61 protein-coding genes and 1 tRNA gene (2 of these 62 cut by a window edge) are annotated in these 54,306 nt (G+C 64.3%); 25 read left to right on the forward strand and 37 right to left on the reverse strand.

Annotation, left to right across the window (positions count from 1 at the left end):
• Both alaS and JJ918_RS10415 read left to right on the forward strand, forming a co-directional pair.
• Positions 1-147, forward strand: partial view of an alanine--tRNA ligase gene (gene alaS / locus JJ918_RS10410; RefSeq protein WP_291886751.1) — the 3' end only. 2,508 nt of this gene lie to the left of the window's left edge; the window shows 147 of its 2,655 coding nt (coding positions 2,509-2,655); its start codon lies off the left edge, out of view; it ends in the stop codon at positions 145-147.
• The gene (locus JJ918_RS10415; RefSeq protein WP_291886754.1) at positions 147-605 is read left to right on the forward strand and encodes a nuclear transport factor 2 family protein; all 459 of its coding nucleotides are present in this window, start codon (positions 147-149) and stop codon (positions 603-605) included. The genes alaS and JJ918_RS10415 overlap by 1 nt, the downstream gene beginning before the upstream one ends.
• On the opposite strand, the gene JJ918_RS10420 is transcribed toward JJ918_RS10415, so the two are convergent.
• Positions 602-1,585, reverse strand: a complete 984-nt coding sequence (locus JJ918_RS10420) for a glycerophosphodiester phosphodiesterase family protein (RefSeq protein WP_291886757.1) — start codon at positions 1,583-1,585, stop codon at positions 602-604. The genes JJ918_RS10415 and JJ918_RS10420 overlap by 4 nt on opposite strands.
• A gap of 167 nt (positions 1,586-1,752) precedes the next feature.
• On the opposite strand from JJ918_RS10420, the gene JJ918_RS10425 reads away from it, so the two are divergent.
• The gene (locus JJ918_RS10425) at positions 1,753-2,682 is read left to right on the forward strand and encodes a hypothetical protein (RefSeq protein ID WP_291886760.1); all 930 of its coding nucleotides are present in this window, start codon (positions 1,753-1,755) and stop codon (positions 2,680-2,682) included.
• Positions 2,679-3,554, forward strand: a complete 876-nt coding sequence (gene sigJ, locus JJ918_RS10430) for an RNA polymerase sigma factor SigJ (protein WP_291886762.1) — start codon at positions 2,679-2,681, stop codon at positions 3,552-3,554. The genes JJ918_RS10425 and sigJ overlap by 4 nt, the downstream gene beginning before the upstream one ends.
• Here the strand turns inward: sigJ and JJ918_RS10435 are convergent.
• The 3 genes from JJ918_RS10435 to JJ918_RS10445 all read right to left on the reverse strand — a co-directional run bounded on the left by JJ918_RS10435 (position 3,551) and on the right by JJ918_RS10445 (position 5,777).
• On the reverse strand, positions 3,551-3,961 hold the full coding sequence (locus tag JJ918_RS10435) for a hypothetical protein (protein ID WP_291886765.1): 411 nt from the start codon (positions 3,959-3,961) through the stop codon (positions 3,551-3,553). The two genes, sigJ and JJ918_RS10435, sit on opposite strands and share 4 nt — an antisense overlap.
• An 86-nt stretch (positions 3,962-4,047) precedes the next feature.
• Positions 4,048-4,437: a hypothetical protein gene (locus JJ918_RS10440; RefSeq protein WP_291886768.1), complete on the reverse strand. Its 390-nt coding sequence runs from the start codon at positions 4,435-4,437 to the stop codon at positions 4,048-4,050.
• A gap of 116 nt (positions 4,438-4,553) precedes the next feature.
• Complete coding sequence (locus JJ918_RS10445; protein ID WP_291886771.1) at positions 4,554-5,777, reverse strand: NADP-dependent isocitrate dehydrogenase; 1,224 nt, start codon at positions 5,775-5,777, stop codon at positions 4,554-4,556.
• 206 nt (positions 5,778-5,983) lie between these two features.
• On the opposite strand from JJ918_RS10445, the gene JJ918_RS10450 reads away from it, so the two are divergent.
• A complete protein-coding gene (locus tag JJ918_RS10450; protein WP_291886774.1) occupies positions 5,984-7,423 on the forward strand; it encodes a hypothetical protein in 1,440 nt (479 codons plus the stop codon).
• 98 nt (positions 7,424-7,521) lie between these two features.
• Here the strand turns inward: JJ918_RS10450 and JJ918_RS10455 are convergent, their stop codons facing one another.
• Together JJ918_RS10455 and JJ918_RS10460 are read right to left on the reverse strand one after the other, a co-directional pair.
• Positions 7,522-10,098, reverse strand: coding sequence for a hypothetical protein (locus tag JJ918_RS10455; protein WP_291886777.1), 2,577 nt, complete (start codon positions 10,096-10,098; stop codon positions 7,522-7,524).
• Positions 10,058-11,122 (reverse strand): glycosyltransferase family 2 protein, encoded by a 1,065-nt coding sequence (locus JJ918_RS10460; protein ID WP_291886780.1) that lies wholly within the window; start codon positions 11,120-11,122, stop codon positions 10,058-10,060. Before JJ918_RS10460 ends, JJ918_RS10455 begins: the two co-directional genes overlap by 41 nt.
• Before the next feature lie 111 nt (positions 11,123-11,233).
• On the opposite strand from JJ918_RS10460, the gene JJ918_RS10465 reads away from it, so the two are divergent.
• Entirely contained in the window at positions 11,234-11,578 is a 345-nt protein-coding gene (locus JJ918_RS10465; RefSeq protein ID WP_291886783.1) for an EamA family transporter, read from the forward strand.
• Between the two features lie 48 nt (positions 11,579-11,626).
• On the forward strand, positions 11,627-12,400 hold the full coding sequence (locus JJ918_RS10470) for an RNA methyltransferase (protein WP_291886785.1): 774 nt from the start codon (positions 11,627-11,629) through the stop codon (positions 12,398-12,400).
• On the opposite strand, the gene JJ918_RS10475 is transcribed toward JJ918_RS10470, so the two are convergent.
• Positions 12,397-13,143 carry a response regulator gene (locus JJ918_RS10475; protein ID WP_291886787.1) on the reverse strand — a complete coding sequence of 249 codons (747 nt, stop codon included), beginning with the start codon at positions 13,141-13,143 and terminating at the stop codon, positions 12,397-12,399. The genes JJ918_RS10470 and JJ918_RS10475 overlap by 4 nt on opposite strands.
• Before the next feature lie 199 nt (positions 13,144-13,342).
• On the reverse strand, positions 13,343-14,443 hold the full coding sequence (locus JJ918_RS10480) for a serine hydrolase (protein ID WP_291886789.1): 1,101 nt from the start codon (positions 14,441-14,443) through the stop codon (positions 13,343-13,345).
• A 255-nt stretch (positions 14,444-14,698) separates the two neighbouring features.
• On the opposite strand from JJ918_RS10480, the gene rpsD reads away from it, so the two are divergent.
• Positions 14,699-15,316, forward strand: coding sequence for a 30S ribosomal protein S4 (gene rpsD / locus JJ918_RS10485; protein ID WP_291886791.1), 618 nt, complete (start codon positions 14,699-14,701; stop codon positions 15,314-15,316).
• A gap of 78 nt (positions 15,317-15,394) precedes the next feature.
• Here the strand turns inward: rpsD and JJ918_RS10490 are convergent, their stop codons facing one another.
• Positions 15,395-16,606 (reverse strand): potassium/proton antiporter, encoded by a 1,212-nt coding sequence (locus tag JJ918_RS10490; protein WP_291886794.1) that lies wholly within the window; start codon positions 16,604-16,606, stop codon positions 15,395-15,397.
• A gap of 399 nt (positions 16,607-17,005) precedes the next feature.
• On the opposite strand from JJ918_RS10490, the gene JJ918_RS10495 reads away from it, so the two are divergent.
• Positions 17,006-17,386, forward strand: coding sequence for a hypothetical protein (locus tag JJ918_RS10495; RefSeq protein WP_291886797.1), 381 nt, complete (start codon positions 17,006-17,008; stop codon positions 17,384-17,386).
• A 28-nt stretch (positions 17,387-17,414) separates the two neighbouring features.
• On the opposite strand, the gene grxD is transcribed toward JJ918_RS10495, so the two are convergent.
• The 3 genes from grxD to JJ918_RS10510 are packed head-to-tail and all read right to left on the reverse strand — an operon-like array spanning position 17,415 to position 18,841.
• Positions 17,415-17,744 (reverse strand): Grx4 family monothiol glutaredoxin, encoded by a 330-nt coding sequence (gene grxD, locus JJ918_RS10500; protein ID WP_291886800.1) that lies wholly within the window; start codon positions 17,742-17,744, stop codon positions 17,415-17,417.
• 32 nt (positions 17,745-17,776) lie between these two features.
• A complete protein-coding gene (locus tag JJ918_RS10505; RefSeq protein ID WP_291886803.1) occupies positions 17,777-18,598 on the reverse strand; it encodes an aldo/keto reductase in 822 nt (273 codons plus the stop codon).
• A gap of 6 nt (positions 18,599-18,604) precedes the next feature.
• Positions 18,605-18,841, reverse strand: a complete 237-nt coding sequence (locus JJ918_RS10510) for a BolA family protein (protein WP_291886805.1) — start codon at positions 18,839-18,841, stop codon at positions 18,605-18,607.
• Between the two features lie 121 nt (positions 18,842-18,962).
• On the opposite strand from JJ918_RS10510, the gene JJ918_RS10515 reads away from it, so the two are divergent.
• Complete coding sequence (locus tag JJ918_RS10515; RefSeq protein ID WP_291886807.1) at positions 18,963-19,472, forward strand: YHS domain-containing (seleno)protein; 510 nt, start codon at positions 18,963-18,965, stop codon at positions 19,470-19,472.
• 86 nt (positions 19,473-19,558) lie between these two features.
• A complete protein-coding gene (locus tag JJ918_RS10520; protein ID WP_291886809.1) occupies positions 19,559-20,503 on the forward strand; it encodes a M20/M25/M40 family metallo-hydrolase in 945 nt (314 codons plus the stop codon).
• A 336-nt stretch (positions 20,504-20,839) separates the two neighbouring features.
• Here JJ918_RS10520 and purL read toward each other — a convergent pair whose 3' ends face one another.
• Genes purL through purS form a run of 3 tightly spaced genes read right to left on the reverse strand, consistent with a single transcriptional unit; the run spans position 20,840 to position 23,991 of the window.
• Entirely contained in the window at positions 20,840-23,068 is a 2,229-nt protein-coding gene (gene purL / locus JJ918_RS10525; RefSeq protein ID WP_291886812.1) for a phosphoribosylformylglycinamidine synthase subunit PurL, read from the reverse strand.
• A gap of 5 nt (positions 23,069-23,073) precedes the next feature.
• Complete coding sequence (gene purQ / locus JJ918_RS10530) at positions 23,074-23,736, reverse strand: phosphoribosylformylglycinamidine synthase subunit PurQ (protein WP_291886815.1); 663 nt, start codon at positions 23,734-23,736, stop codon at positions 23,074-23,076.
• A 15-nt stretch (positions 23,737-23,751) separates the two neighbouring features.
• Positions 23,752-23,991, reverse strand: coding sequence for a phosphoribosylformylglycinamidine synthase subunit PurS (gene purS, locus JJ918_RS10535; protein ID WP_291886817.1), 240 nt, complete (start codon positions 23,989-23,991; stop codon positions 23,752-23,754).
• A gap of 97 nt (positions 23,992-24,088) precedes the next feature.
• Here purS and JJ918_RS10540 point away from each other — a divergent pair, with 97 nt between their 5' ends.
• Positions 24,089-25,354: a hypothetical protein gene (locus tag JJ918_RS10540; protein ID WP_291886819.1), complete on the forward strand. Its 1,266-nt coding sequence runs from the start codon at positions 24,089-24,091 to the stop codon at positions 25,352-25,354.
• Between the two features lie 78 nt (positions 25,355-25,432).
• Here JJ918_RS10540 and purC read toward each other — a convergent pair whose 3' ends face one another.
• Positions 25,433-26,188, reverse strand: coding sequence for a phosphoribosylaminoimidazolesuccinocarboxamide synthase (gene purC, locus JJ918_RS10545; protein ID WP_291886821.1), 756 nt, complete (start codon positions 26,186-26,188; stop codon positions 25,433-25,435).
• Between the two features lie 253 nt (positions 26,189-26,441).
• Here purC and JJ918_RS10550 point away from each other — a divergent pair, with 253 nt between their 5' ends.
• Positions 26,442-26,765, forward strand: a complete 324-nt coding sequence (locus JJ918_RS10550; protein ID WP_291886825.1) for a DUF1476 domain-containing protein — start codon at positions 26,442-26,444, stop codon at positions 26,763-26,765.
• Positions 26,766-26,804: 39 nt separating this feature from the next.
• On the opposite strand, the gene JJ918_RS10555 is transcribed toward JJ918_RS10550, so the two are convergent.
• The 10 genes from JJ918_RS10555 to sfsA all read right to left on the reverse strand — a co-directional run bounded on the left by JJ918_RS10555 (position 26,805) and on the right by sfsA (position 36,666).
• Entirely contained in the window at positions 26,805-27,248 is a 444-nt protein-coding gene (locus JJ918_RS10555; protein ID WP_291886827.1) for a thioredoxin family protein, read from the reverse strand.
• A gap of 75 nt (positions 27,249-27,323) precedes the next feature.
• Positions 27,324-27,884, reverse strand: coding sequence for a pyridoxamine 5'-phosphate oxidase family protein (locus JJ918_RS10560; RefSeq protein ID WP_291886828.1), 561 nt, complete (start codon positions 27,882-27,884; stop codon positions 27,324-27,326).
• 472 nt (positions 27,885-28,356) lie between these two features.
• Positions 28,357-29,658: an adenylosuccinate lyase gene (purB, locus tag JJ918_RS10565; protein ID WP_291886831.1), complete on the reverse strand. Its 1,302-nt coding sequence runs from the start codon at positions 29,656-29,658 to the stop codon at positions 28,357-28,359.
• A 266-nt stretch (positions 29,659-29,924) separates the two neighbouring features.
• A complete protein-coding gene (locus tag JJ918_RS10570) occupies positions 29,925-30,404 on the reverse strand; it encodes an RDD family protein (protein WP_291886834.1) in 480 nt (159 codons plus the stop codon).
• Positions 30,405-30,622: 218 nt separating this feature from the next.
• Positions 30,623-31,846: a threonine synthase gene (locus tag JJ918_RS10575; RefSeq protein ID WP_291886836.1), complete on the reverse strand. Its 1,224-nt coding sequence runs from the start codon at positions 31,844-31,846 to the stop codon at positions 30,623-30,625.
• Positions 31,847-32,126: 280 nt separating this feature from the next.
• Positions 32,127-32,807, reverse strand: a complete 681-nt coding sequence (gene radC, locus JJ918_RS10580) for a DNA repair protein RadC (RefSeq protein WP_291886838.1) — start codon at positions 32,805-32,807, stop codon at positions 32,127-32,129.
• A 3-nt stretch (positions 32,808-32,810) separates the two neighbouring features.
• Positions 32,811-33,650, reverse strand: coding sequence for a type I methionyl aminopeptidase (gene map, locus JJ918_RS10585; protein WP_291886840.1), 840 nt, complete (start codon positions 33,648-33,650; stop codon positions 32,811-32,813).
• A 91-nt stretch (positions 33,651-33,741) separates the two neighbouring features.
• On the reverse strand, positions 33,742-35,421 hold the full coding sequence (locus JJ918_RS10590) for a M28 family metallopeptidase (protein WP_291886842.1): 1,680 nt from the start codon (positions 35,419-35,421) through the stop codon (positions 33,742-33,744).
• Positions 35,422-35,497: 76 nt separating this feature from the next.
• A complete protein-coding gene (locus JJ918_RS10595; RefSeq protein WP_291886844.1) occupies positions 35,498-35,962 on the reverse strand; it encodes a thioesterase family protein in 465 nt (154 codons plus the stop codon).
• Complete coding sequence (sfsA, locus tag JJ918_RS10600) at positions 35,959-36,666, reverse strand: DNA/RNA nuclease SfsA (RefSeq protein ID WP_291886847.1); 708 nt, start codon at positions 36,664-36,666, stop codon at positions 35,959-35,961. Before sfsA ends, JJ918_RS10595 begins: the two co-directional genes overlap by 4 nt.
• Before the next feature lie 65 nt (positions 36,667-36,731).
• Between sfsA and JJ918_RS10605 the strand changes: the two genes are divergently transcribed.
• The 5 genes from JJ918_RS10605 (at position 36,732) to JJ918_RS10625 (ending at position 40,411) form a co-directional block, all read left to right on the forward strand.
• Positions 36,732-37,514, forward strand: a complete 783-nt coding sequence (locus JJ918_RS10605) for a molybdopterin-binding protein (RefSeq protein ID WP_291886850.1) — start codon at positions 36,732-36,734, stop codon at positions 37,512-37,514.
• 84 nt (positions 37,515-37,598) lie between these two features.
• Positions 37,599-37,823 carry a DUF2188 domain-containing protein gene (locus JJ918_RS10610; RefSeq protein WP_291886853.1) on the forward strand — a complete coding sequence of 75 codons (225 nt, stop codon included), beginning with the start codon at positions 37,599-37,601 and terminating at the stop codon, positions 37,821-37,823.
• Between the two features lie 5 nt (positions 37,824-37,828).
• Entirely contained in the window at positions 37,829-38,467 is a 639-nt protein-coding gene (locus tag JJ918_RS10615) for a hypothetical protein (protein WP_291886856.1), read from the forward strand.
• 107 nt (positions 38,468-38,574) lie between these two features.
• A complete protein-coding gene (locus JJ918_RS10620; protein ID WP_291886859.1) occupies positions 38,575-40,245 on the forward strand; it encodes a VWA domain-containing protein in 1,671 nt (556 codons plus the stop codon).
• A 79-nt stretch (positions 40,246-40,324) separates the two neighbouring features.
• A tRNA-Leu gene (locus JJ918_RS10625) sits at positions 40,325-40,411 on the forward strand.
• Between the two features lie 308 nt (positions 40,412-40,719).
• Here the strand turns inward: JJ918_RS10625 and JJ918_RS10630 are convergent.
• On the reverse strand, positions 40,720-40,902 hold the full coding sequence (locus JJ918_RS10630; RefSeq protein WP_291886862.1) for a hypothetical protein: 183 nt from the start codon (positions 40,900-40,902) through the stop codon (positions 40,720-40,722).
• 219 nt (positions 40,903-41,121) lie between these two features.
• Here JJ918_RS10630 and JJ918_RS10635 point away from each other — a divergent pair, with 219 nt between their 5' ends.
• The 3 genes from JJ918_RS10635 (at position 41,122) to JJ918_RS10645 (ending at position 44,310) form a co-directional block, all read left to right on the forward strand.
• On the forward strand, positions 41,122-42,588 hold the full coding sequence (locus JJ918_RS10635) for a hypothetical protein (protein WP_291886865.1): 1,467 nt from the start codon (positions 41,122-41,124) through the stop codon (positions 42,586-42,588).
• Positions 42,589-42,668: 80 nt separating this feature from the next.
• On the forward strand, positions 42,669-43,814 hold the full coding sequence (locus JJ918_RS10640) for a site-2 protease family protein (RefSeq protein WP_291886868.1): 1,146 nt from the start codon (positions 42,669-42,671) through the stop codon (positions 43,812-43,814).
• 43 nt (positions 43,815-43,857) lie between these two features.
• The gene (locus JJ918_RS10645; RefSeq protein ID WP_291886870.1) at positions 43,858-44,310 is read left to right on the forward strand and encodes a GFA family protein; all 453 of its coding nucleotides are present in this window, start codon (positions 43,858-43,860) and stop codon (positions 44,308-44,310) included.
• Positions 44,311-44,555: 245 nt separating this feature from the next.
• Here JJ918_RS10645 and JJ918_RS10650 read toward each other — a convergent pair whose 3' ends face one another.
• The 4 genes from JJ918_RS10650 to JJ918_RS10665 all read right to left on the reverse strand — a co-directional run bounded on the left by JJ918_RS10650 (position 44,556) and on the right by JJ918_RS10665 (position 48,264).
• Positions 44,556-44,810, reverse strand: coding sequence for a hypothetical protein (locus JJ918_RS10650; protein WP_291886872.1), 255 nt, complete (start codon positions 44,808-44,810; stop codon positions 44,556-44,558).
• 46 nt (positions 44,811-44,856) lie between these two features.
• Positions 44,857-45,567, reverse strand: coding sequence for a hypothetical protein (locus JJ918_RS10655; protein ID WP_291886874.1), 711 nt, complete (start codon positions 45,565-45,567; stop codon positions 44,857-44,859).
• A 62-nt stretch (positions 45,568-45,629) separates the two neighbouring features.
• Positions 45,630-47,774, reverse strand: coding sequence for a TonB-dependent receptor (locus JJ918_RS10660; RefSeq protein ID WP_291886876.1), 2,145 nt, complete (start codon positions 47,772-47,774; stop codon positions 45,630-45,632).
• Between the two features lie 70 nt (positions 47,775-47,844).
• Positions 47,845-48,264 carry a DUF2946 family protein gene (locus tag JJ918_RS10665; protein WP_291886878.1) on the reverse strand — a complete coding sequence of 140 codons (420 nt, stop codon included), beginning with the start codon at positions 48,262-48,264 and terminating at the stop codon, positions 47,845-47,847.
• A gap of 138 nt (positions 48,265-48,402) precedes the next feature.
• Between JJ918_RS10665 and JJ918_RS10670 the strand changes: the two genes are divergently transcribed.
• The 4 genes from JJ918_RS10670 to JJ918_RS10685 all read left to right on the forward strand — a co-directional run bounded on the left by JJ918_RS10670 (position 48,403) and on the right by JJ918_RS10685 (position 50,772).
• The gene (locus JJ918_RS10670; RefSeq protein WP_291886880.1) at positions 48,403-49,026 is read left to right on the forward strand and encodes a DNA-3-methyladenine glycosylase 2 family protein; all 624 of its coding nucleotides are present in this window, start codon (positions 48,403-48,405) and stop codon (positions 49,024-49,026) included.
• Positions 49,027-49,108: 82 nt separating this feature from the next.
• Positions 49,109-49,360: a type II toxin-antitoxin system ParD family antitoxin gene (locus JJ918_RS10675; RefSeq protein WP_291886881.1), complete on the forward strand. Its 252-nt coding sequence runs from the start codon at positions 49,109-49,111 to the stop codon at positions 49,358-49,360.
• On the forward strand, positions 49,350-49,655 hold the full coding sequence (locus tag JJ918_RS10680; protein ID WP_291886882.1) for a type II toxin-antitoxin system RelE/ParE family toxin: 306 nt from the start codon (positions 49,350-49,352) through the stop codon (positions 49,653-49,655). The genes JJ918_RS10675 and JJ918_RS10680 overlap by 11 nt, the downstream gene beginning before the upstream one ends.
• Positions 49,656-49,809: 154 nt before the next feature.
• Positions 49,810-50,772, forward strand: a complete 963-nt coding sequence (locus tag JJ918_RS10685; protein ID WP_291886884.1) for a nitronate monooxygenase family protein — start codon at positions 49,810-49,812, stop codon at positions 50,770-50,772.
• A gap of 42 nt (positions 50,773-50,814) precedes the next feature.
• Here JJ918_RS10685 and JJ918_RS10690 read toward each other — a convergent pair whose 3' ends face one another.
• From JJ918_RS10690 to ald, 6 genes are all read right to left on the reverse strand, one after another.
• A complete protein-coding gene (locus tag JJ918_RS10690) occupies positions 50,815-51,042 on the reverse strand; it encodes a hypothetical protein (RefSeq protein WP_291886885.1) in 228 nt (75 codons plus the stop codon).
• Positions 51,043-51,072: 30 nt separating this feature from the next.
• Positions 51,073-51,477 carry an SRPBCC domain-containing protein gene (locus tag JJ918_RS10695; RefSeq protein ID WP_291886887.1) on the reverse strand — a complete coding sequence of 135 codons (405 nt, stop codon included), beginning with the start codon at positions 51,475-51,477 and terminating at the stop codon, positions 51,073-51,075.
• Complete coding sequence (locus JJ918_RS10700; protein WP_291886888.1) at positions 51,474-51,797, reverse strand: helix-turn-helix transcriptional regulator; 324 nt, start codon at positions 51,795-51,797, stop codon at positions 51,474-51,476. Before JJ918_RS10700 ends, JJ918_RS10695 begins: the two co-directional genes overlap by 4 nt.
• A 126-nt stretch (positions 51,798-51,923) precedes the next feature.
• The gene (locus JJ918_RS10705) at positions 51,924-52,589 is read right to left on the reverse strand and encodes an HAD hydrolase-like protein (protein ID WP_291886890.1); all 666 of its coding nucleotides are present in this window, start codon (positions 52,587-52,589) and stop codon (positions 51,924-51,926) included.
• Between the two features lie 172 nt (positions 52,590-52,761).
• Positions 52,762-53,553 (reverse strand): hypothetical protein, encoded by a 792-nt coding sequence (locus tag JJ918_RS10710; protein WP_291886893.1) that lies wholly within the window; start codon positions 53,551-53,553, stop codon positions 52,762-52,764.
• A gap of 122 nt (positions 53,554-53,675) precedes the next feature.
• A protein-coding gene (gene ald / locus JJ918_RS10715) for an alanine dehydrogenase (protein ID WP_291886895.1) crosses the window boundary here: on the reverse strand, positions 53,676-54,306 show its 3' portion. The gene runs 488 nt beyond the window's last position; only the last 631 of its 1,119 coding nucleotides appear in the window; its start codon lies off the right edge, out of view; the stop codon is at positions 53,676-53,678.

Below are 54,306 nucleotides of genomic sequence, written 5' to 3' on the forward strand. Positions count from 1 at the left end.
AGCGCGGTCGAGCTGGTGCGCGCCGGCGCCGGTGCTGTGGGCGGCAAGGGCGGGGGCGGCCGGGCCGACTTCGCCCAGGCCGGCGGTCCGGACGGGGCCAATGCCGCGGCCGGGCTGGATGCCATCCGCGCAGCGCTGGCCGGCTGATGTCCCGCAAGGCGAAGCCATCCGCGTCCCGTGATGTCCAGCTGACCGGCGACAAGACGCTGGCGCGGCAGGTCGCGGCGGCGCGGGAGGCCTTCAACACCGCGCTCGACGCCCGCGACATGCCGGCGATCGCCGACGTGTTGAGCGAGGAGGCCATGCTGGTGCCGGGCGATGAAGCCCAGCTGATTACGGGCCGCCAGGCTCAGCTGGACGCCTGGGAAGCGGTCTTCGCCAGCATGCCGGATATCGCCTATGTCCGCGCGCCGGTCCGCGTCGAGATCAGCGAGGACGGATTGCTGGCCGCCGAGACCGGCCGCTGGCGGGGCAGCTGGTCGATGGACGGGATGTCGGTGCGTTATTCCGGCCGCTACTTCGCCAAATGGCGCCATGACGGCACGGCCTGGCGCATCGAGGCGGAAACCTTCGTGACCATGAAACGCGCGGGCGGGGCGGACTAGCGAGCTTCCTGCCGATCGAGCGCGGACGGGTTCACACGCTCGATCCGGTTGGTCCAGATGCCGCCCGAATAGCCGTCCGGCAGGGCATCGAGAGCATCCAGCGTATCGATACCGGTGGAGTTCATCGTCGCCCGGTCCAGATCGCCCATCACCCAGACAAGCGTGTTGGCATCCGCCATGCGCTGTTCGAGCCGCCGGGGCCAGCCCCAGGCGAGGCGGGCATAGTTCTTCGGCAGCATCAGCACGGTGTTCCGGCAGGCCTGCGGGACGAAGCCGCTCCACCCCGTCAGCAGATAGCGCAGGGCACAATCCTTCAGTCCGCGCCGGGACAGCTGGCGAATGCCCGGCTGCAATTCTGCGAGGCGGGTCAGGGGTGCAGGCGCTCCCACGACGATCAGGCGTTCGGGGTCGATGCTCCGCGCATCCAGATAGGCCGCGAGGCGTTCAGCCTCCTGCGGGTCATTGCTCTTGATATTGATCACGAAACGGCGGCCCGGAAACGCATCGAGAACCTCGCCGAGCGACGGGATGAGGCCGATGCCGGTACCGCGGAGCGGGTAGGTCGCGCCGTCATCCGCCGTATAGCCCCAGCCCGCATCCAGCGCGCGGATTTCCGCCATGCTGTGCTCCCGGGTGACGCCGGTGCCGTCCGTGCGGCAATCCAGCGTCCAGTCGTGAAAGACGGCAAATTCGTTGTCGGTGGTGGGGTGGATATCGATCTCGACGATCTCTGCGCCGGCGTCGAATGCGGCGCCGATCGCGGGAAGGGTGTTTTCGATGAAGGTGTGCGTGACCGGGGCGATGCGCGTGGCCGTGCAGTCCTGCGGCCCGACGCCGGTCGGGTCGAATGTCTGATGCACCCCGCGATGGGAAATGAAGTAGGGCTGGTCCGGTTCCGGCGCCAGCCAGGATGCGTTGCCCAGATAAGCGGCGAGCATCGTCGCACCGATCACGGCAACGGCAAGGCGGCCATATCGCATGAAAATCCCCTCGATCGTCTGTCCCTGATGCGATGGTGGCGCGGAAATCGGGCCAATGCGCGGCTGAAAACGGACGCGGCCAGGGCTTGAAGCCGGAATTTTCGGGGCCGGGGTGTCACAAAGAAGGCCGCCTGTCCGTCTGGAACCCGAAAGCAAGGGAGTTCCAGATGATCCAGCGCAGTCTTCTCTATCTTGGTGCCGTCTTCTATTTGCTCAATGGCGTCAGAATGATCGCGGATCCGCAGGGCTTTTTCGGCGGCACGGCAGGTGTCAGTGCGACCGGCGGATACAATGTCCATTTCATCGTCGATATCGGTTTTGCCTTTCTGGTCTCCGCCGGGGCGATGGCGGCCGGCGTCTGGCTGCGCCGCCGCAGCCTGATCCTGGCCGGACTGGCCTGGCCGGTCCTGCATGCCGCTTTCCACACGGCAGGCCTCGCCATGCACGGCGCGGTGTCGGGCGCCGCCTGGGTGGTCGAGACCGGCGGGGTGATCCTGCCGGCGCTGGTTCTTGCGGTCCTCGCCATTCGGGTGCCACTTGCGGGGCTGGGTACAGGCGTGCCGCGCCTGGTGCATGCAGGGCTGCGGCGTTTCGAGGCGCAGTGGTCCTACAATGCCGCCTATCTGCACCGGCTTGTCGACACGGTGCCGGACAGTGTGCGCTTCCTGACGGCATTGCAGGACCTGTCCGGTCTTTCTTCCAGGCAAGCCCCGCGCGCGCTGCTTCACGGTGCCTCGCTGGCCGCATCGCTGCATGAGGATTGCGGGCCGTGCGCGCAGATCACGATCGACAAGATCTGCGCCGATGGCGCCGGGCCGGAAACGGTGCGGGCGCTCATCCGGCAGGACTTCGAGCGGGCCGATCCGGTGTCTGCGCTCGGTTTCAGCTATACGGCCGCGGTCCTGGCCGGTCAGCCGGAAGCGCTGGCGATGCGCGACGAGATCGCCGAGCGGTATGGCGAGGCAGCGCTGTCGGAACTCGCGCTGGCGGTCGTGGTCTCGCGGACCTATCCGACGATGAAGAAGATAACGGGCTTCGGCGCTGCCTGCCAGAAGCTTGACGTGGCCGGCCAAACCGAAACAGTGGCCGGCGCATGAGCGCCCTTGAAACCGATCTGTCGGCCTTCCAGGCCGAACGTCCGCGCCTGATCTCGATTGCCTACCGCATGCTGGGCGAGCGGGCGGCCGCCGAGGATGTGGTGCAGGACGTCTGGCTGCGCTGGGACCGTGCTGATACCGGCGATGTCGCCAATCCCCAGGCCTGGCTGACGGCGGCCACCACACGGCTGGCAATCGATGCGCTGCGCAAGGCGCGGGTGCGCCGGGAGGCCTATACGGGCCCCTGGCTGCCCGAGCCCTGGCTGCACGATCCTGCAGACGATCTGCTGGCGCGCATCGAGACAGCGCAGCAGGCCGAACTCGCCCTGCTGTGGGCGATGGAGGCCCTGACACCGCGCGAGCGTGCGGCCTTCATTCTCCACGAGGCCTTCGACACCGGCTACGAGGCCCTGGCCGGGGTTCTGGAGACCTCGGAGGCGGCCTGCCGCCAGCTGGTCTCGCGAGCCCGACGCAAGACGCGCGGAGGCCCGGCACGCCCGGGAAGCGCGCCGGAGGCCATCATGGAATTGCTGGCGGGCATCATGACGGCCTATGCCAGGGGCGATATCCGGCAGATTGCGGCGCTTCTGTCCGAGGACGTCATTGCGATCAGCGATGGCGGCGGCAAGGCCCGCGCAGCCCTGCGTCCGCTCATGGGGGCGGCAGAAACCGCGCAGGTCATGCATGCCCTGGCGACGCGAAAACCGCCGGACCGGGTGCCGGATCTGGTCTGGATGAACGGCCGTCCGGCGATCGGTATTCTCGACGGGGGCGCGAGCGATTTCCTGATGACCGTTACGCCGGCGGCGGACAATCCGTCCCGCATCGGCTGGATCTATGTCATGCGAAACCCGCTGAAACTGCCGCTCTAGTTGGCCGCATTGCTCATGGTGCGGGCGGCGGCAAGCCAGGCGCGGGCCTGCGTTTCGTGCTGGAAGACACGTTCCTCGGTGGTCAGCCTGTTGCGGCTGGCCAGCTCCCAATAGGTCAGCGTGGCCTTGGAAAACGGGTCGTTGCAGACAATGGCGGCGCGGCGCTTGTGCGATGGTCTGGCATCGTCATTCTCGCGCATGGTCTCCATCATGCGGGTCACGGAATCGGCCCGGATATCGCTCAGCGAAACATGATCGAGAATGGTCAGGAAGTCATAATCGTCCGACCAGCCGGGCTGGATCCGGGCCATGGCGAATACGGACAGGAGTTCATCGGGCGCAAGCTTCCCCGATATGCGGTAGACGCACAGACCGTTCTCGGCTTCGAAATCGATGCTGAAATTCACCCTGCGTCCCCGTGCCCGACAGCGGTCTGTCCTTTATGACAACTTTTCGAGTATCGGTGCTGGGCGCTCAAAATCAAGGTCGCGCGTTACTCGTCGACGGTTTCGAGCACTTCGTCGAATTCTGCCGCGGGAATAACAGGCCGCGACATGGTGAAACGGCCCGACCATCCGCGTGTGCGCCAGATGCCGGCAACCGTATTGCCATCGGCGCTCAGTTCGCCCGTATAGGCCACGGAATGGATAGCGCCTCCCGTGCCGTCATACGTCTTGGTAAGCGAGACGATGCCGTCCCTGCAGGCGCCCTGGACATGGGCAAACAGACGCGCTGCGCCGGGCATTGCGAACGTGTTGGGCTCGTCGGTCCGGCCGGTCAGCAGGCCGCCGCGATCATCGATACTGGCGATGAACGTCACAGGGGCTTCGCCGAGCGGATAGCCGTACTCGCCGAACCAGACCCCGGTCAGGTCGTTTGTCATCCTGGTCCCTTGCACGGCCCAGTGGTGTCGTTTGAGACCGCACCCGTCAAGGGGAGGGCACAAAAAAGGGCGAAGCCGCCGGCTCCGCCCTTCTTGAGGTTCGTCTGATCGAAGGATCAGCCCCAGTTGGCCATGGCCTTCTGGAAGTTCTCGTCGACCTTGTCGAGGAAGCCCTCGGTCGACAGCCAGCCCTGCTGTTCGCCGACCAGGAGTGCGAGGTCCTTTGTCATGAAGCCGGCCTCGACGGTCTCGATGATCGTGTTCTCGAGCGTCTTGGCGAATTTCTGCAGGTCTTCATTGCCATCCATGCGGCCGCGATGGGTCAGGCCCTGCGTCCAGGCAAAGATCGAGGCGATGGAGTTGGTCGAGGTCTGCTCGCCGCGCTGGTGCTGGCGGTAGTGGCGGGTGACGGTGCCGTGTGCGGCTTCCGCTTCCACCGTCTTGCCGTCGGGCGACATGAGGACGGACGTCATCAGGCCGAGCGAGCCGAAACCCTGGGCGACGGTGTCGGACTGCACGTCGCCATCATAGTTCTTGCAGGCCCACACAAAGCCGCCGGACCACTTCATCGCCGCAGCGACCATGTCGTCGATCAGGCGGTGCTCGTAAGAGATGCCCTTGGACTGGAAGGCGTCCTTGAACTCGGCGTCGAAGATTTCCTGGAACAGGTCCTTGAAGCGGCCGTCATAGGCCTTGAGGATCGTGTTCTTGGTCGACAGGTAGACCGGCCAGCCGCGCTGCAGGCCGTAATTGAACGAGGCACGCGCGAAGTCGCGGATCGACTCGTCCAGATTGTACATGCCCATCGCGACGCCGGCGCCCGGGAAGTTGAACACCTCGTATTCGACCGGCTCGCCGCCGTCTTCCGGCGTGAAGGTCATGGTCAGGCGGCCCTTGCCGGGAACCAGGAAGTCGGTCGCCTTGTACTGGTCGCCGAAAGCGTGACGGCCGATGACCATCGGCTGCTGCCAGCCCGGCACCAGGCGCGGGATGTTGGAAATCACGATCGGCTCGCGGAAGACAACGCCGCCGAGAATGTTGCGGATCGTGCCGTTCGGCGAGCGCCACATCTTCTTCAGGCCGAATTCCTCGACGCGGGCTTCGTCCGGCGTGATCGTGGCGCATTTCACGCCGACGCCGTATTCCTTGATCGCGTTGGCGGCGTCGATCGTGATCTGGTCGTCCGTCTCGTCACGCTTGGTGACCGAGAGGTCGTAGTATTTCAGATCAATGTCGAGATAGGGCAGGATCAGCTTGTCCTTGATCATCTGCCAGATGATGCGGGTCATCTCGTCGCCGTCGAGCTCGACGACCGGGGTATCGACTTTGATCTTCGCCATGGGTGTTCTGCTTTCTTTTCGGACGTACGGGAGGTGCGCCCGCGAGCGCACGAGAGAATTTGCGCGCTCTCTAGCATCGGTCATTGAGTCAAGGAAGGCCCGGCCTGAAAAAGCGCGCGCCTGTCCGCGGCCGTAACTTTCGCTCCTGCCACGAACATTGTTAACTGCCATTGGCGCCGGGGGGCGTGTCGGCACGGGGACGTATAATGACAGTCATTCGGATCGGGTTTGCACTGGCGCTCGCCATGATCGCTTCAGCCTGTGACGGTGCGGGCGGTGCGACGGTGGACAGCGCGGCCCTGATCGAGGGCACGGGTGTGACCGCAACGGTTTCGGAGCGGGCCGATGGCCGGTTCGACGTCGACTATGTCTTTGCGGCGCCGCAGACCGCCATGATCTTCAGCCGGTCCACGGGCGATTATCGCGTGGGCGCCTGGGAGGTCGCAGGAGAGGGCGTGCGTCTCGAGCGTCTCAACGGTTTCGACACGCTGGTATTCGATGCGCCCCTATCGCAGGTCTCGCTGGTTGCCGAGCCGCGCTTCGTCAATCCGGAGGGCGATTACAGCCCCTTCGTCGACTTTTCCGATGGCGGTCTCGCCCTGTTCACCGGCCAGTTCGACCTGATGCCCGTGGCAGACGCCGGTGCCGCTGCGGCGCTGGACGGCCGTCTCGACCGCTGGCGCGGCGACCAGCCCGTGCTCGGTGTGCGGGTCCGCTCCGGCCGGCGGATGGTGTTCGAAGGGGCCGTTCGCGAGGGCGCGATCGAAGACGTGTCGCTCGGCGGGGGAAGCTTCGTTTATCTCGGCGATGGCGAGATCGTTGAGGGCCGCAGCTATATCGGCGTCATCGACCGGGGGCTGCCGGACTGGGTGCTGGCATCCATCGATCGGGACATGGAGGCGATCTTCGCGCTCTATGAAACGCGCTGGCAGCGTCCGCTCGACGAACGGGCCGTGCTCTATTTCGCCTTTGGCGGCTACGACAATCCGGGTTTTTCCAACAAGGGCGGCGTCTCCGGATCGGTGATCATGCTGGACACGTCCGGTGAGGCGATGCGAACGGAATCGCCGCGTCTGCGCAATTATCTCAACTGGTTTTTCGCCCACGAGGTGGCACACCAGTTCCAGAATGCCAGCGGCGCCCGCAATGGCGACACGGCGGACAGCTGGATCCATGAAGGCGGCGCCAACACGATGGCGAATGCGCTGGTTGCGGGCATGACCGACAATCCGCAGGCCTATCTCGATGCCGCCTATGCCCGGGCCTGGACTGACTGTCTTCCTACGCTGCAGGACGGTCCGCTGCGCGGTGCGGGGGCTCGCGGCTATTTCGGCGCATATTACGACTGCGGGTCCCTGGTCTCGCTGATCGCCGAGGCCGGTGCACCGAACGGGGACATCTATGCGATATGGCAGGCGATGCAGTCCGCCGCACTCGACATGGACGAGCCGGTCAGCGCCGATCTTTTCTTCGCGGCCATGTCGGGCCTGGGGGCGGATGCGGATCTCGTCCGGCAATTGCGCCGGATCGTGATCGAGGGCGTCGTTGATCCGGCCGGCGAGCTGCGGGAGGCGATGGCAATGACGCCTTTGTCTCCTGAGTTTGACGAGGCTGGTCAGCTGACCGGCTTCGGCGCGCAGAACTAGAGCAGGATCGTTTCCTGCGGAATCGCCCCTGCCCCAGAATCCTGGGTGATCGCGTGATCGAACCGGTGAACCGGTTCCCACTTCACCTGACCACGCTCCTAGCGGCTGCCCAGCAGATCAAGATAGGACTGGCGCGTGAAACGCGGCTTGATGCCGGCCTCCAGCTCGCGGATGACAAAGGTGCTGTCCGCGTTGGAGAGCCGGGCCTCCAGCGTGACATTCAGGCCCTGAAGGTCAGGCAGAAGCTCTGCCATCCGGACGGTTCCCGGTTGATCGTCGCCGAGGCAGGGACGTTGCGTGTGCCGCGCGACCAAAGCCCGATCGTCCTTGTATACACCGAATGTCAGGATCAGATTGGCGTCGGCCGGGCAGGTATAGGTGAAGCTGACGCTAGCGGACTCCGCATCGTCCTGCGGGACAGGGAAGGTGATCCGCAAAGTGTCGTCCGCCGCCAGTCCGTCGACGGTCTGGGACTGGTCGACAAGCGGTGCCAGTTCTGGCGTGCTCGCCGCGGAAACCGGGAAGGCGAGGGTGTTGTCCAGCATGAATACCTGGTGGCCCGGGAAGTCGAACACGGCCCAGCTGTTGGTGCGGAGGACGCTGTAGATATCCGGGTACAGCCAATGGCGTTTTGCCTCCGTCCCGACAACCACTACGTCCGGCGCGAGGGTGCTCAGTGCCGTGATAAAATGCTCGCTCGTGCGCGCCTGGTGCAGATAGTGCCGGGCATTGACGGTATACCAGCCATCCTCGAAGTTCAGCGCGCCCGACGGGCCGATCGAGGTCGACAGGTACAGGCGTCGCCGGGGCGACGGGCTCAGGCCGTCGAGCATGGCGTTGATCCTGGCTGATGTCGCGCCAAACTCGGCCAGCGTATCGCGGCTCTTGGGGTGCAGGGCCTGGAAGATATTGTATTCCGCCAGGTGATAACTGCCGGTGGGAAGCAGTACGATCTGCAACCCGCAAAGGGCCGTCAGGGCCAGGACGGTTGCCCGGAATGCGGCCGGGACCGGCGCGCAAAGCGCAAGCACTGTGCCTGTGGCAATGGCCAGCAGGGCCGGGAAAACCGGCCATAGCAGCCGCAGATCGTTCTGCAGGGCGGTCAGGGTGCCGACGGCGGTCAGAAGACCGGCCAGAATGACCAGCCATACCCGCAGTCCCCTGACGAGGGCAGCGGCCGCAGCGGGCAGGGCAAGCAGCAGGCCCGCGCCCGCCGATCCGCGCAGGTCGTGGGGCGATACGGATTGGGTGTCGAACACCAGGCGGACAAACAAGTCGAGGCTGGCGAAGCCCTCATGCGGGGTCCGGTGCTGGTTCGGCGGGTAGAAGTCCGATTGGAAAATCTGGTTGTAGTACGGAAAGACCGGGTTTCCCGTCAGCAGGAAGGTGGCCAGCACGACCGGCACCACAAGCGCGGTCATCGCGATTGCGGTCGCGGCGGTCAGGGTCGCGATGGACTGGATCGGGCGGCGATGCCGCATGAACAGCGTTGCGACGGCGAGCGCATACAGGAAAACGCTCATCACCCAGGCCGAATTCTTGGAAGCGGCGGCGCCGGCGAGGCACAGACCGAAGCCGAGGAGACAGGGTGCTGCGGCCGCCGTCGTGCGGGACTTCAGCGCGAGAACCAGTGCCGTCATCGCGCCCGTGATGAACATGGCGACGGCATTGTCATAGTAGAAATCGCCGGAGAGCTTCAGCAGCACCGGAGTGGTGATCACGATTGCGCCCGCGGCCCAGCCGGCGATGCGAGAGCGGCAAATCGTGTGTGCGATCACGCCAGCGCATGCCGCATAGAGGCCGGCCTGGACACAGTTCAGGGCCCGGGCGCCGCCTTCTCCCGCCATCAGATAGGCTGAGCCGGCGAGGTGCAGCCCGCCCAGCGGCTGCAGCCCCCAGGCGGCGCGCCAGGGGGCCTGGTGCCAGTCACCGTGAACCCGCAAATGTTCGAAATAGCCCTGGTATGCGGCCCGGGCGTCGGGACCGAGCTCAGGCAACAGACTCATCAATGCGAAGGTCAGGAAGCCTGCGATGCCGAGGAGCGCGAATCCGGCCGGCGCGCGGTGCACCGAACGGCCGGCGCTGGCGAGGCAAAGCCGGGTGAAGCTGCGTCCGTCGGGGCCGAGCGCGACCCAGGCCAGAGCACCCAGCGCCAGGTATGCGGCAAAATGTGTGTTCGCCGTATTCAGCGGGACCCAGAACGCCGCCCAGAGCGCGCCGCTGACCAGTGCGAGCCCCGCCACGGTGCAGACAATCAGCAGGCCGCCGCCGGGGCGGGCTTTCGCGCTGCGGGAAAACAGGCCTGTCGAGATCCGCCAGACAACAGCGAGCCCCAGCAGCGTCGATGCCCCCAGCTGCACGAGCAGTCCGGCGGCAACACCGGGCCCCCAGCTGAACAGCAGGAACAGGATGACGGGCAGCCAGGCGATCCATTTGCGCGTCCTGTCGAGAAAAGGACGGACGATCAGCATGGTTGCGACCGTCGCAAGGGCGGGCAGGAAAAACGTCCAGATGCCACCGACGCCCGGAAGCCATCGCGCCGAAGACTCAGCGGGCCAGAGGACAAAAACGGCGAGCGCAACGAGAACGACAACGCCGGTGAGCGCTGCCGTCGCGACGGGAATGACAGCCGCTCTAGTCATCAGTCTCGAACTGGCTGGCGGGGCGGCCGACACCGATACCGAGAAGCCAGGAAATCGGCTGTTTCGGTTCCTTGCCGATGTCATAGTTGAGGAAACCGACGAGGAAGATCGTTGAGAGAATGACCAGGACCTCGAGCAGGGCGACGGCGCCGCCCGAGCGGGGAATGCCGGTCAGTACGCTCTGCGTCCAAGCCGACACCACGCCCAGCGTGCCGAAAACCGCGAACACAAGGCCCAGGAAGAGCAGCACGCTGCCGGGATTAAAGTCGCGGAGCACATACTGGTAGAAGAGCCGCTTGGCGAGCGTGACAACGTGCCGTCCGGCGAATTGAAAAAGCTCCGAGCGGACATCGAGGCTGCTTTCCTCGTCGCCGTAGACCGCATTGTGCGGAATTTCGACGACCTTGGCGCCCAGAGTGTTGATCCGGAACAAGAGGTCGGTCTCGAAGAAGTACCGCTTCGCAAGCTTCTCGACGGGCAGGCATTCCGCAAGCCGGCGGTCGATTGCGATATAGCCATTCGTCGGGTCTGAAAGGGAGTAGTACCCGGTGGAGAACCGGCTGATGAAGGTGAGGGCGAGGTTTCCGGCTCGCCGGGCGAAAGGCATGGTCTCGGACGCTTCCAGGTAGAAGAACCGGTTGCCCTTCACATAGTCGGCCTGGCCGTTGACAATCGGTGCCGCGAAGTTGCCGGCAAGCGTGGCATCCATCTGTCCGTCGCCGTCGACCTTGACCAGCACATCCGCACCGCGCGCCATCGCCTCCCGCATGCCGGTCAGCACCGCACCGCCCACGCCCTGATTCCGGTCGTGACGCACGACCGTTACCCGCGGGTCGGTACAAGTCTGTTCGACGAAGTCGCCGCTTTTCTCGGGGCAGGCGTCATCAACCACGATGATCATAGAGACTTCGCGTCCGACATCCCCGATAACGCCCAGAATGTGATCGCGAACCCGATAGGCGGGAATGATCACGGCGATGCTCGACGGGGCCGGGGCCTCGGCCGAGGGATGACGGTGCGGACCCGGTCCTGTATCGCGATGGAGACTCACAGCCATCCCTTGGTCATTCTCATGCTGGCCAAAGGCGCTATCATGACGCGAAGGGCATTGGAAGTTGTATTGCGGACGGCCGGGCGCTGCCGTGGGCCGGAACGCGAGGGGGACAAGATGAAACTCGCCGTGCTCGTCCTGTTTTCAGTCCTGCTTGCGAGCGGGCAGGTGGCGTTCAAGTTTGCCGCGATCGATATCAAGGCGCGGGTCGAGGCAATCGGCGGTCTCTGGGCCTATGCCTCATTGCCGCTGTTCGCGGCGCTTGTGATCTATGCCGGTGCGACGGCGCTCTGGGTCTGGATCCTGACCGACACACCGCTCTCGCGCGCCTATCCTTTCGCACTGCTCGGCGCGATTTTCGTACCCGCGGCCTCGGTTGTCCTGTTCGGCGAGAGCCTGACCTGGTCCTATCCGGTCGGCCTGCTCCTGGTGTGTCTGGGCGTTTATCTGTGCGTGCGCTGAGCGCCTGACCGGCGTGCAAGCCACTTGATCTGTCGTGCACAACGGGACATGACGCGCACCATGACGGACCAGCACCAGACCGGGCGCACAGCCCCCGCCTTCATCCTCCACACGCCCCAGCTGGGCGAGAATATCGGCGCCGCCGCACGCGTGATGGGGAATTTCGGCCTGCCGGAACTCGTTGTACTCGATCCGCGGGACGGCTGGCCGAACGACAAGGCGATCACGATGTCGGCGGGATCGCCGGTGCTGGACAATGCGCGCGTGGAATACCGGCTGGCCGACGCGACCCACGACTTTACCCGTCTCTACGCCACCACCGCGCGGCCGCGCGGCATGGAAAAACCGGTTCTCACCGCCCGCCAGGCGGTTGCCGAGATGCGGGCCGCCATCGCCGCCGGTGAACGGGTCGGTGTGATGTTCGGCGGCGAGAAGTCGGGCCTGCCCAATGAGGCGGTGACCATGGCCGACGCGATCATCACGCTGCCGGTCGATCGCAGCTTCTCCTCGCTCAATCTCGCCCAGGCGATCGCCGTGATTGCCTATGAGTGGAAAGCCGAGGAAGCGCCGCCGGCCGAGTTCGAGCCGGTCTCGGATATCGCCAGGCGCGAAGATCTCGAACGCATGTTCGAGCATTTCGAATACGAGCTGGAGCGGGCCGGCTTCTTCTACCCGCCCTCCAAGACGCCGCTGATGGTGCAGAACCTGCGCAATGCCTTCATTCGCGGCCGCTGGACCGAGCAGGAAGTGCGCACCTTCCGAGGTGCGGTGAAAGCGCTGGCCCTGGGCCGCGGCAAGGCGAGGGTGGTGCGGGAGGACTAGCGTCCCGAGCCGACCGCGGCGATGACCATATAGTATAGAGAAAATGGATTGTTGGTGTTACCGTTTCCTCCTTTTTCAATTGTGGATTGAAGATAATCGGGATTGCTGTCAGACGAATATATAATAAAAGGCGTGCTTAATCCTTTGTTTCTAATTTTCTTGAGCAAATCATACCCGGCTTGATTGCCCTCGGGGCGACTCATGTCGGAGATTAAACAGTCGTACCTCTGAACTTGCACTTTATTTATCGCTTCGTCGGTGCTGCGGACCTGATCGACGATTAGTCCAATTGACTCAAAGGCTTCTACTTCCCAGGAGTTATTCTTCGGGTTGTCATCGATCCAGAGAATCTTTTTGCCGCGTGCTTTTTTAAGGAATTTATCAAGTGGTTCGTCTGTCGGCAATTGCTCTGTATTTTGATTTATGTCTGGCTTTGCTGAAGCTTTCACAAGAGCGGTATTTGCTTTGCTCTGTAACAATAAGAAATTTTCTTCATCCTTGAATTCTGATGGCGGGTAAAGGCTGTGTGGATGTTTGGCGACTAGATAGACAAAACTTAAAAGTACCAAAATTGGAAATATAACAATAAATAAAATGATAAATAGACTTTGTAATTCTGTGATATTCTGGGAAAATGCACGAAATGCGACTGAAGTAGCGTAAACAAAGCTCAAAAAAAGTGCGATTATACCGAGTGGGCCGCGGCTGAATGCGTTGCTGCTTCGGTCAAAGTTATTGAGCATGAGAATCCATCTCCCCTGAGCGCGAGCAATATAACAAGAGAGGTGAGAATCTACAATTTATGGTTTGGTTTTGGGGGTTTGGTCAAGCAGTGCGGATGCTTGCTGCGCAGGGTGTCGATGACTCCGACAAAGTTTTGGTCCAAGCGCCAAGCATCACGTTAGTTCTGTGCCGCGGCAAGGCGCGGGTGGTGCGGGAGGACTAATCCGCCGTCAGCGCGTCGAGCAGTTCGAAGGCAAAGTCCGGCGCCTCGAATGCCTTGTCATTGCCCTGAACGGCGAGGGTCAGGCCGGAGCGGCTGTCATGGATGACCGACGACCGGTAGCCGCCGAAATCGCCGCCATGGGCGATGCGGTAGGCGCCGTCTTCGTGGAAGCGCACATAGATGCCCAGCCCGTAGCCGCGCGTGCCGGCCTCGTCGAACGCATTGATATCCGAGCGCATGATGGCGCCCTCGGCGGCGAAAAATCCACCATCGCCCAGAGCGCGATAGAGCGTGACGAGGTCTCCCGGCGTGGTGACCCAGCCGCCGCCTGTCCACTCATGATCGAGGTTGGATTTCAGCGTGCCGCGGCGCGCTGTCGCCTGCCGCCCGAACAGGCCGCGCGTATGACCGGCCGCGAGGTTCTCGAAGGTCCGGCCCTGCAGCGGCTCGGTACTCGTCATGCCCAGCGGCTCGACGACGAGGCGCCGGGCCAGATCGTAAAAGGTCTCGCCGGTCGCCGTCTCGATGATCAGGCCGACGAGGATGTAGTCGGTGTCGGAATAGGAGAAGTGCGCGCCCGGTTCCCCCTCGGCCGCATCGCCTGCGACAAAGCCGACGAGTTCGTCGGGGGAATAGCCGCGATTGCCGCGTATCAGGCCGGCGAGGAAGAAGTCGACGTCTTCCAGATAGTCCGGCACGCCGGCGGAATGGTTGAGCAGCATGCGCAGGGTCAGGGCGTCGGCATTGGCGAGGTCGTGCCACCAGTCGCGGTCCGACAGCCAGGTCGAGACCGGCGCGTCGAGGTCGAGCGCGCCTGCTTCGGCAAGCTGGACCGCGACCAGGGCGGTGATCGTCTTTCCGGTGCTGCCGGACAGGAAACGTGTGTCGCTGCCTACGGGGATGCCTTCGCGCGGGTCGGCGAGGCCGGCGTGCAGGTCGATCCGCTGGCCGTCAGCCTGTTGGAGGGTGAGCGACAGGCCCGGTGTCTGGCCGTCTTCGACGGCAGCGTTCATCCGGGACAGGGCGAAGGGGGCCGGGTCGGCGGCCTCCGCAGTCGCCGCGGCGAGGCAGAAAATAATCGGTATAATCAGGCGCATAGGACTGCCTAGAACCGGGGTCAGGCGGGGTCAAGGCAAGGTATTGTGATTGCGGGCTCGCAGCGGCGCGGCAATCCCGCCGCCGGCACCGGCAGCGCGCCCATTGACTTCCCTGTCCTGGCAGGTAAAACCCCCGCTTCCCTCGCCGGGGCCAGACCCTGGATCGTTTCACTTTAACGGGACGATGCGTGGACCGCCGTTTTGATCGCGTGCTGATGAGGGAGAGCACGCCGGGCCGCATCGAATAGAGAGAACATGTCGAAGCGTCATACGCAGAAATACAAGATTGACCGCCGCATGGGTGAAAACCTGTGGGGCCGTCCGAAGTCTCCGGTCAATTCGCGCTCCTACGGCCCGGGCCAGCACGGCCAGCGCCGCAAGGGCAAGATGTCCGATTTCGGCCTGCAGCTGCGCGCCAAGCAGAAGCTGAAGGGCTATTACGGTTCCATCACCGAGAAGCAGTTCCGCCGCACCTATGACGAGGCTTCGCGCCGCAAGGGTAACACGACGGAAAACCTGATCGGCCTGCTGGAAAGCCGCCTGGACGCGATCGTCTACCGCGCCAAGTTCGTGCCGACCGTCTTCGCTGCACGTCAGTTCGTGAACCACGGCCACGTCAAGGTGAACGGCGTCAAGACCAACATCCCGTCCTTCCGCTGCAAGCCGGGCGACGTGATCGAGGTTCGTGACCGTTCCCGTTCCATGGCTCTGGTGCTGGAAGCCCTGGAAAGCGCCGAGCGCGATATCCCGGACTATATCGACCTGGATCCGAAAGCCATGAAGGCCACCTTCGTGCGCATGCCGGAATTCTCCGAAGTGCCGTATCCGGTGCAGATGGAACCGAACCTGGTCATCGAATTCTACTCCTCGTAAGAGGACGAAATCCGACCTGGAAAACAGGCCGCTCCGGATCTCCGGGGCGGCCTTTTTCTTGGCGTGGAGATTGCCGTGTCAGCCGGCGTCCGGCCCGTCACGATCCTGCTGGTCGTTCAGGCCGAGCATGCGCGCGGAAACACCGGCTGTCAGCCCGTGCACGAGCAGCGAGATCACCACGATCACGAAGACGAGGTCGAAGAAGACCGGTGTGATCGGTCCGGGGCTGACCACCGGAAAGATCGCCAGGAAGACCGGCACCGATCCGCGCATGCCCATCCAGCCGATATAGGCCTGTTCGCGCCATGGCATGCGCGCCGGCAAAAGGCAGGCGAAGACGGCCAGCGGCCGCGCGACCAGGATGAGCGCGCCTGCGAGGATCAGCCCGCTGGCGGCTACGCCGCCCAGCTCGCTCGGTGTCACCAGCAGGCCAAGCAATACGAACAGGCAGATCTGCGCAATCCAGGACAGGCCTTCGTGAAAATGGATGGCCCGTTGCGGTGGTTTGGCGCCGTGATTGGCGACGACAAGTCCGAAGAGATAGACCGCCAGGAAACCCGATCCGCCGATCAGTCCGGTCCCCGAGAAGGTCGCGAGGCCTGTCGCCAACAGGAAGGGCGAAGCAAGTCCGGCGGGTAATCTGAGCCAGCCCAGCAGGCTGGAGGCCAGCCAGCCGCCCGCGAGACCGGTCAGCAATCCCAGGCCGAGCTGGCTGGCGAGGAGAGGCAGTGTACCCGCAAGGGCGTTCAGCGAGAGCCCGCTGCCGCTGTCGACGATTTCCACCAGGCTGATGGTGAGGAAGATCGCGACCGGGTCGTTGACGCCGGATTCTACCAGCAGGGTCTGGCGTGGCCGCTGGGGCAAACGTATCCCGCCATGGCGCAGGGACATGAAGGTTGCGGCGGCATCCGTGGAGCTGACCACCGCGCCGAACAGCAGGCCTTCCGCCAGCGAGGCATCCAGCAGGAGACTGTAGGCGAGCCCGACGAAGGTCGCGGTCAGCACCACGCCGGGACCGGCCAGCAGGCCTGCCGGCAGGGCTGCGGCCTTCATGTCCGACCAGCGCGTATCGAGACCGCCGGACAGGAGGATCAGGGCCAGGCAGATCGAGCCGGCCGAATAGGTCAGCGCAAAGTCCTCGAACTCGATCCCGCCGGGACCGTCTTCACCCAGTGCCATGCCGATCGCCAGGAAAACAAGCAGGATCGGCGCCCGGAAGCGCGATGAAAGCGGGATCAGCATGATGCTCAGCGCGATGGTGGCGCTGATCAGAAGCAGGGCGTGCAGCATAAGGGTGTCAGCAAAGCCGGAAAGGGGCGGAAAGATAGGGCAAATCACACTCTATCCGGTCGCTGGCACATTGCCGACTGCCGTTGGGAACAGAGGGTGATGCAATGACAGGCAGACCTGCTACGACTGCGGGCAGTCGGCGAACATGGTTCGCTTGAGAGGAGCAAAGGGTTGATTCTCGCGACGTAACCGGTTTCATGTGATCTCCGTCACGGTCGCTGGGGGAGTTAGCCGGTCGTGCGGAATTCGTGCCGGGCAACACGGACGGGGGCAAGGGTGAAAACAGTTTGGGGTGTTTTCGCAGGCGTGGCGGTGATGGCGTCGGCATGTTCGACGACCGGGAGTGCGGGCGATGAGGGACGTTCCGCATTCCTGCCGTCACTGCCCCCGATGCCCGCCATGCGCGCGCTTCCGCGTATCCGCTTCTCCGACATGCGCTTGCCCGGCTTCGGCCGGGCGCCGGAGGTGGACCCGTCGCTCGAACCGGTGATGCACTGGCGGGTCATCGACAACGAGATCCTCGTTGTGCATGCGGACAGTCACGGCTGTACCACGCGCTCGGATTTCACGGTCGATGTCGGCAGCTATGAGGGTGATGTCTACGCCGTCAGCCTGTCCCGGGACACGCCGGACGGCTGCAGCCGCGACATGCCATGGGGCGTGCAGCTGGCGTTTGCGCTCGACGAGCTGGGCGTGCCCGCCCAGGGCGAGGTCGTCGTGCTCAATCCGCTGGAAAGCGCCCGGCCTGCATCCGGCCGCCGCGTGGTCGCGGCGCGCTGACGCACGCTGACAGGTGTCCTGAGAGGGCTCAGGCCGGTTCGATCAGACCCTTGTCGCGCAGATAGGTCTGCAGTTCGCCGGTCTCGAACATTTCCTTGACGATGTCGCAACCGCCCACGAACTCGCCCTTGATGTAGAGTTGCGGGATGGTCGGCCAGTTCGAGAATTGCTTGATGCCCTGACGGATACCGTCATCCTCGAGTACGTTGACGCTCTCGAAATCGACCTGGAGATGGTCCAGCACACGCGCCACCACGGATGAGAAGCCGCATTGCGGAAACACCGGCGTGCCCTTCATGAACAGGACGACGTCATTATTCTCGATCGTGGATTTGATGACGTCATGGGCAGTGGTCATGGCGGGACTCCCTGTTGGATCTGTCCGTTCAGCTAGGAAGCGGAGGCTTGGGCTTCAAGGGCCGCTAGCCGGGCATTCTCGGCCAGATTGGCGTGGCGTGTCGTCAGGCACACTAGCGCATCTGCCGGTCCGTTTTCGAGCGCCCATTTCAGGCCCAGCTGCGGCGTATTGACCGGCACGGCCGGTGTGGTGCCCGTCAGGCTGCGCCTGGCTTGCCGGGCCCAGTACCAAAGATCGCCGCGCGAGCGCGGCAGGCGGCGGCGTGTAGTGCCGGCCATCACCTCGATACCCAGCACACGCAGTCCGGCCGCACGGGCCCGCTCCAGCCGGGCCGTCTCGATGTCGGAAAGTCCGCTGTTTACCGGCGCCATGATCGCCTGGAACGCTCCGGTATCGATGGCGGCATCAAGCTCGGCACCCCGCCCGCAAACGCCGAGATACCGCACCATGCCGCGGTCGCAGAAGGCCTGGAGGTGACGGATCAGCTTGTCGCTCATCTCGGCCGGTGCCGGACCATGCAGCAGCAGAAGGTCGACATGGTTCATCGACAGCCGCTCCAGCGAGGCGCGCAGCGACATTTCCACGGCACCGGCAGAGAAGTCGCGGCGCCCGCCCGGACCGATACCCGCCTTGGTGGCCACGAAGACCTTGTCGCGCGGTACGGTCTGGAGGGCGCGTCCGAGCCGGCGTTCCGCCTCGCCCTTGCCGTAGGAGGGGCCGGTGTCGAACAGGGTGATGCCCAGGCCGACGGCCCGGCGCACAAGGTCTTCCGTCGCATGCCGGGGCATGGCCCAGCCTGCGTGCGGGCCGGATACGCCGAAGCCGAGGCGGGAGAAGGCCGGATCGTCGATCACGCCGGCTCAGCCTGCCGGTACGCGGGTTTCCAGGGCGAGGGCGTGCAGCTCGCCGCCCATCTTCTCGCCGAGCGCGGCATAGACCATCTGGTGCTGGGCGACACGCAGCTTGCCGCGAAAGCTTTCCGACGTGACCACGGCCTTCCAGTGATCATTGTCGCCGGCCAGGTCTTCCATCTCGACATCGGCATCGGGAATGCCGGCCTTGATCAGGGCGACGATATCCTCGGCGGGCATGGGCATGGCGGCTCTCCGGGCGGTGACGGATGTGTGATCCGGCGTGTTGCGTTGTGCCTTTTACCGGACCGGTGTCGGGCGCATATCGAGGGCCAAGCTAATCGCCACGACCGCAAGGGAAAAGACCATGAGCCTGCTGTTGACTGCCAAAACCTGCCTTCGCCTGTCGCTGGGCGCCGCCAATCTCGCGCTGGCGATCTTCCTGCTGGCCGGAGCGGCCTTTGCCGGCGAGCAATATGTTGACCGCGACGGAAGGGCCGTCAGCGGCTTCGATGTCGTTTCCTACCACACTGCCGAGACCCCGCAGATGGGCCTGGCCGATATCAGCGCCGAGTATAATGGCGCCGTCTGGCATTTCGCCAGCGAGGCCAATCGCGAGGCCTTCCTGGCCAATCCGCAGCGCTATATCCCGGCCTATGACGGGCATTGCGCCTGGGCGGCCTCGCGCGGCTACAAGGCGCGCACCGATCCGCAGGCCTACCGGATTGTCGAAGGCGTGCTCTACATGAATTACGATGCCGGCATCCAGCGCCGCTGGGAACGCGACATCGACGGTTTCATCGCGCAGGCCGAGGCCAACTGGCCCGAGCTGGAGGCCGAACCTGCCGCCAGCCCGCCGCGCGGCTGGTTCCAGTGATCCGCAGATACTGACCGAAAATTCAGTGTGTTCGCGGCCTGTGCCGTGGCAAGCTCCCCCGGATTGATCAATCCGGGGGAGTTTTCATGCGGTCCATCCTGTTCAGCGCTGCCGTTTCTTTTGCCGTCTTCACCCAGGCCGGGTGCGCCCAGGAGGGCCCGGCGCTCGATCGCGAGCAATTGCTGGAAGATCTGCGCATCCTGGCCGCCGACGACATGGAAGGCCGCGAAGTGGCAACCGAGGGCAATGCCCGGGCCCGCGCCTATATCATCGAGCGGCTGGAGGGGATCGGCGTGGGGCCGGTGAACGGCGATTACGAGCACAGCTTCACCTTCTCCCTGCCGCGCAATCCGGACGAAGACATTACCGGTGTGAACATCCTGGCGCAGATCGAGGGGACGTCGGACAGCGAGCGCACCCTCGTCGTCACGGCCCATTACGATCATGAGGGCATGCGCGACGGACAGATCTGGAACGGCGCCGACGACAATGCGTCCGGTGTGGCCTCGGTGCTCGCCATTGCCGCGGACTTTGTTGCCAACCCGCCCGAGCATGACGTGATCTTCGCCTTCGTCGATGCCGAGGAGCGGGGCCTGCAGGGCGCGCGCGCCTTCGTCGCCAATCCGCCCATCCCGGTGGAGAACATCACCTTCAATCTCAACATGGACATGGTGGCGATGTCCCAGGACCGCATCCTGTGGGCCGTCGGCACCTATCACTATCCCTTCCTCGTCCCGATGGTCGAAGAGGTTGCGGCGCGCGCCGATGTCTCGATGCCGATGGGTTATGACGAGCCGACCGAGGAGCCGGGCGGTGACTGGACGCTGCTGACGGATTCAGGCGCCTTCCACGTCGCCGGCATCCCCTTCATCTATCTCGGCGTCGACTTCCACCCGCACTACCACCAGCCGACCGACACCTATGAGAACATGACGCTGGACTTCTTCCAGGACGCCTCGGCCGCGATCGTGGATTTCGCCCGGGAGGCGGATGAAAGGCTGGACGAGATCGGCGAGGCTGCGGGGCGGTAGGTTTCACTTCTTGCCTTGTAGGGAAAGGAGGCGCTGAAGCCTGCTCCCATTTCTCCCGGCCGAACGCCCGGCGAAGCCCGGGCGAAGTGCCGGGATCTACGGGAAGCTCATCACTTTCTACGGGAAGCTCATCACTTGAAGTGACTTTCGGTAGATCCCGGATCTGCAGCCTGCCTGCGCAGGCTTGCGTCCGGGAGAAACATAAGAGGTTGTAGTGAATACTTCCGTTTTCCCCGGATTTATTCCGGGGTCTGGTGGCGTTTCAGGCGCAGGCTCCTCCAGGCCCCGGCACAAGGCCGGGGAAAGTGGAGGGGGAGTGCGCGGCGAAACGGCGGACTATTCCGCCGCTTCGACGAGCTGGTCCATCAGGGCCGGCATCCAGCCTTCCCAGGCCGCACGCAGGCGGTCGAGTTCGAGCGGGTGGGCGCCGTTGACGCTGATCGCGGTGCCGCCGGCGAGGCCGACGACCTGGACCGGGATCTCGTCCGCCTTGGCATCCTGCAGGATGGCGATGGCGTCTTCCTTCCGGGCGGCGATCAGATAGCGCGACTGGTCCTCGCCGAAGAGGAAGCCGTGCATCGGCGGATTGGCGCCCTCATGGGCCAGCTTGATGCCGCAATCCGAGGCCAGGGCCATATCGGCCGCGGCGCAGGCGAGGCCGCCATCGGAAATATCGTGACAGGCCGTCAGGCGGCCGGTGCGGATCTGGCCGCGCACGAAATCGCCATTGGCCTTCTCCGCGTCCAGATCGACATGCGGTGCGTCGCCATCCTCGCGGTCCTCGATGACCTTGAGATAAACCGAAGCGCCCATCACGCCCTGGGTCTCGCCGACCACGAGCAGGATATCGCCGTCCTTCATGCCGCCGAAACCGGCCCGCTTGTCGATATCCGGGATCAGGCCGACACCGCCGATCGCCGGAGTCGGCGGAATGGCGGCACCATTGGTCTCGTTGTAGAGGCTGACATTGCCGGATACGACCGGGAAGCCGAGCGTGGCGCAGGCCATCGCCATGCCGTCGATACAGCCGACGAACTGGCCCATGATCTCCTCGCGCTCGGGATTGCCGAAATTCAGGCAGTCGGTGATCGCGATCGGGTCGGCGCCGGTGGCGGTCAGATTGCGCCAGGCTTCGGCCACGGCCTGCTTGCCGCCCTCGAACGGGTGGGCATAGCAATAGCGCGGTGTGCAGTCGGTGGTGATGGCCAGCGCCTTGTTGGTGCCGTGCACGCGCACAATGGCCGCGTCGGACGGATCCTCGGAGGAGGCCGCCGTATCCGCCATCACGTGGCGGTCATACTGTTTCCAGATCCATGACTTGGAGGCCATGTCCGGCGAGGCCATCAGCTTCAAGAGAACTTCGCCCATGTGATCGGGCTGGGCGATGTCTTTGGCGTGGATCTGGGCGCGCACTTCCGGTGCGAAATAGGGGCGCTCGTATTTCGGCGCATCGTCGGCCAGCGGTGCGACCGGGATGTCGCACACGGTCTCGCCCTTGTGGGTCAGCACCATGCGGCCGGTATCGGTCGTCTCGCCGATCACGGCGACATCGAGTTCCCATTTGCGGAAGATCTCGTGGGCAACGTCCTCGCGGCCCGGCTTCATGATGACCAGCATGCGTTCCTGGCTTTCCGAGAGCATCATCTCGTAGGCCGTCATATTGGCTTCGCGCTGGGGCACCTTGTCCATGTCCAGATGGATGCCGATCCCGCCCTTGTCGGCCATCTCGACCGAGGAGGAGGTGAGGCCGGCCGCGCCCATGTCCTGGATGGCGGCGATGGCATCGGTCGCCATCAGTTCGAGGCAGGCCTCGATCAGTTTTTTCTCGACGAAGGGGTCGCCGACCTGGACGGTGGGACGCTTCTCCTCGGAGGCATCGTCGAACTCGGCCGAGGCCATGGTGGCACCGTGGATGCCGTCGCGGCCTGTCTTGGAGCCGACATAGACGATCGGCTGGCCCGGCTCGGCGCCGCGGGCGTAGAAGATCTTGTCTGCATCGGCCAGGCCCACCGCCATCGCGTTGACCAGGATATTGCCGTTATAGCCGGCGTGGAAATTCGTCTCGCCGCCGACCGTCGGCACGCCGACGCAATTGCCATAGCCGCCGATGCCGGCGACCACGCCGGAGACCAGCTGGCGCGTCTTGGGATGATCCGGTGCACCGAAGCGCAGCGCATTCATCAGCGCCACCGGGCGTGCGCCCATGGTGAAGACGTCGCGCAGGATGCCGCCCACACCCGTCGCCGCACCCTGATAGGGCTCGATGAAGGAGGGGTGGTTGTGGCTTTCCATCTTGAAGATGGCGGCCTGGCCGTCGCCGATATCGATCACGCCGGCATTCTCGCCCGGGCCCTGGATCACCTTTTCGCCATCCGTCGGCAGCCGGCCCAGATGGGCGCGCGAGGACTTGTAGGAACAGTGTTCCGACCACATGACCGAGAAAATGCCCAGTTCCACGAGGTTGGGCGCCCGGCCCAGACGGTCGAGGATGATGGCGTATTCTTCGTCATTGATGCCGTGCTCGGCGACGATCTCGGCGGTGATGCCTTCGGCGTATTGGGTCATGTCGCTCACGCGCTCCCGAGAAGGGATTCAAACAGTTTCAGCCCGTCCGTGCCGCCGTGCTTTTCGTCCACGGCGCGTTCCGGGTGGGGCATCATGCCCATGACATTGCCCTGCTCGTTGGTGATGCCGGCAATATCGCGCTTGGAGCCGTTCGGGTTCTTGCCGTAGCGGAAGATCACCTGGCCCTCGCCCTCGATCCGGTCGAGCGTCTCGTCATCGGCGAAGTAATTGCCGTCATGGTGCGCGATCGGCACGATCAGCTCGGCGCCGCCCTCATAATGCGAGGTGAAGCGGGTATTGGCGTTCTCCACCGTCAGCTTCGCCTTCTCGCAGACGAATTTCAGGCCGGCATTGCGCATCAGCGCGCCGGGCAGGAGGCCGCTTTCGGTGAGGATCTGGAAGCCGTTGCACACGCCCAGGACGGGTGCGCCGGTGGCTGCGTGGGCCACAATCGCCGGCATGATCGCCGAGCGCGAGGCCATGGCGCCGCAGCGCAGATAGTCGCCATAGGAAAAACCACCCGGCACCATCACGAAATCGGTGCCCTCGGGCAGTTCGCTTTCCTGATGCCAGACCATGGCGGGGGCGTGGCCCGTGACTTTCGCGATCGCATCATGCGCGTCGCGGTCGCAGTTCGAGCCGGGGAAGACGATGACGGCGGATTTCATCTCGGCCGGACCCCGCTATTCCAGCTCGATCGAGTAACTCTCGATCACCGGGTTGGAGAGGAGTTTGGCGCACATTTCCTCGACCCGGGCGCGGGCCTTTTCGGCATCTTCGCCGGTCAGGTCCAGCTCGATCAGCTTGCCCTGGCGGGCCTCGACGACCTCGTCATAGCCCATATTGTGCAGCGCGCCGGCGACGGCGGCTCCCTGGGGATCGAGGACGCCGGGTTTCAGATAGACGTGGATTTTCGCTTTCACGGGCTCGACTCGCTTTTCAGGGCCTGAAATTCGCGCCCTCAATAAAGCGACACGGGCTCCGGCGCAATTGACAAGGGGGTCGAGTTTCAGTGGAGGAATGGTCTCCCGGTTCAGGCTCACAGTGCAAATCGATCGAGGGGCCGCCAGCGCGGGGCACTGCTGGCAACGCAAACGACGGCCATTTTCCACAGCGCTCACAGCAGCCGTGGGTGCGGTGTTTCTGCATGGTGGTCCCCGGCGATGCCTTTTAAAGACATTCGCGGCTATCCGGGCTGCAGCAGAATGCCGGCCGGCGCCGGTGATTGACTCTCGGTGGCTGGCGTTTTCTATCGGCCGTCGGTGGCGACACGATGCGGGGCTTTCTGTGGCATTCTCAAGGGCGTTGAAGGTTGTTCTTCATATTGGCCGGCACAAGACCGGCACATCAAGCGTGCAGAGGTATCTCAGCAAGAACAGGGAAGCGCTGAAGCGGGACGGTGTTCTGTATCCCGATCTTGGCATTCTCTCGGGCCGGATCGAGATCGCTCATCACGAACTTGCCCACGCGCTACAGAGGGGCGACACAACCGCGATAGAGGCCATTTTCAGAGAAATCGAACGGCAGCAAAACGAAACGAACTCGAGCATTTTGGTGCTCAGTAGCGAATCATTTCAAAATATTAAAGACAGTTCGATCATAAAATCTATGTTTTCTGATCATCATTTATATACAATTTGTTATTTGAGGGAAATTGTTGGTTATTATTGTTCAAGCTACGCGCAATTTGTTCACGCGAATGACTATTTCGCGGACCCGTCTTCCTATTTGAAGATGTTTGATACTCGTTTGGGTGATTTTGTAAGTGCTTGGTCCGGGTTTTCGCAGAGTTCCTGCTTCCGTTATTTTAACAAAAGCGTCCTGATAGGAGAGGATGTAGTTCAGGATTTTTGTCATCACGCCGGGATTCCGTACTATCCATCACCTGTTCTGGATAGTTGGGAGAGCAATGTGAGTATTGGTGGCAATTTGTTGTATTTTAAGTTGGTCTGTAATGCTCTCGGCGGATTGAGCAAGAAATCATATTATGCTCTTAGCGATTTGGCAGGGAACAAAAAAAGCTTTCGGGAGAAAATACGTGTTCCGGGCCAGACTCAATCGGAGCTGCGGTCACGTGGATACAACACAGTCCTGAAAAGGGTCACCGGCTGCGACCCGGAATTGCGTGATTATTCGAAAAATTCACCTTTTCCCGACTTGTCCAGCCTGCGTGAGGACATCGAGATTATCCTTGATAATGCGGTGGTGCGGCATGACTTCGACAAATTGAGCGTCTCGCCAACGCTGTTCACGAGGTCGGCGAATTCTTTTTCCCGCGGGGATTGATCGCCGGCTATCTCGTCGCGCTGAAACCGGAAGGTGCTTGCGGATCAGCCCGCCTCAACGGCAAATCGGTGAGGCGGGTTATTTCCCTTCGTTTGTCGGCGCCTGGCCGTGTTCCTTCATGATGCCCAGGCGGCGGGCCACGTCGGCATAGGCCTCGGTGACATTGCCCAGATCGCGGCGGAACCGGTCCTTGTCCATCTTCTCGTTGGTTTCCATGTCCCACAGGCGGCAGCTGTCCGGGCTGATCTCGTCAGCCAGCACGGTGCGCACCATGTCGCCCTCGTAGAGGCGGCCGAATTCCAGCTTGAAGTCCACCAGGCGGATGCCGGCGGCGGAGAACAGGCCCGACAGGAAATCATTCACCCGCAGCGTCATCGCCATCATGTCGTCGATCTCCTGGGTGGAAGCCCAGTTGAACGCCGTGATGTGCTCTTCGGACACCATCGGATCGCCCAGCTCGTCCTTCTTGTAGTAGAATTCGACGATGGAGCGGGGCAGCTGATCGCCTTCCGGCACGCCCAGGCGCTGGCTGATCGAACCGGCAGCGACATTGCGGCAGACCACTTCCAGCGGAATGATCTCGACCTGGCGCACCAGTTGTTCGCGCATGTTCAGACGTTTGATGAAATGGGTCGGGATGCCGATCCGGCCGAGCCCGAGCATGATATACTCGGAAATCCGGTTGTTCAGCACGCCCTTGCCCTCGAGCGTGGCCTTCTTCTGGTTGTTGAAGGCGGTGGCGTCGTCCTTGAAATACTGCACGATCGTGCCCGGTTCGGGGCCTTCATACAGGATCTTGGCCTTGCCTTCGTAGATCATCTTGCGGCGGGACATCGGCGGACGCTCCGTTGGCGGTCGGCCCCGTCCGGCGGGGCGGTCGACCTGAAAAGAGAGACGCGGCCCGAATCGAGAACCGGACCGCGCATCGAAGGGGGAAAATATCCGCGTGCGCGTCCCTCTGCAACGTCTTGCCGCGGTGCGGTAGGATTGTTTCGAGATCGCCGCAGCCTTGTGCGCGGTGAAGATTGATTTAGACCCCCTGCCGAGCTAGTCACTCGGGCAAATGGACATCCTCAAGGAGAGACCCATGTCGGGCATCAACGATCGCGAAAAAGGCTTCGAGAACAAGTTCGCGCACGACCAGGAACTCGAATTCAAGGCGGCTGCCCGCCGCAACAAACTCCTCGGCCTGTGGGCTGCCGAGCTGATGGGCCTGGATGGCGAAGCCGCGGCCGAATACGCCAAGTCGGTGATCGTCGCCGATTTCGAGGAAGCCGGCGATGACGACGTCTTCCGCAAGGTGCGCGGCGATCTGGACGCCCGCAATGTCGAGCTGTCCGACCACCTGCTGCGCAAGCAGATGGACGATCTCCTCGCCGCCGCCCGCCTGCAGATCCAGAGCGAAGGCTAGGTCCGGTTCGCGCGCCTCGCCCGTGACCGGGGAGGCGCGTCAGCCCTCGACGCTGTCCAGCCGCTCCACAACGACCAGCCAGCGTTCCAGGGCTTCGCGGATGCGGGCGCGGTCATAATCCATCGTGACCATCTCGAAGACCTGTCCGGTCTCGCGATCCATCAGGACGAGAAAGCCGGTGCGTCCGGCCAGCTCGTCATAGAGCGGCGCGATGCCTTCGTCCTCGGCCAGGCCGCGCAGGGCGTCGCGCTGGCCCCAGGTGAAGTTGAACCGCACCCAGCCGATCGGCTCGCCGGCCATCTCCTCGCGCACATCCTCGACCCGCGGCTCCAGCACGCGGCAGGCGCCGCACCAGGACGAGCGGAACATGGCGGCCACCAGGCGCGGCTCTTCGGCCGGAGCTGCCTCATCCCAGGCAGCCCGCACGAAATTCGGTCCGAGAAACAGGGCCAGTCCGGCCAGCACGGCAGCAATCAGTCGCATGTCGATCTTCCTCCAGGACGGCCCGTTTAACCGCGGCGTCCCCGGCGGTCACTGCACGAAGCGATCACGTTGGCGTCATTCCGCCGCGTCCGGCTTTACGAGCCCCGGCAGGCCGTCGATCGACTCGGCATTGCCGGTATAGCGGCGTTCGCGCCAGACCTCGTCGGTGCGGTGCTCGTTATAGCGGATCAGCTGGTCGCGTTCGCCCTTGAAGTCGTAGAAGGGCACGCCCCAGCCGCAACTGTCGGCGATGCGGTGGATTTTCGCGGTGATGATCGCGCGCACTTTGGGGAAGTCCGGGAAGAGGGCCTTTTTTTCGGCAAAGCCCGGATCGTCGAAACAGGTCGCTTCGCCCGTGCCGTAGAGGCGCAATATGTTCGCCGCGCCCTCGAAGGCGCAGAACATGAAAGTGATCCGTCCGTTCTGGCGCAGATGCGCAATCGTCTCCACGCCCGACCCACCCAGATCGAGAAAGGCGACCTCGTTCGGCCCCAGTATGCGGAAACTGTCATAGCCCTTGGGCGAGACATTCACATGCCCCTCATCGCCCGACGGCGCCGTCGCCACAAAGAACATCTTCTGCTTTTCGATGAAGGCCGCGAGGCGTTCGTCGATCGAGTCGTAAAGCTTGGACATGGGGGGGAATTTAGGGGGCTCTTCCCTACAAGCCAACAAACGCATTTGTCATCCCGGCCGAATGCCCCGCGAAGGCGGGGCGCAGAGCCGGGACCCAGACACGCGCTGTTTGCCGGAAGCTGGCCAGATAGCGGAGAGCGCCGGATCAGCACCGGGATTATGGGTCCCGGATCTCCGCCCGGCTCAGGGCCGGGCATGCGTCCGGGATGACAAGCATTGTCTGTGGGGACCGCATTGCCCAAACATGCGTTACCCTGACGGCTTCAGGGCGGGCACGTTTCGTGCCCTGAAAACCCATTGTTCGCTTGCCGAGACGGGGCCGTATCCGGTTTTCCAGGTCAAGGGCGCCCGGGGCGCCGCTCCGCGGTTTCACCCTTGAGCTGGAAAACCGGATACGGCTTGCTGGCTGTCATGCGCTCTATGGATGATTGCGAGCGGGGCTCGCCGCGCCCGTCTCTGGCGTGAAAACGCCTTACCCCCCGAACACCCGCCGGAAAATCGTGTCCACATGCTTCATGTGGTAGGCCTCGTCGAAACAGGCCTCGATCTGCTCGTTGCTCAGAAGCGCGGTCACCTCGGCGTCGGCCTTGAGGTGGTCGACCAGCATGCCGCCCTCATCCCAGGTCTTCATGCCGTTGCGCTGGACGAGGCGATAGCTCACCTCGCGGCTTGCGCCGGCCTGGGTGAGGGCCAAAAGGACGCGCTGGGAATTGTGGATGCCGCCATAGGCATTGAGGTTTTCTGCGCAGCGGTCGGCATGCACGATCAGTTTCTCGATCATGCCGGCGGTGCGGTGCAGGGCGAAGTCCAGGTGCACATTGGCGTCCGGACCGATGCCGCGCTCGACGGAGGAGTGGGAGATGTCCCGCTCGTGCCACAGCGCCACATTCTCCATCGCCGGTACGACGGCCGAGCGCACCAGGCGGGCCTGGCCGGTCAGATTCTCCGTCAGGATCGGATTGCGTTTGTGCGGCATGGCCGACGAGCCCTTCTGGCCCGGCGAGAAATATTCCTGCGCCTCGCGCACTTCGGAGCGCTGGAGGTGGCGCACTTCGATGGCGATATTCTCGATCGCCGAGGCGATCAGGCCCAGCACGGCGAAATAATTGGCATGACGGTCGCGCGGGATGACCTGGGTGGAGATCGGCTCCACTGTCAGGCCCATCTGTTCGGCGACATGTTCTTCCACGGCCGGATCGACATTCGCGAACGTGCCGATGGCGCCGGAAATGGCGCAGGTGGCGATCTCGTCGCGCGCCCGCACCAGGCGTTCGCGATTGCGGGCAAACTCGGCATAAAAGCGCGCGAATTTCAGACCCATCGTCGTCGGCTCGGCATGGATGCCGTGCGAGCGGCCGATACAGGCGGTGTATTTGTGCTCTTCCGCGCGCGTCTTCAGCGCCGCCAGAACGCGGTCCATGCCCTCCAGCAGCAGGTCGGCAGACTGTTTCATCTGCACGGCGAGACAGGTGTCCAGCACGTCCGAGGAGGTCAGGCCCTGGTGGACGAAACGGCTCTCCTCGCCGACATGCTCGGCCAGATGGGTGAGGAAGGCGATGACGTCATGCTTCACCTCGGCCTCGATCTCGTTGATCCGCTCGACGTCGAACGCGACATCCCTGGCCTTCCAGACCGCCTCGACCGCCGATTGCGGCACCACACCCAGCTCCGCCAGCTTCTCCGTCGCATGCGCCTCGATCAGGTACCAGATCCTGTACTTGTTCTGGTCGGCCCAGATGGCGGCCATTTCCGGACGGGTATAGCGGGGGATCATCGGCGGTGCTCCGCGTTTCATTGGCTGAAGCGCGGGGGATGCGCTGAAAGGCGCGTGGGGTCAAGTGGCGCGCTTCTTTCCTCCCCACGGGAGTGGGGAGGGGGACCCGCGAAGCGGGGGAGGGGCCGCCGCGCCGTGCGCGGCGGAATGGCGGAGCCGAGCTCGAAAGTTCTTCGCGGCTTGCAGCCGCGACCCCTTCGACCCGATGCTGCGCATCGGCCCACTTCCCCATTCCATGGGGAAGAAAGAAGCCAAGCTTTCCAACGCTAGTCGGTGCCCACCGCCTGCACACCGCTGATCCGGTTCCACCATGCTGGCTGAGGACGGCTGCCAGTAGCAAGCATGAGCGAAACCGGCCATGCGCAGAGCGCAACAAGACCCAGCATTGAATTCACAAGCGCACTGGGCAACGGGTTGGATGCCGGCACTGACTGGTAGCCCATGATGCGCTGCCCGAAAGTCTGCGAGCCGATGGTTGTGCTGCGCAGTGAAAGAAGCAGTAGCGACAAGGCAAATGTCGCGCCCAAATAATTGTATTGATCCGGTTCCGGCTGAACGACCGTCGAGAAACTCCCGGTTCGAAAGCCTTCGGCGAGGATGACGAACAGGTCGAAGGCGGGTGTCAGGATCAGGACCAGCATCATGCCGTCGAGCATGAAGGCCCAAAAGCGTGCGCTGACGGCAACAGGTTGGCTGGAAACGACGCGGCCGCTGCGGGGGCCAAGGAAGACCAGGCCAAGCAGCACTCCGATCCCCAAGCCTGTTCGTAAGGGAGACCAGGTTATCGACTTCATACAAGCAGATGAGCTGCAGTCCGTTGTTTCTGTAGAACTTCCTTCCACAATGCCCGCGAAAAGCACCACGAAGTAAAGCGTAGCGACAACCACAAGCCATATCGTTCGAGATGCGGTCCGTCTCGGCGCGCTTTGAGGCTCGCCGTGCAGGTAGTCCATGCTTGTCTTTCTCACATCGCCCCCCAATCCACCTCGCTGTGCCGGTCCAGCGCCACAGCCCCGTCCGGCATCTTGTACTTCAGCCCAGACCCGCAGTTGAACAGCACGCATTCCGCGTCCCGCGCCACAAGCCCGTCGCCCATGGCCTTTTCCATGGCCGCCAGCGTCGCGGCGCCTTCGGGGCATAGCAGCAGCCCGTCCTCGCGGGCACACCGCGTCCGCGCCGTTTCGATCGCCGCCTCCGACACGGCCACCGCCGCGCCGCCGCTCTCGCGAACCGCGTCCAGGATCAGGAAGTCGCCGATCGCCTTGGGCACGCGGATGCCCATGGCGGCGGTCCGGGCGTCGAGCCATTCCTCGGCATGGCGCTCGCCGGCCTCGAAGGCTTTCACGATGGGGGCGCAGCCCTCGGCCTGGACGGCGAACATTTTCGGGCGTTCCGGGCCGATCCAGCCCAACTTCTCCATCTCGTCGAAGGCTTTCCACATGCCGATCAGGCCGGTGCCGCCGCCGGTGGGATAGAAGATCGCATCGGGCAGTTTCCAGCCCATCTGGGCGGCCAGTTCCAGGCCCATCGTCTTTTTGCCCTCGATCCGGTAGGGCTCCTTGAGGGTGGAGACGTCGAACCAGCCCATCTCGTCCTTGCCGGCCGCGACAAGGGCGCCGCAATGATGGATGTAACCGTTCACCTTGAAGACTTTCGCGCCCTGCAGCGCCATCTCGTCCAGATTGATCTGCGGCGTGTCCTCGGGAGCAAAGCAATAACTCTCCATCCCCATCCGGCTGGCATAGGCCGACATGGCGGCACCGGCATTGCCGTTTGTCGGCATGGCGAGGCGTTTGATTCCGAAGGAATGCGCCATGGCGACGGCGAGGGCGAGGCCGCGCGCCTTGAACGAGCCCGTGGGCAGGCGGCCCTCATCCTTCACCCACACCTTGGCCGTCGCACCGGAGGCTTTCGCGGTGGCGGGCACGTCGATCAGTGGCGTATCGGTCTCGCCCAGGCGGCAGATATCGTCGCTGTCATGGACCGGCAGGAGTTCGCGCCATTTCCAGAAACCGGTATTGCGCGCCCAGATCGCCCCGCGGTCGATCTCGCCCTTCATCTTCTCCAGGTCATAGCGCGCCAGCAGCGGCTTGCCGGCATCGGAGAGATTGTGCGGCGTGTCGATCTCGTAGCGCTTGCCGGTTTCCGAGCATTCCAGATGGGTGAAATAGAAGGCGCGATTGTGCATGGGGGCTCCCGGGCAAACGGCTTAAAGGACGGAGCCTCGGGCTCGCTTTTAAGCCTTTGATGTCTTGCAAGCAGTCCGCCTCAGGGTCTTCGTCAGGTCAAGGGTGGAGCCGCTTCGCGGCGCCAAAGGCGCCCTTGACCTGACGAAGACCCTGAGGCCCCATCGCCGACAAGACATCCAGGGTTTGCTCTGTGGCAGGGCCACCCATCGGCGACTGAAGCTCTGTCGGCGGCGCCAAGCTCCCATCCTCCCCCTTGATCGGGAAGGATGGGGCGTGCCCCTACATCAGCCCCAGCGTCTTGAAACTCGCGGTGTTTTCGCGGCCGATCACGAGGTGGTCGTGCAGCACGATGTCGAAGGGTTTGCAGATGTCCGCGAGGGTGCGGGTCATCTCGATATCGGCCTGGCTGGGCGTGGCATCGCCGGAGGGGTGATTGTGTACCAGGATCAGGGCCGTGGCCTCATGCGCCAGGGCGCGCTTGACGACTTCGCGTGGATAGACCGGGGCATGATCGATCGTGCCTTCGCCCAGCACCTCATCGGCGATCAGCCGGTTCTTGCGGTCCAGGAAGAGCACGCGGAACTGTTCGGTCGTGGCGTGCTGCATGGCGGTGCGGCAATAGGTGACGAGCGCCGACCATGACGCGATGACGGGCCGGCCGATCACCTGTTCGCGGGCCAGCCGTTCGGCCAGTGCCTTGATGAGCTTGAGCTCGGCGGCGGTCTTTTCGCTGACACCCTTCACGGTGACCAGCTGGTCGACGGAGGCCGAGGCCACCCCGCCCAGATCGCCGAAACGGGCAATCAGGTCTTTCGCGATCGGTTTGACGTCGCGCCGCGGGATGCAGCGGAACAGGTAGAGCTCCAGCAATTCATAATCGTGAAGCGCCAGGGAACCCGCAGAGGTTAGTTTTTCGCGCAACCGGTCCCGATGGCCTGTATGATGCGCGAGATCGGTCATGGATCAGCGGTTATAGGGCGGCCGGTCGAGGCCCTTGGGGGATTTGGTGAAAATCTCCACCCCGTCCTCGGTGACGCCGCAGGAATGCTCGAACTGGGCCGAGAGCGACTTGTCGCGCGTCACGGCGGTCCAGCCATCGGAGAGGACTTTCACGTCCGGACGGCCCAGATTCAGCATCGGCTCGACGGTGAAGAACATGCCCGGCTTCAGCTCGGGGCCTTCGCCATGCTCGCCGAAATGCAACACATTCGGGCTGTCGTGGAAGTTCTGGCCCAGGCCGTGACCGCAGAAGTCGCGCACGATCGAGCAGCGGCGGCTCTCGCCATACTCCTGGATGATCGCGCCGATCGTGCCCAGCGTGACGCCCGGCTTGATCGCCTCGATACCCGCCATCATCGCCTCATAGGTCGTGTCGATGAGGATTTCGGCCTTCCGCTTCGGCTCGCCCGCCACATACATGCGGCTGGTGTCGCCGTGCCAGCCATCGACGATGACGGTGACGTCGATGTTCAGGATATCGCCATTGCGCAGCGGTTTGGGACCGGGAATGCCGTGGCAGACCACATGGTTCAGCGAGGTGCACAGCGAGTGGCGGTAGCCCCGGTAGAACAGGGTCGCCGGCATGGAGCCATGATCGAAGGCATATTCGCGCGCCAGCTTGTCGAGATGCTCGGTCGTGACGCCGGGTGCGACCTCTGCGGTCAGCATGTCGAGGATTTCCGCAGCCAGACGGCCGGCCTTGCGCATGCCGGCAAAGCCTTCCGGCCCGTGCAGCTTGATCTTGCCGTCGCGCGGTGCGCTGGCGGCGTCCTCATCGGTCACGATCTCGTAGGCGGTCGTCAAGTCAGCAATCCTCCATCTGGTCCTTATATACAAAAGCGCGCGCCGTTTGGAACGGCGCGCGCCTGCATTTTCTTCGCAATTGCGGAGAGGGTCAGTCTTCGCCGGCGTAGAGATTGCCGAAGAAGCTGTCCTCGTTCCACGCCGGCCGCTCGTCGGCGTCGGCGATTTCGCGGGCGATCATGTAGTTGATATTGGCAAACTTGGCGCCCTGTTCGAACAGGACCTCCAGCTCGCCGTCCAGCTGGTCGGTCGGGCGGTGATAGTGGGTGTTCAGGAAGCCCATGAAGCCTTCGCCCTCATCCCAGCGCGGGTCCGGCGAGGAGAAGCCGGTCATCAGGAAGAGCGAGGGCACGCCTTCGCGCACGAAGTTGTAGTGGTCCGAGCGCACGAAGAGCGATTGTTCCGGCAGCGGGTCGGGGCTGATCGCCACGTCCAGCTGGGCCGCAGCGCGCGTGGCGATCGGGCCGAGATTGGAGTGGTTGGCGCCGAAGGCGATCACGTCGGAGAATTCATAGACGATGACGGGCATGTCCAGATTGACGTTGGCGACGATCTGTTCGGCCGGAACCGTGGGATTGCGGGCAAAGTGCTCGGAACCCAGCAGGCCCTTCTCTTCCGCCGCCAGGGCGACGAAGACGATGGTCCGGCGCGGCGTGCCCTCTTCCAGGAAGGTGCGGGCGGTTTCCAGCATGATCGACACGCCCGAGGCGTTGTCGACGGCGCCGTTGCAGATCACGTCTTCTTCGTCCGAGGTGCGGCAGGTGCCGCTGGCCCGGCCCAGCTCGCCATCATTGCCGATATGGTCGAGGTGGGCGGTGAGGACGACGATTTCATCGGCCAGTTCCGGATCGGCGCCGCGGATCATGCCGACGACATTGGGATCGCTGAACGGTTCGGAAATCGTACGCTGGCGCATGGTGACGGTGTGCGGCAGGTCGAAGCGCGGGAAGCTGGGCTCCTCGGCTTCCATTGCGGCGTTGACCTCTTCCAGGCTCATCTCTGCGCCTTCGAACAGGGCCGCGGCCAGATCGGCGCCGACGCTGGCGGACACCTGGATATCGTCATAGCCGGACGGGCCGGTGGCCGCCGTCAGGCGGGTGGCCGGCAGGGAGGCATAGCCTTCCGCATAGCTCGCCGTGCGCTCATCATCCCAGTCGGTCAGGGTGATCATGCCGATCGCGCCATGGGCAGCGGCGACATCGCGCTTGGTGGTGGAGGAGTTGTGGTGGGCACGCTCTTCGCTGATGCCCTCGAACACGCCGTCGGGCACGCCGCCGAGCACGACCACGATCTTGCCGTCCACGTCCACGTCCGCATAGTCGTCATGGCCGCGATTGGCGGCCGACACACCGTGTCCGACAAACACCAGTTCGCCGGTCACTTCGGCTTCCAGAACGGACGGGTTCGACCAGATCACGACGCCTTCGCCCTGGGCGTAGTCGGTGCCGTCGAGGCTGAACCGGTTGTATTCGCCGTCAGCGTGGACGTCCTGCATCGGCACGTCGGCGAAATAGGTGCCATTGTCGCCGGCCGGCTCGAGGCCCAGCAGGCGCATCTGCGAGGCGACGTAATTCGCGGCGATCTCGTAGCCGTCGGATCCGGTATCGCGGCCGGCCATGTAGTCGGAGGCCAGGAAGCGGATATGGGCTTCGATATTGCCGGCGCTCACATCGGGCGTGAACGCGGCGGCGGTTTGCGTGTCGGTGGAGCCGGTCTCGGTGTTGCACGCGACCAGCGCCAGGCCGGCAATTGCCGGAACCAGATACTTCATCAGTAAGGCCTCCCCCAGAGGTGATATCCGGCGCGGACTATAGGCCGCGCAGGCCCGGGCACAATGTTACGGCGGTTTAATCTGCAGCCGCGAGCGCTTCGGCGACCGAGGGCAGGACGGAATAATGCTCGCGGAAAATCCGGGTCATGCGCGCCGGACGTCCGGTAGAGAGCTGGAAACACACGACTTTCGTCAGTGCCCGGAACACCGTCGCGCCATCCTTCACCCGTTTGAACTGATAGCGGCGCTCGGCGCGCAGACGCCCGTCCGACTGGGTGATCCAGACCGCACAGTCCAGCGCGTCGCCGACACGCACATGGCCCAGATAATCCGCCTCGGTGCGGATGATGGCGATGCCGCGATCCTCGGTCTGGCAGGCATCCATGGAATAGCCCTTCGCCCACCAATGGGTCCAGGCGGCCGCATCGGCCCATTCCAGATAGCGCGCATTATTGGCATGGCCGAAGGCGTCCATATCGGCCTCGGTCACGGCAATGCGGTGAATATAGGGATCGGGCAGGTCCCAGCCGGTCTCGCTCATGCACCCAGCTCCACTGTCATCGGGGTGGTGACGGCAATACCGTCCGTCGTCACGTGGCAAGCATAGGCGAGCACTTCAACACCCGCCGCTGCAGCCTCGCGCAGGGTTGCCGCATAGACCGGGTCGATATCCCCGGCCGGGCGCAGGGTGTGGCAGTCGCTGCGCTGGACGATGAAGAGCTGCACCGCGCGGTCGCCGGCTGCGACCTGTGCGGCCAGTTCGCCCAGATGCTTGGCGCCGCGGCTGGTCACGCCGTCGGGAAATTCCGCAATCCCGGGACCGCGCTGCCAGTGGACATTCTTCACCTCGACCCAGCAGGGCGGCTGGCCCGCGCTTTCCAGCAGAAGGTCGATGCGGGAATTCTCGCCGTATTTCACCTCGCGGCGCAGGCTGTCATGACCGGCCAGTTCGGTGATCGTGCCGGCATTCACCGCTTCCTCGGCCAGCGCGTTCGCGGTGTTGGGCAGGGCGCCGATGATCGTGCCTTCCGCCTCCACCAGCTCCCAGGTGTATTTCAGCTTGCGCTTGGGATTGTCCGAGCGCGACAGCCACACTTTCAGACCGGGCTCCTTGATGCCTGTCATGGCGCCGGTATTGGCGCAGTGCGCGGTCACTTCGCTGCCGTCTTCCAGCGTCACATCGGCGAAGAAGCGCTTATAGCGTCTGACCAGACGGCCGGGGATGAGCGGTTGGGAAAATTTCATGGCTTGGACTTCCTGGCGTCTGCCTCATATACCCCCTCGAAGGGCTCGATGAAGGATGGAATCACATGGCGGATACCAGGCGCGTCACGGCAGCGGTTCTCCTGATCGGCGACGAGGTGCTCTCCGGACGCACCCAGGACAAGAATCTCCAGCAGATCGCGCAATTCCTGGCGCCGCTGGGGATCAATGTCATCGAGGCGCGCACCGTGCCGGATATCGAGGACGAGATTGTCGAGGCGGTGAACACGCTGCGCGCCAAGGCCGATTATGTCTTCACCACGGGCGGCATCGGCCCGACCCATGACGACATCACCGCCGACAGCATCGCCAAGGCCTTCGGCATGACCATCGATGTCCGCGCCGATGCGCTGGCGATCATCGAGGAATGGTACGACAAGACGAAGACGCCGGTCACCGAGAGCCGCAAGCGCATGGCGCGCATCCCCGAAGGCGCGTCGCTGATCAAGAACCCGGTCACCGGCGCGCCGGGCTTCCAGACCGGCAATGTCTTCACCATGGCTGGCGTGCCCGCGATCTGCCGCGGCATGCTGGAGGATATCGCCCATCGACTGGAAGGCGGCACGGTCACCCTGTCGCGCTCGGTGAAGGGCGATAATCTGCGCGAAGGCGAGATCGCGGAAAAACTGGGCGAACTGCAGGAGGAGAATCCCGGCGTCTCCATCGGCTCCTATCCCTATTTCATCGAGGTGAAGGCCGGCGAGGTCCGCCGCGGCACGCATCTCGTCGCCCGCTCCACCGACAAGCGCGCGCTCGCCCGCGTCATCGACGCCATCGCCGACCTGGTGCAGGAGCTCGGCTACGAACCGCGCATCGATCCGGAAGAGTAGGGGGCTGTCTAGCGTAACGCGACGGGATGATGTAGAATTAATGACAATCAGTGGTGGTATTTTGAGTGCGCGAGGTCGAGCGATATGTCGAAGCTAGGTCAGCACGTTGTGCCGAATGGAAGCAAATGGGTTGTTCGAAGAGCGGGCGCTTCTCGTGCAACGGCCTCCTATTCCACGCAGAAAGAGGCCGTCGACGTGGCTCGTGAGATAGCCAAAAATCAAAAGACTGAACTCTACATTCACGGCAAAGACGGTCGGATTCGCAAGCGGGATTCATACGGCAACGATCCTTACCCTCCGAAGGGGTAGGGGGATTGCCTGAGGGGGAATTCGAAAACTCGGTTTTTGTGAATTGTCCATTTGACGAGGACTACGCTGCCATTTTGCAGAGCGTGCTGTTTTGCCTTGTTTACCTCGGAATGGTTCCGAGGATCGCTACTGAGCGGATCGATTCTGGCGACGTACGCGTCGAAAAAATAATCGAACTCATAAAGTCATCAAAGTATTCTATTCACGATCTGAGCCGTTGCCAGGCAGAGAAGGCGGGAGATTATTTTCGTCTGAATATGCCATTCGAATTAGGTATCGACTACGCGTGTAGGAAGTTTTGCGAACCGCCCTTCGATGAAAAGCGAATACTGATCCTGGAAGAGAGACGTTTTCGGTATCAGGCGGCATTATCTGACGTCGCTGGCTGCGATATCATGGTGCACGGCGGTGACTTCGGAAACGCGATCCGGCAGGTCCGCAACTGGCTTGTGTCCGAAGGAAGCGGAGTGTCGCGTGACGGCGCATCCCGGATAAGGGGAGCGTATTTTGATTTTCAGGAATGGAACTACGAGCGACAGCTCGCTCAGGGCTTTTCGGAAGAAGACATACAAGACTATCCAACCGCTGAGTTGCTTGCGGCAATGTTTGAGTGGAATGCACTGGGACGTCCTGCAACTGCATAGTGGTGCCGCAACGTTGCCCCCAAATTGCCCCGCTTTCGTCTTTCGGTTGCACCGGCTTTCGTGTTGCAGCTTGATGCGAGGGACATGACGGGAAGGGGAGTGCTTCCATGAAACGCGCAATCTTGCTGGCGAGCGCCTTGGGCGTCGCTGTGGCCGGCTGTACGGCAACGACGGACGAGCCGGGCGAAGTCGCCGAACACGAATTTGAATATCGGTTGTCGCCGCCGCCCCCTCCGCCGCCGGCCTCGGCCGACTACGTCACCGTTACGGGTGCCCGGCTCGCAGGCGCACCGGCTCCCATGGTCAGCCCGCGTCCCTGGCCCCAGCCGGAACCGGAAGACCGCGAGCGCTATGACAATACCGACGCCAATCCGGTCGTCTCCACGGCGGAGGAACCCGTCTCCACCTTCTCCATCGATGTCGACACGGCCAGCTATGCCGTGGTGCGCGACTATCTGATCGACAGCCGCGAACTGCCGCCCTCCGATGCGGTGCGGATCGAGGAGATGATCAATTATTTCGACTACGATTACGCGCTGCCGCCGGGGCCGGACGAGCCCTTCGCCACCCATGTCACGGTGACGCCCAATCCCTGGAACGAAAACACCCAGCTGATGCATGTCGGCATCCAGGGGTTCGAGATCGTGCCGGACGAGCGGCCGCGGGCCAATCTGGTCTTCCTGGTCGACGTCTCCGGCTCGATGAATGCGCCGGACAAGCTGCCGCTCGCCGTGCAGGCCATGCACATGCTGGTCGATGAGCTGGAACCCGAGGACACGGTGTCCCTCGTGGTCTATGCGGGCGCGGCCGGGGCTGTGCTCGAGCCGACCGAGGCGCGCAATGCGCGGCGCATCCACGAGGCGCTGGACCGGCTGCATGCCGGCGGTTCGACGGCCGGCGGGGCGGGTCTGGAACTGGCCTATTCGCTGGCCCGGCGGAATTTCGACGAGGACGCGGTGAACCGCGTCATGCTGCTCACCGATGGCGATTTCAATGTCGGCGTCACGCGTGACGAGAGCCTGGAAGACTATGTCGCCCGCCAGCGCGACAGCGGCATCTATCTCTCCGTCATGGGCTTCGGCCGCGGCAATTACAATGACCGCATGATGCAGCTCATCGCCCAGGCCGGGAACGGCACGGCGGGCTATATCGACAGCCGCCAGGAAGCACGCCGCATGCTGGTCGAGGAGAGCTTCTCATCGCTCTTCCCGATCGCCAATGACGTGAAGATCCAGGTCGAGTTCAATCCGGCCCGCGTCGCGGAATACCGGCTGATCGGCTATGAGACGCGCCTGCTGGACCGGGCCGACTTCAACAATGATGCCGTCGATGCCGGCGAGGTGGGCTCGGGCCATGCCGTCACCGCGATCTACGAGATCGCCGCGCCGGGTTCGGAAGGCGTGCTGATGGATTCGCTGCGCTATGGCGGCGCGGCCCGGCCGGCCGCCGATCTGTCAGGCGAATACGGCCTCCTGCGCCTGCGCTACAAGGAACCCGGCGAGGATGAGAGCATTCTGATGGAACGCACGGTCACCGATGCCGATGCGGTCAGGACGTTCGGCGAGGCGGACACTGAAGTGCGGTTCTCCGTCGCCGTGGCCGGCTTTGCCCAATTGCTGCGCGGCGCCCCCTATCTGCAGGACGGTTACAGCTGGGAGGCCGTGGCCGAAGACGCGGCATCGGCCCTCGGCGAAGACGAATTCGGCTACCGCGCCGAATTCCTGGAGCTTGTGGAACGCGCCCGCCGCATCGATGAGGGTACAGGCCTGAAGGAGTAGCCAGGACGGGCTGCCGGAGGGCTGACCGGCCCTCTGGTCTGCCCTGCAAACCGGTGTAGGATCGCCCCGCACCACCGGCGCGGGCGTGGCGGAATTGGTAGACGCAGCAGACTTAAAATCTGCCGGCCGCAAGGCCGTGCCGGTTCAATCCCGGCCGCCCGCACCATTCGAAGTCGGTCTGCCGGAGGCAGAAAAATCGATCCAGTGAATCGATTTTAGACGCAGAATGCCCCGGCAGGGGCCAACGCCCTGCGGGCTTCGGGTGGCAAGCCACCCGCAGCGCGCACCTTGGGGCGAAGAGGCTTGTCCTCCGAAGCTTCAGCGAAGGAGGGTGTCCCGCCGAAGCCTTGGCGTAGGGGGACTGTCGAGGACAGGCTTCTGATTCATTCGCGCCAGAGGCCGGCCACCTTCCTGGAAGCGCCCGACGCGCGGTCGCGCTTGCGAACCCTGCGGGTTCGTTTGCTGGGCGCCCCCCTAACGGCAGAGCGTTTGCGAGGTCAGGAGATTGCCGGCTTCGTCATAGGTGTTGCGGATCACGCAGTCGTCGGATGACAGGTGCGCCACCGCGCGCTGGACGGCCATGGCGAGCACGAAGATCGCGCCGATCACGATCACGGCCTGCATGGCGACGGACATCCTGTTGGTCGCGTTGAACATTTCCCGATTTCCCCCTTGCCCCGGCGTTCATACTAGCCGCGCGGGGCTCCGGTTTCAATTTTCTGCCGAGACGGTCATGTGCCGTCCATCTTTGCGTGGTCCGGCACCCCCTAGGGTCGGCCATGCGGAGGGATACGCATTGTGGGCCGTCCGCCGGTCGCTGCATCCGACCGGCGCGGGCGGCGCATCTGTTCGTTTGAAAAACGGGGAGACAAACGCGTGAAACTTCATCCAGTCCTGATTGCGGCCGCCGGCGTCCTGGCAACCGCCATGCCCGCGCTGGCGCAGACGCCGGCGACCTGTCCGGCCGAACCGGTGCGGCTCGATTTCGCCCATGCCGGCGGCAACCGGTTCGACGTCACCGTGGAGGCGGAAGGCGCCAGCGGCGTGCTCGACATTCTCTGGCGTCCGGGGGAGGGCGCACAGGACGGCACCGCCGACTTCATCGAGGATCTGCGCTTCGGTGACGATCCGCGTCCCGCGCGCTACATGGGGTACGGCACCTGGCAGCATCCCGGCGGCGAGGCGGCGGGCTGGGACGGCTACAGCTACACGCTGGTCGCCGATCATGACCGCGCCGTCTGGGAGGTGGGCAAGGAGGAGACGGCCTACCGGTTCGACGACGCTTTCTACTTCACCGGCAATCCGGTGCTGGTGCTCAATCACGCCTGGACGGATTGCACCTTCGACATCGCCTTCGACCTGCCCGCGGACTGGCAGGTGGTCGCGGCCTGGCCGCAGACGGGTCCCGGCCGCTACCGGGTCGAGGGGCTCAATGACGTCGTGCGCAATATCTTCGTTATAGGTCCGGGTCTGGCGCCGCAGACCTTCGATGTCGACGGCATGGCCGTCACCCTGCTCGCCCAGCAGCCGCTGGCCGATGGTGTGACGGACTTCCGCCGCGTGCTGGAGGACAGTCTCACCCGCTATGCGCAGACATTCGGCGGTGTGCCGATGGAGCGCTATCTCGTCGTCTTCGGCGAGGGGCAGATGAATGATGGCGGCGCCTTCGCCCAGAGTTTCGGCCAGCGCATGCCCGCACCCTTCCGCCCGCACGAGCGCCTGATGTGGGCGCGCACCCTGGCACACGAGACACTGCACGCCTGGCTGGGCGTGACGATCCGGCCTGTGCCCTACGCCCAGTCGCAATGGTTCACCGAGGGCGGGGCGGACTATTTCGCCATGAAGACGCTCTACCGCGCCGGCCTGGTCGACGCGCACGACATGATCTTCATGCTGGAAGGCCAGATCCGCCGCTTCCTGCTGGGGCGTATCGCCAGCGGTCCGGTCAGCCTGGCCGAGGCCGGTGAGGACAAGCAGGCAAACCGTCAGCTCGTCTATGGCGGCGGCGCGCTCTTCCACTATCTGCTCGATGCGCGCATGACGGACCAGTCCGGTCCCGGCGCCTATGAGGCGGCGCTGGAAAGCCTCTACCGGTCTGACGATCGCGATTATTCCCAGGCCCGCCTGCTGGCCGCACTCGATGCCCGCTCGGACGGGGCAGCCAGCGAGATCCTCGCCCTGCTGGACGGGCCTTTCGATCCGTTCGGTCTTCTCGCCACGCTGGACGAGACCGGTCTCGCCACCGCCGCCTTCGGGCCCGACGAAATCCTGGTGCGTTTTGCGGCCGGCGATTGCGCCGGTTCCCGCGAGAATGCCTGCATGCCGGTCTTCCTGCGGCGCTAGCGGCTGCGCCGATATCGCGCAGGACGGCCGGGGCTTATTCTGCTGGCGTGGAGCCCGCCGGCTCGCCTATGTTGCCGCGCATGAGACCCTATATCTTTTCCTTCCGCATCGGCGGCGTCGTGGTGCGGGCCGAACCGTCCTGGCTGTTCCTGGCGCTGCTGGTCGGCTGGTCGCTGGCCTCGGGCTTCTTCCCCGGTCTGCGCGACGATTTCTCGTTGCCCGCCTATATCGCCATGGCGGTGGCGGGCGTGGCCGGGCTGACCTTTTCCATTATCGCCCACGAGCTGTCGCACACCTTCGTGGGCCGCGCCTTCGGCCTGCCGATCAATCATGTCACGCTTTTCCTGTTCGGCGGCGCAGCCGAGCTGGAGAGCGAGCCGGAAACGCCGATGAGCGAGCTGGTGATGGCGCTTGCCGGCCCGTTGATGAGCCTCGTCCTGGCGGGCGTCTTCGCGCTGGCCGGCGGCGCGCTGGGGCCGCAGGCTGCGGGCGACCCTGTTGGCGCGGTGGCGCTGGTGCTCGGCTATCTGTCGCTGATCAATCTCCTCCTGGCGATGTTCAACATGATCCCCGCCTTTCCGCTCGATGGCGGACGGGTGCTGCGTGCTATCCTGTGGCTGTTCACCGGCGACCGGCGCCGCGCCACCGGCTGGGCCAGCGGTGCGGGCGAGTTCTTCGCCTATGTCTTCATCGCCTCGGGCGCCGGGCTGGCGCTGTTTGCCGGCCAGATGGGCGGCATCTGGTGGGTGCTGATCGGTCTCTTCCTGCGCACCGCAGCCGTCTCGGCGCGCAATGAGCAGGACATGAAACACGCGCTCGCCGGTGTCGCGGTGGGCGAACTGGCCGGTCCTTTCGAGACCGCACAGGCCGATATGAGCGTGTCCGACTTCATCGAGGAGGTGCTGGTGCGCCATCACCGCGCCTGGGTGCCCGTGGTCGAGGCTGACGGCCAGCTGGTCGGCGGCGCCGGTGTCGAAGAGGCGCGGGCCGTGCCGGCCGCCGAACGCGCCTCCACACCCGTGCGCCGTATCGCCCTGCCGGTGCGCGAGAGCGAGCGGATCGACGCGCCGCTGCGCGCCTCCGGCGCCTTCGCGCGCATGCAGCACGACCATCTCGCCCGGCTCTATGTCGTGAAGGACGGCCAGCTCGCCGGCGTTGTCAGCCTGTCCGACCTGATGGAATACGCCCGCATGCGCCGCCTGTTCGACGCCGACGCCGCGGGCTGACAGGATCGGCGCACACCCGATTCAGAGCGATGGAGCGCCAGCGATGAGCGAAGACCATGAGACCCACACCGGATCCTGCCGTTGCGGCCAGACCCGGATGGAAGTGACGGCACCGGCCCTGATCACCATGGCGTGCCATTGCGATGGCTGCCGCAAGATGACGTCCAGCGCGTTCTCGCTCAGCGCCATGGTGCCGGCGGAGGCTTTCAGCGTCGTCGGGGAGGAGCCGGTGAAGGGCGGGCTGCGCGGTCCCCAGCTCGATCATTATTTCTGCCCGCATTGCATGAGCTGGATGTTCACGCGGATCGTCGGCATGGACGCGCTGGTCAATGTCCGCGCGAGCCTGTTCGACACGCGCGACTGGGCCACGCCCTTCATCGAGACGATGACGTCGGAAAAACTCGACTGGGCCACAACGCCCGCCGTCCACAGCTATCCGGCCTTCCCGCCGATGGGGGACTTCCAGTCGCTGATGACGGAGTATGCCGGGCGGTAGAGGGCGATTTCGCCGGGTGCTGGAGCGCGGGTCCTCGCCCTTGATGGGCGCTGAGGCGCCCAAGAACAGTCCGGGGGACTGTTCGACGCGCCGAAGGACCGCTGCGAAGCAGCGGTGGAGTGGGTGACCACCTGAGACCGGAAACGCGTCGCGTTTCACCCCTTCCGTCCGGCTGCGCCGGACACCTTCCCCATCAAGGGGAAGGACGACGCGCTTGCCATCAAGGGCGAGGACCTGAACCCCGCCTAAAGCGCCCGGCCGAAATCGGCGCTGGCCAGCATGATGGTCGCCAGCATGACCGGTGCCAGGGTCAGGGCGAGGGCCATGATGATGACGGGGCCGAAAATCCAGCTGGCCAGGGCGACGCCCATCAGGAGATTGATCAGGAAGGGCAGGAGGGCGCGTTCCGGGTCGCGCGCCACCTCCCGGCACATGCCGCCGAGAAGGGGCATGGCCAGGATGAGGCGGCCGGTCAGTCGAAGGGGAAGCGTAAGCAGCATGCAGGTCTCCGGTCGGGACGGGATTGAGAGGTAAAGGCGATCCGCGTCAGGCGGGTCGCCGCTTCGGGCGCAGCATCCAGCGGATGCGGTAGACGGTGAGGACGACACCGGCGAGGCCGAACAGGATCGCCAGGGCCGAGGTCGCCTTGATCCACCAGGAATTGAAGTTCTCGCGCGTCGACCAGTCCATGATGTGCAGGCCCCAGAAGACATCATAGACGCGCCACAGCGTGGTGCGCACGGCGCGCAGTTCGCCGGTCTGGCTGTTGATGTAGAGCGTTGCCGGGTCTTCCGGCCCGAACTCGAACCGCCAGGCAGGTACGGCGAGGCCGGCCTCGCGCGGCGGTGTCTCGATCCGCACTTGTTCGGTCAGCGCACCGCGGCCGGCATAGCGCTCAAGGGCGATCTCGCGGGCCAGGTCTTCATCGACCGGTGTCAGATCCTCGCCGGTGCGGGCATCGACCATTTGCGGTCCGTCCGCTGTCTCCAGCCGCCAGACCGGCCGCCCGGCCAGCCGGCCGGTACGGGCCGACATCACCGCGGTGTCCTGGCTGGCGAGGATGGTGGCGAGCGGCAGGGCATCCCCGGCCCAGTCGATCGCGATCTCTGCCTCGGCATGGCGCAGATGCTCGCCGCGCACGGTCTCGATCGGCCACAACACCATCACCAGGCCCGAGATCAGCCACAGCATCACCTGGATGCCGATGGCGATGCCCAGCCACAGGTGGATCTGGCTCATCAATCTGAAAATTCTCATGGAATTGTCTCCCCATGCGCATGACCGGCGCGCCGGATCCGGGCCCGGCGCGCCGGTACATGCTAGCCCCGCAGGCTGATCCTGATACCCGCGGAGATTCCATTACCCGGCAAACGCTGGCCCAGCGCAATGTCCGATCCGGCATTGCGATTGTAGCCGGCCAGATGATCGCGCCAGGGCTGGTCGAGGAGATTTTCCACTCCGGCCGCGATCTCGACGCCCGGCCGCACGGCCCAGCGCCCATAGGCGTTGACCAGGACATGACCCGGCGTTTCCGCCTCGTCCAGGGTCTGGGAGACCCGGTCCTGCTCGGCCACGGCCAACGTCTCCAGCGTCACCGACCAGTCGGCAGCGTCATAGCTGGCGCCCAGGCGCAGGCTGGGCGGGGCGACGCGGTAGAGATTGTCGCCGTTGTCGCGCCGTTCGCCGCGCACCCAGCTCAGCGTGCCGTCCAGCCGCCAGTTGGCGTCGATGCGCCAGCCGAAATCCGCGTCGAACCCGTAGAGTTCGGCATCGGTATTGGCAAAGCGCAGCGGCGTCGGATCGCCATTCATGTTCGAGACCATCTCGACCGGCGTGTCGATCACGCCCGGCGTGGCATCGAAGGGAATGCCCTGGATGTAGTCGTCGACCCGGCGGTAGAAGACGGTCGGGCGGGCATAGACAGAGCCTGACTGCCAGTCGAAACCGGCCTCGGCGATCCAGGCGGTCTCCGGCCGCAGATCGAGATCGCCGACATAGGTATTGCCGTCGGCCAGACCGCCGCTCGCCGCCGTCGGCAGCCAGGCAAAGCGCTCCAGATAGGTCGGCACGCGGGTCTTGCGGGCCAGGGTGACGCGCAGCGTCGCCGTCTCGCTCACCGGCCGCCACAGGCGCGCCACCGCGTCCAGCGTGGTGTCGTCCCAACTGCGGTCGCCGGCATTGAAGGCCATCGCCAGCATGCCCGGCATGGCGGGCACGGCCGGCCCGGTACTGGCCAGACCGGCGTCTGCCTCGTGATAATCCGCCCGCAGGCCCAGTTCGCCCTGCCATTGCGCGGGCAGGCCGCCTGTCCACTCGATGAAGGCGCCGGTGCGGGCGATGTCGATATCGGGCAGGGAATTGAGATAGAAGCCGGTATTGGACGGATTGGTGATGGTGACGTCGTGGTTGCTGCCGGCCCGGTCGATCCCGGTGCGCAGCTCGCCGCCCATCGCGTCGAAGACCAGGGCGGCCGACAGCGTCTGCGTCTCCGCAAAGGCCAGGGTCTCTCGCCAGGCCATCATCATCGCGGGCGCCGGACGCAGATCATAATTATTCATGGCATGGTCCACATCCGCCCAGCCGGCTTCCAGCTCGAGACGCACCGTGTCGAACTCGCCGGTATAGGCGAGGCGGGCCATGTCGGTATTGAAATAGCGGATGTCCATGGCAAAGGGCGGATTGCCCGTCGGCCCGGTCTCGTTGCGGCGCAGGTCCAGGGACAGCGTGTGCGCACCCGAACGCCAGCCGGCGCCGACACCCCAGGCCGAGCGTTCATGCTCCGACCCGCCGATCGTGCCGGAGGCCGTCTCGATATCGCCGCCGCTTTCATGCGAGGCCAGCATGTGCAGGCGCAGCGTGTCGCTGGCGATACCGGCCATGCCGCCCGCCGCATAGCTGCTGTCGGCCGAACGGGCTGCGAGGGTGATGTCATAGCCGGTGCGCACGCCGGGCCCGTCATTGAAGGGCATGGATTTGAACACCGCATCCACACCGCCTGCGAGGCCGGGACCGTCGCTGACCGGGCTGACACCGCGGTCGACTTCCATCCGCGCCACCAGCGGCAGCGGGGCATAGTGCAGGGGCGGGTCCATCAGGTTGGGACCGCCGGACGCAAAGTTCTGGCCATCGATGCGGATATTGATCCGCGCGCCGGCCAGGCCGCGATACTGGACCTGGCCGGACAGGGCGCCATTGCTCAGCCCCGCCGCACCGGGCAGGCGGGCGACCAGCCGGGTCGCGTCCGGGCCGCTGGCCGGGGGCAGGGTGTCGGGATCGATCCGGTCGGTGCCGGCGGTATCGGGACGCTGGCCGGTGACGGTGATCACATCGGTGAGGGCCGGGGTCAGGGCGGGGGCCGAGACAGGGGCCGGCTCCTGGGCCAGGGCAGGCGAAAGGGAAAGCGCCATGCCGGCCGGCAGGGCGAAGACGGCGCAGCGTGTGCGCGCCAGGAAAATTCGGGTCATGAAAGAACGCTCCAGACCCGCAGACGGCGCACCGCCGGCGGGGGATCCAGTCAACAGGGGTTTTTGGATTTCAGAGCGTTGCGGGTGGGGCGCGGGCGGGATGACGCGCGCGGACGACCGGCAGGGCCGCCCGTTGCTGCGTGTCCGGAACAGGGCTGGCCTGGTGAACGGGCCGCGGTGCCTGCCAGGCCTCGATGACCGGCAGCGGAGCGCTTGCCGACGCCATGGCGAAGGCGCAGGGCTGGGAAGTGCCGGCCTGGCCGTTTTCGCCGGTCCCGGCATGATCGCTGATCTCGCCGCTGGCGAGGTCTATCCACCGTGCAGACGGACCCTGGCCGGTACAGAAGACGACCGACAGGCGGCCTGTCGTCTCGTCGCGATCGAGCATATAGCCTGACGGGATGCCCGATTGCAGGCCGGCCGCGATCAGCGCCAGCGCCGTCAGCCACTGGGCCAGAAGGCCCCGGCCATTTCGGATATCCCCAAGCATGAGCGAGCTGTTATCATCACGCTGTCAGGAGGGCCATGCGACATTTTCAGTCTGTCGCAACAATGGTGCGAGCTGGCGCATTTATGTTGCAGCCATGACGCACCAATGACGCATCAATGTCGTTTCAAGGTTACGCTTATGTCGCACGAAAAAGTCCATGCCCACCTCCTCGAAGCGGCCGAACCGCTCTTCCCGGACCTGCATGGCGCCATCGCCAGACTCGGCCCGCTGGAATTTCCCAACCGCGAGGGAACGCCCTTTCCCCACTATCTCTGCCGCGCCATCGCCGGCCAGCAGATCTCGGTGAAAGCGGCTGCGAGCATCTGGGGACGCGTCGAGGCCAGCGCCGGCGACGGTCCGCTGCTGGATCATTTCACCGAGGCGAATACCGATATCCTGCGCGGCTGCGGCCTGTCCGGTGCCAAGACGAAAACCATCATCGCCATCGCCGACACCCACCGCACCATCGGCCTCGACGCCGACGCGCTGCGCGCGCTCAGCATTGCGGAACGCTCGGCCCGTTTGACGGCGATGTGGGGCGTCGGGCAATGGACGGCCGACATGATGAACATGTTCTATTTCGGCGAGCCGGACATCTGGCCCGACGGCGATGTTGCCGCCCGCAAGACACTGGAACGCCTCACCTACAAACGCCGCAAGACCGTACGCACTGCCGAGCGTTTCAAACCCTTCCGGTCCTGGCTGGCACTCTACATGTGGGCCCATGTCGACGCCCCGCCGGACGGGGAGGCAGTTGGATAGGGCCGGGGCGGCCCGACCGGAAATCATGGAGCGGATTTCCTCCGGTACCAATTTTTGGTACAATGGGACAAGGAGACCCCGGATGGCCAAGAATACCAGTTTTGCCGTCGGCGAGCACTTCGCCGAATTCATCCATGAGCAGGTCGAAAGCGGCCGCTATGCATCGGCCAGCGAGGTGGTGCGTGCCGGCCTGCGCCTGCTGCAGGTGGAAGAAGAGAAAATCCGGGCACTGCGTGCAGCCATCGATGAAGGGCTGGCGAGTGGCCGCGCCGAGCCCTTCGATTTTGACGAGTTTCTGGAACGCAAGAACCGGGAATTCCGGGATGGCGGTTAAGCCGCATCTCACCAGGGCTGCAAGGGACGATCTGGACTCGATCTGGCGTTTTTCAGCTCGAAACTGGAGTGTCCGCCAGGCCAACGCCTATATCCGCACCATACAGGAGGCCATAGCGCGCCTTTCTCTGTTTCCGCAGTCCGGCCGTCTCTTTGGCGACTGGCGTCCCGGCATTCGCATTCTGCAGTCCGGGGATCACCTGATCGTATACCGTCTGGCAGACGACAGGATAGAAATCGTCCGCATTCTCCACGGTCATATGGATGTCGACGGCCTGTTCGGTTTGGACCGCTAGCCACCGCAAATTGCCGTGGACGTCACTTCATCGCCGGCTCGACATCCCATACCCCTCCCTCTAACGTCGCCCTGAACACTGTTTACGCATGCGCCGTCGAAAAGAGCGGACATGCGCTTGGTCGATGAATTTCAAACGACAAGGGGAAGAACCCATGGCCGAACCCGAAGCCCTGAAGGGCAAGCTCCGCCTGCCCGTGATCGGCGCGCCGCTCTTCATCATTTCCAATCCGGATCTCGTCCTGGCCCAGTGCAAGGCCGGCATTGTCGGCTCCTTCCCGGCGCTCAATGCCCGCCCAGTCAGCCAGCTGGACGAATGGCTCGACCGGATCACCTCGGAACTGGACAGCTATAACCGCGCCAATCCGGACAAGCCGGCCGCACCCTTTGCCGTGAACCAGATCGTGCACCGCTCCAACGCCCGTCTCGAAGAGGACATGGCGCTGTGCGAGAAATACAAGGTGCCGGTCGTCATCACCTCGCTGGGGGCCCGCGAGGATGTGAATACGGCGGTGAAGTCCTGGGGCGGTATCACGCTGCACGATGTCATCAACCAGCGCTTTGCCCACAAGGCGATCGAGAAGGGCGCGACCGGCCTGATCTGCGTCTCGGCGGGTGCTGGCGGGCATGCCGGATCGCTCTCGCCCTTCGGCTTCGTGGCAGAAACGCGGGAATGGTTCGACGGCCCGATCCTGTGCTCCGGCTCGATCGGCACGGGTGGCGGCGTGCTGGCGGCCCAGGCCATGGGCGCCGACTACGCCTATATCGGCTCGGCCTTTATCGCGACCGAGGAAGCCCGCGCCGACGAGGCCTACAAGCAGGGCATTGTCGAAGGCTCGGCCGAGGACATCGTCTACACCAATCTCTTCACCGGCGTGCACGGCAATTATCTGCGCAAGTCGATCGTCGATGCCGGGCTGGATCCGGACGATCTGCCGGAAAGCGATCCGTCCAAGATGGATTTCGGCTCCGGCGGCGGTTCCAAGGCCAAGGCCTGGAAGGATATCTGGGGTTCCGGCCAGGGCATTGGTGCGGTCAAGGCCGTCCGCCCCGCCGCGGACTTCATTGCCCAGCTGGCCGAGGAGTACGAGGCCGCCAAGGCCCGCCTCTGCCGCTAGGTCCGGATGCAGTGGCGGGCAGCTTCCTGCCCGCCACAATTATTATTCTGCCGTCTGACCGCGCCTCCCACCCAGATAGGGCAGGGCGAACAGGTAGAGGCCGGAGACCATCAGGAGAATCAGCGGCACCAGTGTCGTCAGGCCGATGGCCAGCGCCAGGCTTTCGCCGCCCAGCCCGGTGATATTGATGACGATATTGGCAAGCACCAGCGCGGTGAAGGCGATCGACAGCCAGCGATGGCTCTTGCGAATGAACAGGCTGAATTTCATGGGGTGTTCCTTTGATCCGGACGGGATGGGTCAGTCGATGCGCGCGAGCACGGCTTCCATGGCGTCGAGGAAGCGCGGCCAGCCGGCCGTCGCGCCCATCAGGTAGCGCGGCTGATTTTCCGGGAATCCGGTCTGCTCCATGCGCAGCCGCGTGCCGGCGGTGGTCGGCTCCAGCGTCCAGGTGACGACACTGTCCAGCTCGCCGGATGTCCAGGTGTAGGACAGCGTCGCGTGCGGTTCGATCTCGCGCACGACGCACTCCACCGTCCCCCAGTCGAAGGCGAGCTCGAAACGATGGTCCGGTACGGGCCTGAAATCATTCTTCATCAGCCATTCCTCGATCAGGTGTGGCTGGGTCAGGGCGCGCCAGATCTTTTCCGGGGCATGGGGAAATTCCCGTTCCACAACAACGGAGCGGGGTCGGGTATCGGTCATTGGTCCATCCTGTTGAGCAGGTCATCGAGATCGTCGAAACGGGCTTGCCAGAAGCCCGTCATCTGCCGGGTCCAGTCGGTCAGCGGGGCGAGGGCGTCGAGCCGGGCGCTGTAATGCGTCTGCCGTCCGGCCTGCCGGTCGTGCACCAGGCCGGCCTGTTTGAGGACGCGCAGGTGCTTTGAAACGGCGGGCTGGGACACGCCGGCCTGCGCCGTCAGAGCGCCGACAGTCAGATCGCCGTCGCGGCACAGGCGTTCAAACAGGGCCCGGCGCGTCGGATCGGCGAGGGTGCGGAAAAGCAGGTCATGCGCTTCGGGCATTTAACGTATATCCCACAGGTTATGAGTTAATCCATAACTGGAGGGCTATGAGTTCGTCAAGGGCGAGCGTGAAGGAGGAGGCGAGCCGATGTCCCGGCGCGCCGGGAGGCCTGTCAGCGCTTGCGATCAGGCCTGTTGGGCCTGCCGTGCAGAGCGGGCGTCGTCCAGCGAGTGAGCGGCAATATCGGCGGGGCGCTCGAACATCACGTCCGGAGACTGGGCGTCGAGAATGCCTTGCGTGGCGAAGCCCCAGTTTACGGCCCCGGCGATGCAGCCGGTCTCGCGGGCGGCATCGATATCGCGGACCTCGTCGCCCACACTCAGCGTGCGGTCCGGCGTGGTGCCGGCCTTGCGGATCACCTTGCGGAAGATGGAGGCCTTGCCGAACAGGGCCGCGCCGCAGGCGAACAGGTCGATCTTTTCGCAGAGGGCCTCGCCCAGTACCGCGCGTACGGCGGTCTCGCCATTCGAGCTGACGACGGCCAGTTTCACACCGGCGTCCGACAATTGCCGGATCAGCGTGTCGATGCCGTCGAACAGGTGGATGCAGTTCACATTCTCGGCAGCCCGGGAGCGCACATCAGCCGCCAGGAAAGGGATCTTCCAGGACGGAATGCCCAGCTCGTTCATGATCGCCTTGGGCGGCAGGTCGCGCAGGGCCTCGGCCCGGGCATCATCGATCGGCGGCAGGCCGTGCTTGTCGACAACGTCGCCCAGCACGGTGCGGAACCAGGTCAGGCTGTCGGCCAGGGTCCCGTCGAAATCGAAGATGATCAGGTCGTAGCGCGCCAACGTGTCCCGGTCCGGTTATTCGCTCCTGGCAGTCAGGCTGCCCACAATCACAACAGGGTTTTCTGATTCTTGTGACGGTTGCACGTTGTAACCGCTAACCGGCGTGTAAAAAACCGAACGGCGCGCGAACCGGTTCGTTCGCGCGCCGTTGGCACCACCCGTCTGCCCGGGGTCAGCCCTCGTTGTCCGGGCTTTCTGCGCCATCTTCAGCGGCGCTTTCATCATCGTCCGGAGCCGGTTCGCCGGCGGGCTCGACACAGACTTCAAGACTGCTGAGCAGGCTGGCCTCGATCGGCAGGAGACGCGTCTCCTCGCCCTCCAGTCCGATCCCGATCCGGCCCTCGCGCGGCAGGCCCTGCAGCGTGTCTTCGCTCGCCGGGATCCGCATTTCGATCCATCCGGCGCGACCTTCGACAGGGGCAAACATGCCGGTGACGGTACCGGCCGGCGTGATCAGCGAACCGGCGCGCGTGGCGGCGTTGTCCTGTGTGGCAGCCGATTCGGCGTCGGCCGTATCCGGCTCGGCTGGTTCGCTCGAATCCGGCATGTCCGTGTCGGACGTATCCTCCGGCTGGGGAACGGAAACAATCAACGCCGAGCCGTCAGCCGCGCAGCGCAGCTCGGCGGCTGCGACCATGGCCTCCTGGCCGAATTCCATGCCGCCGGCGCCAGCCGTGCTCCAGCTGCCTTCGACAAGCGGGCCGTTGAGTTGCAGGTTGTCGCCTTCGCCGGCCTGGACCTCCGGCTCGAACGTGTCGTCATTGGATGCCGCAACGTGGTCGAGCAGGTCCTGCATCGTGCCGTCGGGATCGCGGCGGTCCTCCTGCGCCGGGCTGTCCGGCGTGGTGCCAGGCGTGGCCGATTGCTCATTGGCCGGAGCCGGTGCCGGCTCGTCCTCGGGAGCGCCGCAGCCGGCAAGGCCGACCAAGGCGATGGCGGTATATATCAGGGCTTGATGTCTCATGCCCCCTTCAACGGGCGTGCGGTGACATTGGTTCCGCTATGGTTGCCTTCAGGCAAAACAAAAGGGCCGCCCCGGTATGATGCGGAGCGGCCCGTTTTGCGGCTGTCAGTGTATGACGTGCCCTAGATCGAGGTCAGCCAGGACGGCTTGACGTAGGGCATGTCGAGATCGTCGGCGACCGGCTTGTAGCAGATCTCGCCTTCCGCCGTGTTGAGGCCGCGCGCCAGGTGCGGATTGGCGTTCAGCGCTTCCTTCGGCCCCTTGTTGGCGATCTCCAGACCCAGCGGCAGGGTGGCGTTGTTCAGCGCCAGCGTGGAGGTGCGGGCATAGGCGCCCGGCATGTTGGCCACGCAATAGTGCACGACATTGTCGATGATATAGGTCGGGTCGTCGTGCGTGGTGGCCTTGGACGTCTCGAAACAGCCGCCCTGGTCGATGGCGATGTCGACGAGCACGGCGCCGTCCTTCATCTCCTTCAGCATGGCGCGGGTGACCAGCTTCGGCGCGGCGGCGCCCGGGATCAGCACGGCGCCGATCACGACATCGGCTTCGCGCACGGCCTGTTCCAGCGCTGCGGCGGTGGAGTAGGCGGTCTTCACGGCACCGGAGAATTGCTCGTCCAGCTCTGCCAGACGGCGGTTGGAGCGATCGAACACGGTGACGTCGGCGCGGGCGCCGATGGCCATCTCGGCCGCATGCGTACCGGCAACACCGCCGCCGATGATCACGACCTTGGCCGGCAGGACGCCGGGC

The sequence above is a fragment of the Maricaulis sp. genome, from assembly GCF_017642925.1.
Lineage (GTDB): Bacteria > Pseudomonadota > Alphaproteobacteria > Caulobacterales > Maricaulaceae > Maricaulis.

Excerpts from the sequence above, each read along its gene's own strand:
- JJ918_RS10415 (WP_291886754.1), top strand. The coding sequence starts at position 147 with ATGTCCCGCAAGGCGAAGCCATCCGCGTCCCGTGATGTCCAGCTGACC.
- JJ918_RS10420 (WP_291886757.1), bottom strand. The coding sequence starts at position 1,585 with ATGCGATATGGCCGCCTTGCCGTTGCCGTGATCGGTGCGACGATGCTC.
- JJ918_RS10425 (WP_291886760.1), top strand. The coding sequence starts at position 1,753 with ATGATCCAGCGCAGTCTTCTCTATCTTGGTGCCGTCTTCTATTTGCTC.
- sigJ (WP_291886762.1), top strand. The coding sequence starts at position 2,679 with ATGAGCGCCCTTGAAACCGATCTGTCGGCCTTCCAGGCCGAACGTCCG.
- JJ918_RS10440 (WP_291886768.1), bottom strand. The coding sequence starts at position 4,437 with ATGACAAACGACCTGACCGGGGTCTGGTTCGGCGAGTACGGCTATCCG.
- JJ918_RS10445 (WP_291886771.1), bottom strand. The coding sequence starts at position 5,777 with ATGGCGAAGATCAAAGTCGATACCCCGGTCGTCGAGCTCGACGGCGAC.
- JJ918_RS10450 (WP_291886774.1), top strand. The coding sequence starts at position 5,984 with ATGACAGTCATTCGGATCGGGTTTGCACTGGCGCTCGCCATGATCGCT.
- JJ918_RS10460 (WP_291886780.1), bottom strand. The coding sequence starts at position 11,122 with ATGGCTGTGAGTCTCCATCGCGATACAGGACCGGGTCCGCACCGTCAT.
- JJ918_RS10465 (WP_291886783.1), top strand. The coding sequence starts at position 11,234 with ATGAAACTCGCCGTGCTCGTCCTGTTTTCAGTCCTGCTTGCGAGCGGG.
- JJ918_RS10470 (WP_291886785.1), top strand. The coding sequence starts at position 11,627 with ATGACGCGCACCATGACGGACCAGCACCAGACCGGGCGCACAGCCCCC.
- JJ918_RS10475 (WP_291886787.1), bottom strand. The coding sequence starts at position 13,143 with ATGCTCAATAACTTTGACCGAAGCAGCAACGCATTCAGCCGCGGCCCA.
- JJ918_RS10480 (WP_291886789.1), bottom strand. The coding sequence starts at position 14,443 with ATGCGCCTGATTATACCGATTATTTTCTGCCTCGCCGCGGCGACTGCG.
- rpsD (WP_291886791.1), top strand. The coding sequence starts at position 14,699 with ATGTCGAAGCGTCATACGCAGAAATACAAGATTGACCGCCGCATGGGT.
- JJ918_RS10490 (WP_291886794.1), bottom strand. The coding sequence starts at position 16,606 with ATGCTGCACGCCCTGCTTCTGATCAGCGCCACCATCGCGCTGAGCATC.
- JJ918_RS10495 (WP_291886797.1), top strand. The coding sequence starts at position 17,006 with ATGCGCGCGCTTCCGCGTATCCGCTTCTCCGACATGCGCTTGCCCGGC.
- grxD (WP_291886800.1), bottom strand. The coding sequence starts at position 17,744 with ATGACCACTGCCCATGACGTCATCAAATCCACGATCGAGAATAATGAC.
- JJ918_RS10510 (WP_291886805.1), bottom strand. The coding sequence starts at position 18,841 with ATGCCCATGCCCGCCGAGGATATCGTCGCCCTGATCAAGGCCGGCATT.
- JJ918_RS10515 (WP_291886807.1), top strand. The coding sequence starts at position 18,963 with ATGAGCCTGCTGTTGACTGCCAAAACCTGCCTTCGCCTGTCGCTGGGC.
- JJ918_RS10520 (WP_291886809.1), top strand. The coding sequence starts at position 19,559 with ATGCGGTCCATCCTGTTCAGCGCTGCCGTTTCTTTTGCCGTCTTCACC.
- purL (WP_291886812.1), bottom strand. The coding sequence starts at position 23,068 with ATGACCCAATACGCCGAAGGCATCACCGCCGAGATCGTCGCCGAGCAC.
- purQ (WP_291886815.1), bottom strand. The coding sequence starts at position 23,736 with ATGAAATCCGCCGTCATCGTCTTCCCCGGCTCGAACTGCGACCGCGAC.
- JJ918_RS10540 (WP_291886819.1), top strand. The coding sequence starts at position 24,089 with ATGGTCTCCCGGTTCAGGCTCACAGTGCAAATCGATCGAGGGGCCGCC.
- purC (WP_291886821.1), bottom strand. The coding sequence starts at position 26,188 with ATGTCCCGCCGCAAGATGATCTACGAAGGCAAGGCCAAGATCCTGTAT.
- JJ918_RS10550 (WP_291886825.1), top strand. The coding sequence starts at position 26,442 with ATGTCGGGCATCAACGATCGCGAAAAAGGCTTCGAGAACAAGTTCGCG.
- JJ918_RS10555 (WP_291886827.1), bottom strand. The coding sequence starts at position 27,248 with ATGCGACTGATTGCTGCCGTGCTGGCCGGACTGGCCCTGTTTCTCGGA.
- JJ918_RS10560 (WP_291886828.1), bottom strand. The coding sequence starts at position 27,884 with ATGTCCAAGCTTTACGACTCGATCGACGAACGCCTCGCGGCCTTCATC.
- purB (WP_291886831.1), bottom strand. The coding sequence starts at position 29,658 with ATGATCCCCCGCTATACCCGTCCGGAAATGGCCGCCATCTGGGCCGAC.
- JJ918_RS10575 (WP_291886836.1), bottom strand. The coding sequence starts at position 31,846 with ATGCACAATCGCGCCTTCTATTTCACCCATCTGGAATGCTCGGAAACC.
- radC (WP_291886838.1), bottom strand. The coding sequence starts at position 32,807 with ATGACCGATCTCGCGCATCATACAGGCCATCGGGACCGGTTGCGCGAA.
- JJ918_RS10590 (WP_291886842.1), bottom strand. The coding sequence starts at position 35,421 with ATGAAGTATCTGGTTCCGGCAATTGCCGGCCTGGCGCTGGTCGCGTGC.
- JJ918_RS10595 (WP_291886844.1), bottom strand. The coding sequence starts at position 35,962 with ATGAGCGAGACCGGCTGGGACCTGCCCGATCCCTATATTCACCGCATT.
- sfsA (WP_291886847.1), bottom strand. The coding sequence starts at position 36,666 with ATGAAATTTTCCCAACCGCTCATCCCCGGCCGTCTGGTCAGACGCTAT.
- JJ918_RS10605 (WP_291886850.1), top strand. The coding sequence starts at position 36,732 with ATGGCGGATACCAGGCGCGTCACGGCAGCGGTTCTCCTGATCGGCGAC.
- JJ918_RS10610 (WP_291886853.1), top strand. The coding sequence starts at position 37,599 with ATGTCGAAGCTAGGTCAGCACGTTGTGCCGAATGGAAGCAAATGGGTT.
- JJ918_RS10620 (WP_291886859.1), top strand. The coding sequence starts at position 38,575 with ATGAAACGCGCAATCTTGCTGGCGAGCGCCTTGGGCGTCGCTGTGGCC.
- JJ918_RS10630 (WP_291886862.1), bottom strand. The coding sequence starts at position 40,902 with ATGTTCAACGCGACCAACAGGATGTCCGTCGCCATGCAGGCCGTGATC.
- JJ918_RS10640 (WP_291886868.1), top strand. The coding sequence starts at position 42,669 with ATGAGACCCTATATCTTTTCCTTCCGCATCGGCGGCGTCGTGGTGCGG.
- JJ918_RS10645 (WP_291886870.1), top strand. The coding sequence starts at position 43,858 with ATGAGCGAAGACCATGAGACCCACACCGGATCCTGCCGTTGCGGCCAG.
- JJ918_RS10650 (WP_291886872.1), bottom strand. The coding sequence starts at position 44,810 with ATGCTGCTTACGCTTCCCCTTCGACTGACCGGCCGCCTCATCCTGGCC.
- JJ918_RS10655 (WP_291886874.1), bottom strand. The coding sequence starts at position 45,567 with ATGAGAATTTTCAGATTGATGAGCCAGATCCACCTGTGGCTGGGCATC.
- JJ918_RS10660 (WP_291886876.1), bottom strand. The coding sequence starts at position 47,774 with ATGACCCGAATTTTCCTGGCGCGCACACGCTGCGCCGTCTTCGCCCTG.
- JJ918_RS10665 (WP_291886878.1), bottom strand. The coding sequence starts at position 48,264 with ATGCTTGGGGATATCCGAAATGGCCGGGGCCTTCTGGCCCAGTGGCTG.
- JJ918_RS10670 (WP_291886880.1), top strand. The coding sequence starts at position 48,403 with ATGTCGCACGAAAAAGTCCATGCCCACCTCCTCGAAGCGGCCGAACCG.
- JJ918_RS10675 (WP_291886881.1), top strand. The coding sequence starts at position 49,109 with ATGGCCAAGAATACCAGTTTTGCCGTCGGCGAGCACTTCGCCGAATTC.
- JJ918_RS10680 (WP_291886882.1), top strand. The coding sequence starts at position 49,350 with ATGGCGGTTAAGCCGCATCTCACCAGGGCTGCAAGGGACGATCTGGAC.
- JJ918_RS10685 (WP_291886884.1), top strand. The coding sequence starts at position 49,810 with ATGGCCGAACCCGAAGCCCTGAAGGGCAAGCTCCGCCTGCCCGTGATC.
- JJ918_RS10690 (WP_291886885.1), bottom strand. The coding sequence starts at position 51,042 with ATGAAATTCAGCCTGTTCATTCGCAAGAGCCATCGCTGGCTGTCGATC.
- JJ918_RS10695 (WP_291886887.1), bottom strand. The coding sequence starts at position 51,477 with ATGACCGATACCCGACCCCGCTCCGTTGTTGTGGAACGGGAATTTCCC.
- JJ918_RS10700 (WP_291886888.1), bottom strand. The coding sequence starts at position 51,797 with ATGCCCGAAGCGCATGACCTGCTTTTCCGCACCCTCGCCGATCCGACG.
- JJ918_RS10710 (WP_291886893.1), bottom strand. The coding sequence starts at position 53,553 with ATGAGACATCAAGCCCTGATATATACCGCCATCGCCTTGGTCGGCCTT.